The 56,306-nt window shown below is 72.8% G+C and carries 54 protein-coding genes (2 of these 54 cut by a window edge); 23 read left to right on the forward strand and 31 right to left on the reverse strand.

Going from position 1 to position 56,306, the window contains the following annotated elements; genetic code table 11:
- Positions 1–333, forward strand: the 3' portion of a protein-coding gene (locus ACN267_RS23220; protein ID WP_421489652.1) for a MarR family winged helix-turn-helix transcriptional regulator. Its footprint begins 144 nt before the window's first position; the window shows 333 of its 477 coding nt (coding positions 145–477); its start codon lies beyond the left edge, outside the window; the stop codon is at positions 331–333.
- A 110-nt stretch (positions 334–443) separates the two neighbouring features.
- On the opposite strand, the gene ACN267_RS23225 is transcribed toward ACN267_RS23220, so the two are convergent.
- The 3 genes from ACN267_RS23225 to ACN267_RS23235 all read right to left on the reverse strand — a co-directional run bounded on the left by ACN267_RS23225 (position 444) and on the right by ACN267_RS23235 (position 3,092).
- Positions 444–632 (reverse strand): DUF397 domain-containing protein, encoded by a 189-nt coding sequence (locus tag ACN267_RS23225; protein ID WP_088642057.1) that lies wholly within the window; start codon positions 630–632, stop codon positions 444–446.
- Positions 623–1,429 (reverse strand): helix-turn-helix domain-containing protein, encoded by an 807-nt coding sequence (locus ACN267_RS23230; RefSeq protein ID WP_204958621.1) that lies wholly within the window; start codon positions 1,427–1,429, stop codon positions 623–625. Before ACN267_RS23230 ends, ACN267_RS23225 begins: the two co-directional genes overlap by 10 nt.
- Before the next feature lie 181 nt (positions 1,430–1,610).
- Positions 1,611–3,092: an ATP-binding protein gene (locus ACN267_RS23235; protein WP_281901260.1), complete on the reverse strand. Its 1,482-nt coding sequence runs from the start codon at positions 3,090–3,092 to the stop codon at positions 1,611–1,613.
- Between the two features lie 106 nt (positions 3,093–3,198).
- Between ACN267_RS23235 and ACN267_RS23240 the strand changes: the two genes are divergently transcribed.
- Positions 3,199–3,420, forward strand: a complete 222-nt coding sequence (locus ACN267_RS23240) for a hypothetical protein (RefSeq protein ID WP_421489653.1) — start codon at positions 3,199–3,201, stop codon at positions 3,418–3,420.
- On the opposite strand, the gene ccsB is transcribed toward ACN267_RS23240, so the two are convergent.
- From ccsB to hemL, 6 genes are read right to left on the reverse strand one after another with little or no spacing between them, the layout of a single operon-like run.
- Entirely contained in the window at positions 3,386–4,384 is a 999-nt protein-coding gene (gene ccsB / locus ACN267_RS23245) for a c-type cytochrome biogenesis protein CcsB (protein ID WP_204958619.1), read from the reverse strand. The genes ACN267_RS23240 and ccsB overlap by 35 nt on opposite strands.
- On the reverse strand, positions 4,384–6,006 hold the full coding sequence (gene resB / locus ACN267_RS23250; protein WP_421489654.1) for a cytochrome c biogenesis protein ResB: 1,623 nt from the start codon (positions 6,004–6,006) through the stop codon (positions 4,384–4,386). Before resB ends, ccsB begins: the two co-directional genes overlap by 1 nt.
- A complete protein-coding gene (locus ACN267_RS23255) occupies positions 6,006–6,914 on the reverse strand; it encodes a cytochrome c biogenesis CcdA family protein (RefSeq protein WP_281901264.1) in 909 nt (302 codons plus the stop codon). The genes resB and ACN267_RS23255 overlap by 1 nt, the downstream gene beginning before the upstream one ends.
- On the reverse strand, positions 6,914–7,489 hold the full coding sequence (locus ACN267_RS23260) for a TlpA family protein disulfide reductase (protein WP_204958616.1): 576 nt from the start codon (positions 7,487–7,489) through the stop codon (positions 6,914–6,916). Before ACN267_RS23260 ends, ACN267_RS23255 begins: the two co-directional genes overlap by 1 nt.
- Before the next feature lies 1 nt (position 7,490).
- Entirely contained in the window at positions 7,491–8,138 is a 648-nt protein-coding gene (locus ACN267_RS23265; protein ID WP_421489655.1) for a histidine phosphatase family protein, read from the reverse strand.
- 6 nt (positions 8,139–8,144) lie between these two features.
- Positions 8,145–9,482 carry a glutamate-1-semialdehyde 2,1-aminomutase gene (gene hemL / locus ACN267_RS23270; RefSeq protein ID WP_204925718.1) on the reverse strand — a complete coding sequence of 446 codons (1,338 nt, stop codon included), beginning with the start codon at positions 9,480–9,482 and terminating at the stop codon, positions 8,145–8,147.
- A 170-nt stretch (positions 9,483–9,652) separates the two neighbouring features.
- Here hemL and ACN267_RS23275 point away from each other — a divergent pair, with 170 nt between their 5' ends.
- The gene (locus ACN267_RS23275; protein WP_145917415.1) at positions 9,653–9,988 is read left to right on the forward strand and encodes an STAS domain-containing protein; all 336 of its coding nucleotides are present in this window, start codon (positions 9,653–9,655) and stop codon (positions 9,986–9,988) included.
- Between the two features lie 4 nt (positions 9,989–9,992).
- On the opposite strand, the gene ACN267_RS23280 is transcribed toward ACN267_RS23275, so the two are convergent.
- Both ACN267_RS23280 and ACN267_RS23285 read right to left on the reverse strand, forming a co-directional pair.
- Positions 9,993–11,585, reverse strand: coding sequence for an ABC transporter permease (locus ACN267_RS23280; protein WP_421489656.1), 1,593 nt, complete (start codon positions 11,583–11,585; stop codon positions 9,993–9,995).
- Positions 11,582–12,517, reverse strand: a complete 936-nt coding sequence (locus tag ACN267_RS23285; protein ID WP_421489657.1) for an ATP-binding cassette domain-containing protein — start codon at positions 12,515–12,517, stop codon at positions 11,582–11,584. The genes ACN267_RS23280 and ACN267_RS23285 overlap by 4 nt, the downstream gene beginning before the upstream one ends.
- A gap of 95 nt (positions 12,518–12,612) precedes the next feature.
- Here ACN267_RS23285 and ACN267_RS23290 point away from each other — a divergent pair, with 95 nt between their 5' ends.
- Positions 12,613–13,119: a GbsR/MarR family transcriptional regulator gene (locus ACN267_RS23290; protein ID WP_281901274.1), complete on the forward strand. Its 507-nt coding sequence runs from the start codon at positions 12,613–12,615 to the stop codon at positions 13,117–13,119.
- A gap of 3 nt (positions 13,120–13,122) precedes the next feature.
- Here ACN267_RS23290 and ACN267_RS23295 read toward each other — a convergent pair whose 3' ends face one another.
- Together ACN267_RS23295 and ACN267_RS23300 are read right to left on the reverse strand one after the other, a co-directional pair.
- Positions 13,123–13,680, reverse strand: a complete 558-nt coding sequence (locus ACN267_RS23295; protein ID WP_421489658.1) for a response regulator — start codon at positions 13,678–13,680, stop codon at positions 13,123–13,125.
- Positions 13,677–18,041: a HAMP domain-containing protein gene (locus ACN267_RS23300; protein WP_421489659.1), complete on the reverse strand. Its 4,365-nt coding sequence runs from the start codon at positions 18,039–18,041 to the stop codon at positions 13,677–13,679. Before ACN267_RS23300 ends, ACN267_RS23295 begins: the two co-directional genes overlap by 4 nt.
- Positions 18,042–18,328: 287 nt before the next feature.
- Here ACN267_RS23300 and ACN267_RS23305 point away from each other — a divergent pair, with 287 nt between their 5' ends.
- Positions 18,329–20,392: a SpoIIE family protein phosphatase gene (locus ACN267_RS23305; RefSeq protein WP_204958609.1), complete on the forward strand. Its 2,064-nt coding sequence runs from the start codon at positions 18,329–18,331 to the stop codon at positions 20,390–20,392.
- Between the two features lie 66 nt (positions 20,393–20,458).
- Here ACN267_RS23305 and ACN267_RS23310 read toward each other — a convergent pair whose 3' ends face one another.
- Complete coding sequence (locus ACN267_RS23310; RefSeq protein WP_421489660.1) at positions 20,459–21,895, reverse strand: FAD-binding oxidoreductase; 1,437 nt, start codon at positions 21,893–21,895, stop codon at positions 20,459–20,461.
- A 74-nt stretch (positions 21,896–21,969) separates the two neighbouring features.
- Between ACN267_RS23310 and ACN267_RS23315 the strand changes: the two genes are divergently transcribed.
- Complete coding sequence (locus tag ACN267_RS23315; RefSeq protein ID WP_421489661.1) at positions 21,970–24,066, forward strand: S9 family peptidase; 2,097 nt, start codon at positions 21,970–21,972, stop codon at positions 24,064–24,066.
- 127 nt (positions 24,067–24,193) lie between these two features.
- On the opposite strand, the gene ACN267_RS23320 is transcribed toward ACN267_RS23315, so the two are convergent.
- Genes ACN267_RS23320 through ACN267_RS23335 form a run of 4 tightly spaced genes read right to left on the reverse strand, consistent with a single transcriptional unit; the run spans position 24,194 to position 27,566 of the window.
- Positions 24,194–25,705: an FtsX-like permease family protein gene (locus ACN267_RS23320; RefSeq protein WP_204958606.1), complete on the reverse strand. Its 1,512-nt coding sequence runs from the start codon at positions 25,703–25,705 to the stop codon at positions 24,194–24,196.
- On the reverse strand, positions 25,702–26,427 hold the full coding sequence (locus ACN267_RS23325) for an ABC transporter ATP-binding protein (RefSeq protein ID WP_204958605.1): 726 nt from the start codon (positions 26,425–26,427) through the stop codon (positions 25,702–25,704). Before ACN267_RS23325 ends, ACN267_RS23320 begins: the two co-directional genes overlap by 4 nt.
- Positions 26,424–26,960 (reverse strand): PadR family transcriptional regulator, encoded by a 537-nt coding sequence (locus ACN267_RS23330; RefSeq protein ID WP_204958604.1) that lies wholly within the window; start codon positions 26,958–26,960, stop codon positions 26,424–26,426. The genes ACN267_RS23325 and ACN267_RS23330 overlap by 4 nt, the downstream gene beginning before the upstream one ends.
- A 33-nt stretch (positions 26,961–26,993) precedes the next feature.
- Positions 26,994–27,566, reverse strand: a complete 573-nt coding sequence (locus tag ACN267_RS23335; protein WP_204958603.1) for a TIGR03086 family metal-binding protein — start codon at positions 27,564–27,566, stop codon at positions 26,994–26,996.
- Positions 27,567–27,597: 31 nt separating this feature from the next.
- On the opposite strand from ACN267_RS23335, the gene ACN267_RS23340 reads away from it, so the two are divergent.
- Positions 27,598–28,401, forward strand: a complete 804-nt coding sequence (locus ACN267_RS23340; RefSeq protein ID WP_204958602.1) for a helix-turn-helix domain-containing protein — start codon at positions 27,598–27,600, stop codon at positions 28,399–28,401.
- Positions 28,402–29,005: 604 nt separating this feature from the next.
- Here ACN267_RS23340 and ACN267_RS23345 read toward each other — a convergent pair.
- Genes ACN267_RS23345 through ACN267_RS23370 form a run of 6 tightly spaced genes read right to left on the reverse strand, consistent with a single transcriptional unit; the run spans position 29,006 to position 34,600 of the window.
- A complete protein-coding gene (locus ACN267_RS23345) occupies positions 29,006–30,544 on the reverse strand; it encodes a SpoIIE family protein phosphatase (protein ID WP_204958601.1) in 1,539 nt (512 codons plus the stop codon).
- A 1-nt stretch (position 30,545) separates the two neighbouring features.
- On the reverse strand, positions 30,546–31,871 hold the full coding sequence (locus tag ACN267_RS23350) for a sensor histidine kinase (protein ID WP_204958958.1): 1,326 nt from the start codon (positions 31,869–31,871) through the stop codon (positions 30,546–30,548).
- Positions 31,872–31,894: 23 nt separating this feature from the next.
- Positions 31,895–32,911: a SpoIIE family protein phosphatase gene (locus ACN267_RS23355; RefSeq protein ID WP_281903280.1), complete on the reverse strand. Its 1,017-nt coding sequence runs from the start codon at positions 32,909–32,911 to the stop codon at positions 31,895–31,897.
- On the reverse strand, positions 32,908–33,324 hold the full coding sequence (locus ACN267_RS23360; RefSeq protein ID WP_204958600.1) for an anti-sigma regulatory factor: 417 nt from the start codon (positions 33,322–33,324) through the stop codon (positions 32,908–32,910). Before ACN267_RS23360 ends, ACN267_RS23355 begins: the two co-directional genes overlap by 4 nt.
- The gene (locus tag ACN267_RS23365) at positions 33,321–33,740 is read right to left on the reverse strand and encodes an STAS domain-containing protein (RefSeq protein WP_204958599.1); all 420 of its coding nucleotides are present in this window, start codon (positions 33,738–33,740) and stop codon (positions 33,321–33,323) included. Before ACN267_RS23365 ends, ACN267_RS23360 begins: the two co-directional genes overlap by 4 nt.
- Entirely contained in the window at positions 33,740–34,600 is an 861-nt protein-coding gene (locus ACN267_RS23370) for an STAS domain-containing protein (protein ID WP_204958598.1), read from the reverse strand. The genes ACN267_RS23365 and ACN267_RS23370 overlap by 1 nt, the downstream gene beginning before the upstream one ends.
- Positions 34,601–34,758: 158 nt before the next feature.
- On the opposite strand from ACN267_RS23370, the gene ACN267_RS23375 reads away from it, so the two are divergent.
- Entirely contained in the window at positions 34,759–35,115 is a 357-nt protein-coding gene (locus ACN267_RS23375; RefSeq protein ID WP_067310147.1) for an STAS domain-containing protein, read from the forward strand.
- A 9-nt stretch (positions 35,116–35,124) separates the two neighbouring features.
- Here the strand turns inward: ACN267_RS23375 and ACN267_RS23380 are convergent, their stop codons facing one another.
- Entirely contained in the window at positions 35,125–36,279 is a 1,155-nt protein-coding gene (locus tag ACN267_RS23380; RefSeq protein WP_239485408.1) for an MFS transporter, read from the reverse strand.
- Between the two features lie 157 nt (positions 36,280–36,436).
- Between ACN267_RS23380 and ACN267_RS23385 the strand changes: the two genes are divergently transcribed.
- From ACN267_RS23385 to ACN267_RS23400, 4 genes are all read left to right on the forward strand, one after another.
- Positions 36,437–37,120, forward strand: coding sequence for a FadR/GntR family transcriptional regulator (locus ACN267_RS23385; RefSeq protein ID WP_204958596.1), 684 nt, complete (start codon positions 36,437–36,439; stop codon positions 37,118–37,120).
- A gap of 39 nt (positions 37,121–37,159) precedes the next feature.
- The gene (mscL, locus tag ACN267_RS23390; RefSeq protein WP_421489662.1) at positions 37,160–37,630 is read left to right on the forward strand and encodes a large conductance mechanosensitive channel protein MscL; all 471 of its coding nucleotides are present in this window, start codon (positions 37,160–37,162) and stop codon (positions 37,628–37,630) included.
- 79 nt (positions 37,631–37,709) lie between these two features.
- Entirely contained in the window at positions 37,710–37,958 is a 249-nt protein-coding gene (locus ACN267_RS23395; protein WP_204958594.1) for a hypothetical protein, read from the forward strand.
- A 44-nt stretch (positions 37,959–38,002) separates the two neighbouring features.
- On the forward strand, positions 38,003–38,362 hold the full coding sequence (locus ACN267_RS23400; RefSeq protein WP_421489663.1) for a hypothetical protein: 360 nt from the start codon (positions 38,003–38,005) through the stop codon (positions 38,360–38,362).
- Positions 38,363–38,895: 533 nt separating this feature from the next.
- Here ACN267_RS23400 and ACN267_RS23405 read toward each other — a convergent pair.
- A complete protein-coding gene (locus tag ACN267_RS23405) occupies positions 38,896–40,107 on the reverse strand; it encodes a benzoate/H(+) symporter BenE family transporter (protein WP_204958592.1) in 1,212 nt (403 codons plus the stop codon).
- A gap of 70 nt (positions 40,108–40,177) precedes the next feature.
- Between ACN267_RS23405 and ACN267_RS23410 the strand changes: the two genes are divergently transcribed.
- Entirely contained in the window at positions 40,178–40,738 is a 561-nt protein-coding gene (locus ACN267_RS23410) for a helix-turn-helix domain-containing protein (protein WP_204958591.1), read from the forward strand.
- On the opposite strand, the gene ACN267_RS23415 is transcribed toward ACN267_RS23410, so the two are convergent.
- On the reverse strand, positions 40,723–41,757 hold the full coding sequence (locus tag ACN267_RS23415) for a response regulator transcription factor (protein WP_204958590.1): 1,035 nt from the start codon (positions 41,755–41,757) through the stop codon (positions 40,723–40,725). The two genes, ACN267_RS23410 and ACN267_RS23415, sit on opposite strands and share 16 nt — an antisense overlap.
- Positions 41,758–41,820: 63 nt before the next feature.
- On the opposite strand from ACN267_RS23415, the gene ACN267_RS23420 reads away from it, so the two are divergent.
- The 3 genes from ACN267_RS23420 to ACN267_RS23430 all read left to right on the forward strand — a co-directional run bounded on the left by ACN267_RS23420 (position 41,821) and on the right by ACN267_RS23430 (position 44,615).
- Positions 41,821–42,540: a PP2C family protein-serine/threonine phosphatase gene (locus ACN267_RS23420; protein WP_204958589.1), complete on the forward strand. Its 720-nt coding sequence runs from the start codon at positions 41,821–41,823 to the stop codon at positions 42,538–42,540.
- A gap of 50 nt (positions 42,541–42,590) precedes the next feature.
- Positions 42,591–43,799 (forward strand): GNAT family N-acetyltransferase, encoded by a 1,209-nt coding sequence (locus ACN267_RS23425; RefSeq protein WP_204958588.1) that lies wholly within the window; start codon positions 42,591–42,593, stop codon positions 43,797–43,799.
- A 66-nt stretch (positions 43,800–43,865) separates the two neighbouring features.
- Entirely contained in the window at positions 43,866–44,615 is a 750-nt protein-coding gene (locus tag ACN267_RS23430) for a ZIP family metal transporter (RefSeq protein WP_204958587.1), read from the forward strand.
- A 40-nt stretch (positions 44,616–44,655) separates the two neighbouring features.
- On the opposite strand, the gene ACN267_RS23435 is transcribed toward ACN267_RS23430, so the two are convergent.
- On the reverse strand, positions 44,656–45,738 hold the full coding sequence (locus ACN267_RS23435; protein WP_421489664.1) for an NAD-dependent epimerase/dehydratase family protein: 1,083 nt from the start codon (positions 45,736–45,738) through the stop codon (positions 44,656–44,658).
- Positions 45,739–45,793: 55 nt separating this feature from the next.
- Positions 45,794–46,486 (reverse strand): hypothetical protein, encoded by a 693-nt coding sequence (locus ACN267_RS23440; protein ID WP_204958585.1) that lies wholly within the window; start codon positions 46,484–46,486, stop codon positions 45,794–45,796.
- 381 nt (positions 46,487–46,867) lie between these two features.
- On the opposite strand from ACN267_RS23440, the gene ACN267_RS23445 reads away from it, so the two are divergent.
- The 7 genes from ACN267_RS23445 (at position 46,868) to ACN267_RS23475 (ending at position 53,788) form a co-directional block, all read left to right on the forward strand.
- Complete coding sequence (locus tag ACN267_RS23445; protein ID WP_204958584.1) at positions 46,868–47,161, forward strand: hypothetical protein; 294 nt, start codon at positions 46,868–46,870, stop codon at positions 47,159–47,161.
- Positions 47,158–47,781 (forward strand): RNA polymerase sigma factor, encoded by a 624-nt coding sequence (locus ACN267_RS23450; RefSeq protein WP_204958583.1) that lies wholly within the window; start codon positions 47,158–47,160, stop codon positions 47,779–47,781. The genes ACN267_RS23445 and ACN267_RS23450 overlap by 4 nt, the downstream gene beginning before the upstream one ends.
- Positions 47,768–49,681: an EAL domain-containing protein gene (locus ACN267_RS23455; RefSeq protein WP_421489665.1), complete on the forward strand. Its 1,914-nt coding sequence runs from the start codon at positions 47,768–47,770 to the stop codon at positions 49,679–49,681. The genes ACN267_RS23450 and ACN267_RS23455 overlap by 14 nt, the downstream gene beginning before the upstream one ends.
- Before the next feature lie 336 nt (positions 49,682–50,017).
- On the forward strand, positions 50,018–52,426 hold the full coding sequence (locus tag ACN267_RS23460; protein ID WP_307821190.1) for a nitrate- and nitrite sensing domain-containing protein: 2,409 nt from the start codon (positions 50,018–50,020) through the stop codon (positions 52,424–52,426).
- Complete coding sequence (locus ACN267_RS23465; protein WP_204958581.1) at positions 52,423–52,854, forward strand: roadblock/LC7 domain-containing protein; 432 nt, start codon at positions 52,423–52,425, stop codon at positions 52,852–52,854. Before ACN267_RS23460 ends, ACN267_RS23465 begins: the two co-directional genes overlap by 4 nt.
- On the forward strand, positions 52,851–53,216 hold the full coding sequence (locus ACN267_RS23470; protein WP_421489666.1) for a DUF742 domain-containing protein: 366 nt from the start codon (positions 52,851–52,853) through the stop codon (positions 53,214–53,216). The genes ACN267_RS23465 and ACN267_RS23470 overlap by 4 nt, the downstream gene beginning before the upstream one ends.
- Before the next feature lie 17 nt (positions 53,217–53,233).
- Positions 53,234–53,788 carry a GTP-binding protein gene (locus ACN267_RS23475; protein ID WP_204958580.1) on the forward strand — a complete coding sequence of 185 codons (555 nt, stop codon included), beginning with the start codon at positions 53,234–53,236 and terminating at the stop codon, positions 53,786–53,788.
- Positions 53,789–53,847: 59 nt separating this feature from the next.
- Here the strand turns inward: ACN267_RS23475 and ACN267_RS23480 are convergent, their stop codons facing one another.
- The gene (locus ACN267_RS23480; RefSeq protein ID WP_421489667.1) at positions 53,848–55,257 is read right to left on the reverse strand and encodes a tryptophanase; all 1,410 of its coding nucleotides are present in this window, start codon (positions 55,255–55,257) and stop codon (positions 53,848–53,850) included.
- 21 nt (positions 55,258–55,278) lie between these two features.
- A protein-coding gene (locus ACN267_RS23485) for a tryptophan dimethylallyltransferase family protein (RefSeq protein ID WP_421489668.1) crosses the window boundary here: on the reverse strand, positions 55,279–56,306 show its 3' portion. 64 nt of this gene lie beyond the right edge of the window; the window shows 1,028 of its 1,092 coding nt (coding positions 65–1,092); the start codon falls outside the window, past its right edge; its stop codon occupies positions 55,279–55,281.

Here is a 56,306-nt window from a genome sequence, read left to right on the forward strand (position 1 = left end):
CAGGCCGTCGGCGTGCACGGCACCACCGCGTCCGACCTGGGCCACCGCCTCGGCGTCTCGAAGCAGGCCGCCGGAAAGACCGTCGACCGGCTGGTCGCCCTCGGCTACCTGGAACGCGCCGACGACCCGGCCGACGCCCGCCGCAAGCTGATCCGGATGACGGAGAAGGGCGTCGACGGGCTGCGCCGCTCGGCGACGATCTTCGACGCGCTACGGGAGCAGTGGGTTGGCCGGCTCGGCGCGGAGCGGGTGGCCGCCCTGGAGGACGACCTCCGCGCGGTCACCCCGCCGGACACCTTCCGCCTCGACGTCCCCGGCTGGTTCGGCAGCTGAAACGCCCTCCGGGCACACCTGCCCGGCGACCGACGCGGACGTCAGGAACGCGCCCGGGTCACCAGTGGCCCAGCCTGTGCGACGGGAGTGCCCGCCGGCCGGCGGGCCGGTCAGTGGCGGCGGGTCTGCGCGACGAAGGCCCGCCAGGCGGCCGGGGCGAAGGTCAGCACCCCGCCGTCGCGGTCCTTGGAGTCCCGGACGTGCACCCGACCGGGCAGGTTGTCGGCGACCTCGACGCAGGCGCCGGAGTCGTTGCCGCTGCGGGTGGCCTTGCGCCACCGGGCGTCGGTCAGATCCATGGCCTCACGATCTCCTCAAGCAGGTCGATCGACTGCTGTCGGGGCAGCGCCTCACTGCGCAGAGTTTCCCATCTTCCCAGCAGCGTCGCCACCCCGTCGATGTCGTCCACCACCGTGCCGCCGGTCTGCGTGTCGAGAAAGCCCACCCAGTCGCCGTCGGCCGAGCAGCCGAGAATGAACGGCCCGAAAAGGCCCGCATGCAATCCGACCGTAGCCGGCAGGACGTGCACGTTGACGTGCGGCCGGCGGGCGCACTCGATCAGGTGCCGGAGCTGACCGGCCATCACCTCGGCGCAGCCCTCGGCGAACCGGCGGAGCGCGCTCTCGTCGATCACGGCGGTGAGCTGCGGCGGGTGCTCCCGGTCGAGGATCTCCTGCCGGGCGAGTCGGGCCGCCACCAACTCCTCGACCCGCTCGGCGGTGTAACTGAGATCAAGTCGGAAGCCTGCCCGCGCGTAGTCGGCGGTCTGCAACAGGCCCGGCACCATGGTCGCGCCGAAGCAGCGCAGCTGGGTCGCCGTCCGCTCGGCCTCCAGCCACGGGCGGAACCACACCGGCTCACCGTCGCGCCGCCCCAACTCCCGCAGGGCGACGAAGAGGCCGCCGCTGTCGAGGACGTCGTCGGCGCGCTTGAGATAGGAGTGGTTCGGCACGACCTGCCCCAGCTCCACCGCCGACACCGTCGACGGGGAGTAGTGCACCCGGCGGCCGAACTCCTCCTGGGTCAGGCCGGCGGTCGCCCGCGACCGGCGCAACTGGGCCCGGATCAGCTCCGCCGTCGACACCCGCTCGCTCATCCGGCACTCCTATCGGGACGGCGACCGTCCACCCGGCAGCGGACGGAATCACCGTGTCGCAGAGTAGTCATCAGGAAGCGCCCTGTCAGACCCCGCCGCTCCACAGTCCCGCCAGCATTTCCCGACCCCGCTCCAGCGCCGCACCCGGATGTGACGTCGGGTCCTGCACCGTCCTGATTCGTCAGCGCCCGTAGAGCACCTCGGGATCGACAAGCACGACGTCCGGTCGGTCGGCGGCGACCCGGACGAGTTCGTCGGTGAAGCCCTCGGCGCTGGCGAGGAGCAGGCGTACGTCGGTCGCTTCCACCCCGGGCCGCCCCCGGAGAATGTCGCGTAGGCGTGCCAGTCGTTCCAGGTCGGGAAGACCCAGTCGACGCCCCCACTTCACTTCACCGATCGCCAGCAACGGACGCGGACCGTCCCCCATCGGCGGCTCGCCGAGCGCCACCAGGTCAAGTTCGTGACTGGTCCGGCTCGCCGCGTCGGTGAGGGTGGCCGTACCGACCTCGGCCACCGGCCCACCCAGCACTTCCGGATCGGCGAACCCCACCGCCCACTGCCGGACGATCTCCTCGAACCTCGGGCCCAGGACGGCGCTCGCGTACCGGCGTTGCGACCGTCGCCAGACCTCCAGTCCACGCCGTTGCTCCAGGGCGGTCCATGCCGGCCGCATCACCGCCTGGTAGAAGGAGATCAACGGCTCGGTGATCCGGTAGTTGCTGCGGCCGGTGCGCAACAGATCCGGCTCCCGGAGCAACAGGCCGGCGTCCTCAAGGACGGTGAGTGGGTGCTGCAGGTCGGTGGCCTTGCGTCCGATGTAGCCCGCGATCCCGCCCCGGCTGGCATTCCCCTCCGCCACGGCGGCGAGCACGGAGTGGTACAACGCCGCGTCCCGCAGGTCGGGGTCCTCCGCGAGCAGATACCGCGCCTCCCGGAACAGAGGTCGCGCCGGATTCAGCACCGCACGGACCACCCACGGGTCGAAGTCCGCCGGACCGGAGGGCGCGTCATCCTGCACGTATTCGCGCCGGTAGGCGGGAGTACCACCGACGATGGCGAAGACCCGCACCGCCAGCAGCGGATCGTCGAGCCCCCAGAAGGCTGCCGCCGCCCGGTAGTCCAGGGGCCGGACCGGCAGCTCCAGCCCGGCCCGGCCGCGCAGCGGTGCCGACCCGGCGAGCAGGCCACCCATGAACGACAGGGCCGAGCCACACAGCAACAGGCGGGCGCGGGATTCGCTGCGCTCCGGCCGCCCCGGAGTCAGTGCGTGTTGGATGATCGACGGCAGATCCCGTGCCGCCCGCACCAGGTAGGGAAACTCGTCGATCACCACCGGCACCGGGCGGTCCCGGCCGAGGGCGAGCAGCGCGTCCACCGCCGCCGCCCAGTCCGGAAGCTGCACCGGGCCGGGGGCACCCACGAACGCGCCGAGCGCCTCCCCGAGCCGCCGGAGCGACTCGGTCGACGTCGCCTCCGTGGCACCGAAGTAGAAGCCGCCGCTGCTTCGGGCGAGTTCGTAGAGGAGCAACGTCTTGCCCTGACGGCGGCGTCCGCTCACCACGCCGAGCGTCGCGCCGGGGCGCTCGTCCGCCGCGAAGCGGGCAAGCTCCGTCCACTCGATGTCCCGGTCGAAGATCCCGGCAGGCTTGGCAAGCTCACGCATCACGGTCTCCGCACTTCTTATAACTACACTTCTTAGAAGTGTAGTTATACATTTTGCAGACGGAGGGGCGTCGACACAGCCCGCTTCTCCGGCGGAGGATGGGCGCATGGATGACGCGTACACGGTGGGTGATCCGGACGGCCTCTCCCCGCTCCAACGAGAGATCCGCGACGCGGTGGCCCGGGAGCTGCACGCCCAGCTCGCCCTACGGGCCGAGCACCTCGACCTGGCCGACGTGCCGGAGGTCGCCTACCAGGTGACCCTGGGCGTCGACCGGGTGCTCACCGGCCGACTCACTCCACCCCGGCGTACGAGTGCAGGCCGGTGAAGAAGAAGTTCACCCCGAACAGGTTCATCAGCACGGTCAGGAAGCCCAGCACCGCGATCCAGGTCGCCACGTTGCGCCGGACGCTGGGCGTGGCGCGGGCGTGCAGGTAACCGGCATAGACCACCCAGGAGATGAACGCCCAGGTCTCCTTCGGGTCCCAGCCCCAGGCCCGGCCCCACGCCGCCTCGGCCCAGATCGCGCCCGCGATCACCGCGAACGTGAAGATCGGGAACGAGAAGGCGTGCAGCGCGAAGGTCAGCCGCTCCAGGTCGGCCGCTCCGGGCAGCCGCCGGGCCAGCGTGTACGGGAAGCTGCGCCGCCCCTGCTCGTAGCCGTTGCGCAGCAGGAACGACACGGCCGGCACCACGCCCAGCAGGAAGATGCCTGAGGAGAAGACGATCGTCGACACGTGGATGATGAACCAGTACGACTGGAGCGCCGGCATCAGCGGCACCACCGGGACGTAGAGCTTCAGCTCGGCGAACGCCAGCAGCAGCACCATCACCAGGGTGAGGAACAGCCCGAGCCGGCGCAGTGACGGCCGCTTCCCGAGCACCACGAGCCAGGCGGCGGTCCCGATCCAGGTGACCGTCAGCACGAACTCGTACATGTTGCCCCAGGGCATCCGGTCGGCGGCGATCCCCCGGGTGACCAGCGCGCCGAGGTGCAGCGCGGCGGCGAGCACGGTCAGCCCGGCGGCGATCCGCCCGGCGAGCCGGGCCCGCCCCGCCGAACGGCTCGGCCGGACCGACGGCGGCGTGGTCCCGGGGGCGTCGGCCACCGGCCCGTCGACCTTGTCGACTCCCGCGCCACCCACGCCCGCGCCGACCAGTTCCCGCGCCGGGGTGACCCGGGCGGCGACGGCACGGACGTTGCCCAGGGCGTACTCGACGGCGTGGCTGATCATCGCGATCAGGTACACCAGGATCGCGAACGTCACCAACTGGTCGGAGACTGCGGACATCACTCGACTCCCTCTCGCGCCGGCCGGTCGGGCCGCCCGTCGTCGCGTACCGCCGCGACGAGGGACGCGAACTCCTCGGCGAACCCCGGATGATCGGTGCGCGGCAGCCCACCGGCCGACACCAAGCTACTACCGCCCGTCGGAGATCCACTGTCGGGGGGCGTCACCCGGAACCAGACCCGCCGCCGACGGCCGAACAGCGACCCCATCAGCCCGACCAGCAGCACCACGCAGGCACCCAGCATCAGCTCCTCGCCCGGGTCGTGCCGGACGGAGAGGGTGACGTACCGCTTGGTGCCGAGGAACTCCAGCTTGCTGCCGTCGTCCAGGGTCCACGTCTCGCCCAGGGCCAGCTTCCTGTCGCCCACCTGCTTGAGCTTGCCGTTGGTCACCTGGCGCTGGTCGAGCTGGTAGACCGAGCCGGGGATGCCGGCGTCCAACCCGAGGTTGCCCCGGTAGGCGGCCAGCACCACGGCCGGGTTGCGCTCCTCGGGGAACCGCGACGACGCGAACGGCCCGGTGTCCGGGGCGGTCGGCAGATACAGCCCTTCGAAGGCGACCTGCTGGTTGGCATCCCGCCGGCCGGTCGCCGGGTCGACGTTGGCGTCCGGGAAGGCGGCCACCCCCTCGCTGGTGAGGTTGGCGTCGCCGCTGGTCAGGAACGGCACCGTGCTGGTCTGGCTACGGCCGTACCGGTCGGTGTACCTGAGGATCGGGGCGTAGCCGTGGCCCAGCAGGTAGACGTTGGCGGAGCCCAGCCGTAGCGGCGAGTTGACCGAGAAGGTGGCGGTCCGCCGGTCCGAGCCGTCGGGGCGGTCGACGGTCACCGTGGCGCGGTAGCTCTCCGGCTGCCCGGACGGCAGGAACCGGGCGTCGAACCGGTCGAGGGTCAGGCAGAACGGCGGCAGGTCGGCGCTGTCGACGCGCGGGCCGAGCTTTGCCTCGGCGTACTGCTGGCGGGTGTTGCAGAACGCGTTGTCCGCGCCGGCCACCAGCAGCTTGTTGCCGTGCCAGCCGTACCACGAGCCGAGCGCGACCCCGAGCAGCACGGCGACCAGCGAGGTGTGGAACAGCAGGTTGCCGGTCTCCTTGAGGTAGCCCTTCTCGGCGGAGACCTCGTTGCCGCGCACCTGCACCCGCCACCGGCGGCGACGCAGCACCGCGGCGATGGCCTGCGGGTCGGCGGCGCCCGGCGACTCCAGCACGGTGTGCTGCGGCAGCCGCTCCATCCGCTTGGGCGCGGCCGGCGGCCGGGCCCGCAACGCCCGCACGTGCTCACGCATCCGGGGCAGGATGCAGCCCACCAGCGAGGTGAACAGCAACAGGTAGATGGCGGAGAACCAGACCGAGCCGAACACCTCGAACGCGCCGATCCGGTCCAGCTGCGGAGCCAACTCCGGATGCTCGACGAAGTACCTGTCGACGTTCTCCGGGTTGACCCCGCGCTGCGGCAGTACCGAGCCGGGAATGGCCGCGACCGCGAGCAGGAACAGCAGGATCAACGCGGTACGCATGCTGGTGAGCTGCCGCCACGAGTTGCGCAGCAGGGCCAGCAGCGGGTTCGGCCGGCGGCGGGGAGCCTCGGCGGGTGGGCTGGCCGGGCGGTCGTCGACGGTCGTCATCAGATGCTCACCTCGCCGGGGCCCACTGTCGTCTGCAACCAGATCACGAAGTTCTGCCAACCGCCGGTGACCAGCGCCAGACCGATCAGGATCAGCAGCACCCCGCCGATCCGGGTCACCCAGCGGCTGTTGCGCCGGACCGCGCGGAACACCCCGAGCAGCCGGTGGAAGCCCAACCCGAAGACCACGAACGGCAACCCCAACCCGAGGCAGTACGCCACCGCCAGCACCACGGCACGGTCGGTCTGCCCACCGGTGGCGGCCATCCCGAGCACCGCGCCCAGCGTCGGCCCGGTGCACGGCATCCAGCTCAGCGCGAACACCGCGCCGAGCACCGGCGCACCGAGCAGCCCGGCGGCGGGCAGCCGACGGATGCGCAGTTCCCGCTGCATCCCGGGGAGCACCCCCAGGTAGCTCAGCCCGAGCAGGACGATCAGCGCGCCGATGACGACCTGGAAGGTGCGCTCGTAGTCGAAGAAGATCCGGCCGAACCCGGCGAAGAGGATCGCGGTGGCGGTGAAGACGACGGTGAAGCCGGCGATGAACAGCAACGTCCCGGCCAGCACCCGGCCCTTGACCGCCGCCACCGGACGGGCCGCCGCCCGGGTCGCCACCGCCACCGTGCCGCCGGATGCCGAACCGCCGCCGGGTGCCGAGCCGCCCTCGGTGGCCGGGTCGCCACCGGGTGCCGGGCCGCCGCCCGGGGTGGGGTCCGCGTCGGGCGGGGTGGTCGGCCGGGCGCGGCCCTCCAGGTCGGTGCCGGCCAGGCCGGTCACGTACGACAGGTAGCCGGGCATCAGCGGCAGTACGCACGGGGACAGGAAGCTGACCAGCCCGGCGAGCGCCGCCGCGCCGATGGCCAGCAGCAGCGGGCCGGACTGGGCGAGTTCGCGGAACGTCTCGCCCATCAGCGGGAACCGGTCGACGCCGGCTCTTCGGCGGCGATCCGCTCGACGATCGGGCGCAGCCCGTCGGTGGTGACGGCGGCCCGGATCACGGTGGCGATCCGGCCCTGCCGGTCGAGCACGACGGTGGCCGGGATGGTGTTCGGCGGGATGTCCAGCGCCAGCGCCAGCCGACTGGCCGGGTCGAACAGGCTCGGATAGGTGACCCGACCCTCCTCGAAGGCGATCGCCTTGTCCCGGCTGTCCTGCACGTTGATGCCGAGGAAGGTCACCCCGGACGCCCTGGTGGCCTGGTAGGTGGCCTCCAGGTCGTCGGCCTCGGCCCGGCAGGGCGCGCACCAGGAACCCCAGAAGTTGACCACCACCACCTGCCCCCGGGCCTGGGAGGTGTCGTACCGGCCACCGGTGAGCAGGTCACCGGCGATCGTCGGGGCGGCGGAGCGTTGGTCGGGGGCGCACTCGACGATGCCGCCGTTGTTGGCGCACCGGCTCTCCTCGGTGCCGGAGGAGCAGCCGGCCAGCGCCGCCCCGGCGGTGACGGCGGCGAGCAGGACGGCCAGCGGCCTCCGGGAACGCATCTCAGGCCCCCTTGGCCGTCCGGGCTGTCGCGGACATCGCGATCAGGTGCGCAGCCGGCTCGGAGTAACCGATCCCGACCACCTTCGCCCCGTCGAAGTGGAAGGAGGTGAGGCTGGCCAGCCCGCACTGCCGGCGGCGCGGATCGTGCCAGAGCCGCTTGCGTTCGACGTAGCGGCGCAGCGTCCAGATGGGCAGTTGGTGGGAGACGATGACCGCCTCGCGCCCCTCGGCGGCCACCCGGGCGGCGTGCAGCCCGGCGAACATCCGCTCGGCGATGGCCCGGTACGCCTCACCCCAGCTCGGGGTCACCGGGTCGCGCAGCACCCACCAGTTGCGCGGGTCGCGGAACGAGCCGTCGCCGGGCGAGACCTTCTTGCCCTCGAACCAGTTGGCGCTCTCGATCAGCCGTTCGTCCACCCCGACCGGGAGCCCGAACTGGCCGGCGATCGGCTCGGCGGTCTGCTGGGCGCGTTCCAGCGGGCTGGCCACCACGTACACGATCTCCCGTTCGGCGACGGCCTGGGCGGCGGCCTTGGCCATCTGCACGCCCAGTTCCGACAGCCGGAAGCCGGGCAGCCGGCCGTAGAGGATCTGGTCCGGGTTGTGCACCTCGCCGTGCCGCAGCACGTGGACGACGGTCTTGGTCATTGGTGTTTACCCCCCGCTGCCTGCCGCTGCCGCTGCTGTCGCCGCGCCGGGCAGGGCGGCGGCGATGTGCTCCAGGGCGGCGTCGTCGAGCGCCGCCGACACGAACCACGACTCGAACGCGCTCGGCGGCAGGTAGACGCCGGCGGCGAGCATCGCGTGGAAGAACGCCTTGAACGCGGGCACCTGCTGGGTGCGGGCGCTGTCGTAGTCGACCACGTCGGCGTCGGTGAAGAAGATCGAGAACATGCTGCCCGCGTACGACAGGCGGTGCGGGACCCCGGCGGCGGCCAGCGCGTCGGCGGCGAGCTTGCCCACGACGGCGGCCGTGTCGTCGAGCCGGCGGTAGAGCGCGTCGTCGGCGAGCCGCAGGGTGGCCAGGCCGGCGGCGCAGGCCAGCGGGTTACCGGAGAGCGTTCCGGCCTGGTAGACCGGGCCGGCCGGGGCGAGCCGGGACATGATCTCCGTGCGCCCGCCGAAGGCCGCGGCGGGCAGCCCGCCCCCCATCACCTTCCCGTACGTCCACAGGTCGGCATCCGACGGGTCGAGGCCGTGCCAGCCGGCGCGGGAGACCCGGAACCCGGTCATCACCTCGTCGACGATGAGCAGCGCGCCGTGCGCGTGGGCGATCGCGGCGAGCCGGGAGTTGAAGCCGTCGCGGGGGGCGACCACGCCCATGTTGCCGGCGGCGGCCTCGGTGATGACCGCCGCGATGTGCGGACCCTGCGCGGCGAACGCCGCCTCGACGGCGGTGAGGTCGTTGTAGGGCAGCACGATGGTGTCGCCGGCCGCCGCGCCGGTGACCCCGGGCGAGTCGGGCAGGCCGAGGGTGGCGACGCCGGAGCCGGCGGCGGCGAGCAGCCCGTCGGAGTGACCGTGGTAGCAGCCGGCGAACTTGATGATCTTGGAGCGACCGGTGAAGCCGCGGGCCAGCCGGATCGCCGACATGGTCGCCTCGGTGCCCGAGTTGACCAGCCGGACCTGCTCGACCGGGGTGCGCTCGACGATCTCGGCGGCCAGCTCCACCTCACCCGGGGTGGGGGTGCCGAAGCTGGTGCCGAGGGTGGCCGCCTCCCGCACCGCCTCGACCACCTCGGGGTGGGCGTGGCCCAGGATCAGCGGCCCCCACGAGCAGACCAGGTCGACGTAGCGTCGCCCGTCGGCGTCGTACAGCCAGGGACCCTCCCCCCGGACCATGAAGCGCGGGGTGCCACCGACGGCACGGAACGCACGCACGGGGGAGTTGACCCCGCCCGGCACAATGGCGCGGGCGCGGTCGAACAGGGCCTCGGAGGCCGGCGCGTCGGCGGGGTAACGGCCGGTGCCGGCGGAAAAGGTATCGGTCACGATGCGGCCCATTGTGTCAGCGCCGGCCGGAGAATCCGCAGCCACCCCGGGGCCGGGTTACCCGGCTCACCCCACCCCAAGCCGGTGGCGGAGCTGCCGCCCGCGCGGGTGGTCGGCACGGCGGATCGTCTCACCGGGCCGGGTTGGCGGGATCGCGATAGGCTGACGGCGTGGATCGTGCCGAGCTGTCCATCACGGTACACCGGACGGGCGACGAAGTGGTGCTGCGCCTGGCCGGTGAGATCGACATGCTCACCGCCGCCCAGCTGTCGACGGTCGTGAACGAGGTGCTCGCCGATCCTCCGCCGCGCATCGTGCTCGACCTGGCCGGGGTGACCTTCTGCGACTCGCAGGGGCTGGGCACGCTGGTGGTGCTCAGCCGCAAGGCCAGCCACTCCCAGTGCCTGCTGATCCTGAGCAACGTGGGCGACTTCCTGCTCCGCGTCCTCGACATCACCGGCCTCCGTTCCGCCCTGATGATCCGTAACGAGACCCCCTCCGGCTGACCGGTCAGCCGACCGGGGTGTCGCGGCGGCGGAAGGCGACGACCCCGGCCGCGCAGAGCACCCCGGCCAGCCCGGTCAGGACCAGCAGCGGGGTCACGCTCCAGCCCGCCCGCAGCACCTGCGGGGTGTGCGTGAACGGCGACAGGTCCAGCAGCCACTGGCTCAGCTCCAGCACCGCGCCGAGCTGACCGAGCAGCACCACCACCGCGAGCACCGCCCAGGCCGCCGGGGCGAGCCGGGGCAGCAGCCCGGACAGCAGCACCGCCAGACCGGCCAGCACCCAGGCCGCCGGCACCTGCGCCAGGCCGGCACCCAGCATCCGGGGCAGCTGGCCCGGCACGTCACCGATGCTCAGCCCGTAGGTCAGGCCGGCCGCCAGCCCCGCCAATGCCAGCACCAGCACCGGCCCGGCCAGGGCGAACAGCAGGTGTGAGGCGAGCCAGGTCGACCGGTGCACCCCGGTGGCCAGCACCGGCTCGGCCCGCCCGGCGGCCTCCTCCGACCGCATCCGCAACGCCACCTGGACGCCGTAGCCGGCGGCGGCCAACCCGGCCACCCCCAACGACACCCCCAGGTACGCCTCGGCCAGCCCCGACGCGCCACCCAACCGGGCCATCACCTGCTCCAACGCGGCGTTGCCGGCGACCGACCGGCCGGCCGCCTCGGCGGCGCCACCGACCACCGACCCGAGCAGGAAGAACCCCACCGACCAGCCCAGCAGCGGCCCCCGGTGCAGCCGCCAGGCCAGCCCGAACGGCCCGGACAACCCCCGCCCGGCCCGCGCCGGGCCCGGTCGCGACGGCAGCACGCCGGCCCCGAGGTCCCGGCGCACCGACACCGGGTACGCCACCACCGCCAGCAGCACGGTCAACGCGACCGGCAGCGCCAGCACCCACCAGCGCTCCCCCGCGTACGCGCGGACGCGCGCGGCCCAGCCCAGCGGGGAGAGCCAGCTCGGCCACCCCTGGTCGGAGGTGTCGCCGACCAGCCGGAGCGCGAACGCCACCCCGAGCACCCCGGCGGCGATCCCGCGTGCCCCACCGGCGCTCTGGGCGAGTTGGGCGGCCACCCCGCCCACCGTGGCGAACACCGTCCCCACCAGCGCCACCGACAGCCCGTACGCCAGCGAGCCGGTCGCCGGCAGGCCGGTGGCGGCCAGCCCGGCGGCGGTGAGCAGGCCGAGCACCAGGCTGGCCGCGTACGTCACCAGCAGCGCGGCGGTGAGCCCGGCGTGCCGGCCGAGCACTGTCGCGCCGAGTAGTTCCCGCCGGCCGGCCTCCTCCTCGGTGCGGGTGTGCCGGGTGACGGTGAGCAGGGCGGCCAGTGCGACGATCACCTGGAGGAAGCCGCCCCGCTGGGCGGTCAGCGCGCCGACGCTGTCCCCGTAGACCGGGCCGAGCAGGGCCACCACCGACGGGTTGCTGGCGGTGCCGGTGACGTACGCGGCCCGCTCGGCGGCGGTGGGGAACAGCGCGAGGAAGCTGCCCGCGTACGACACCGGCAGGACGGCCAGCGGCAGCACCCACAGCGGCAGGACGATCCGGTCCCGGCGCAGGATCAGCCGGGCCAGGTGACCGGTGCCGGTGAGGGAGCTCATCGCCGTACCCCGGTCGGCTGGTCGGCGTCCGACGCGGCGGCGGGGGCCGGGGGCGTCTCGTAGTGGCGCAGGAACAGCTCCTCCAGCGTCGGCGGCTGACTGACCAGGCTGCGGACGCCGATCTCGGTGAGCCGGCGCAGCGCGGTGTCCAGCGCGACGGTGTCGACGGCGAAGCGGACCCGGTCGCCGTCGACCCGCAGGTCGTGCACGCCGGGCAGGTCGGCCAGGCCGTCGACCGGCCCGGCCAGTTCGGCGTCGATCGCGGTGCGGTGCAGGTGGCGCAGCTCGGTCAGGGTGCCGGTCTCGACGTGGCGACCGTTGCGGATGATCGTCACCCGGTCGCAGAGCGCCTCCACCTCGGCGAGGATGTGGCTGGACAGCAGCACCGTGCGGCCGTCGCGCCGGGCCCGGTCGATCCAGTGCTGGAACACCTCCTCCATCAGCGGGTCCAGCCCGGAGGTGGGCTCGTCGAGGATGAGCAGTTCGACGTCGGAGGCGAGCGCGGCGACCAGGCCGACCTTCTGCCGGTTGCCCTTGGAGTAGGTGCGCCCCTTCTTGCGGGGGTCCAGCTCGAACGATTCCAGCAGCTCGGCGCGGCGCTTCGGGTCGAGCCCGCCGCGCATCCGCCCGAGCAGGTCGATCACCTCGCCGCCGGAGAGCTGCGGCCAGAGGGTGACGTCACCCGGCACGTACGCCAGGCGGCGGTGCAGCGTGACGGCGTCGCGCCACGGGTCACCACCGAGCAGTCGGACGGCCCCCGCGTCGGCCCGCAGCAGCCCGAGCAGGACCCGGATGGCTGTCGACTTGCCGGCGCCGTTCGGGCCGAGGAAGCCGTGCACCTCGCCGGCCCGCACGGTCAGGTCGAGCCCGTCGAGGGCCCGGGTGCGGCCGAAGGTCTTCACCAGGCCGGTCACCGCTATCGGGGTTTCCACAATTCGGAAGCTACACTCGTTTCACAAAGTTGTGAAGACTCTGTTCGGTGCGGCACCATCGCCTGAACCGTCCCGAGCCCGAGGAGCAGCGTCCGATGCCTGACGACCGTCGACCCGGCCACGACGACGAGGTCCACCTCTTCGTCGAACGGATGGCGATGGCCTTCGCGGACGTCGGCTTCCCCCGGATGTCCGCCCGGGTCCTGTTCGCCGTGATGAGCGCCGACGGCCCGCTGACCGCCGCCCAGATCGGCGAACGGCTCGGCGTCAGCGCGGCAGCCGTCTCCGGCGCGGTACGCCACCTGACCCAGGTCAGCATGCTGGTCCGCGAACCGGTCCCGCGCTCGCGCCGGGACCACTACCGGCTGCCCGACAACCCCTGGTACGAGGGCACCATCACCAAGACCGGCCTCTACAAGAACTTCATCGACATCGCCGACGCGGGCGTCAAGGCACTGGGCGGCACCGCCACCCCGGGCGGCGAACGGGTGGCCGAGATGCGGGACTTCTTCTATTTCATCCAGGAGGAACTGGACTCGCTCGGCGAACGCTGGCGGGCCCGCCGGGCCGCCACCGGCCACGCCGAGCCACCCGCCGCCTGACCGTCAGGCGGTGTTGCCCCAGCGGGCCTGCTCCAGGACGTCCAGGGCACGCTGCCGGGCCTCCGGATCGTCCTCGACCCGCAGCAGGGCGCTCGCCTCGTCGACCGCGTCGGTGAGCACCCGCCACTGGGCGTCGCGCTCCCGCACCACGTCGGACTGCGCCGCCAACTGCCGGGTCTTCACCCACAGCTCCACGAAGACCGACACCTTCGCCCGCAGCACCCACGGGTCGAACGGCTTGGTCAGGTAGTCCACCGCCCCGACCGCGTAGCCGCGCAACGCCAACTGGGCGTCCCGGTCGGCGGCGGTGAGGAAGATGATCGGCACGTGCCGGGTCCGTTCCCGACGCTTGATGTGACTGGCCGTCTCGAAACCGTCCATGTCGGGCATCTGGGCGTCCAGCAGGATCACCGCGAAGTCGTCCACCAGCAGTTGCTTCAGCGCCGCCTCACCGCTCTCCACGGCCACCGACTGGACCGGGAGCCCCTGGAGGATCGCCTCCAGGGCCATCAGGTTCTCCCGGCGGTCGTCGACCAGCAGCGCCTTGGCCGTCTGCGTCACGAATTCTCCCTGTCTCGGCGGCCACTGATCCAGGACGCCATCCGCTCGATCAGCCCGTCCAGGTCCACCGGCTTGGTGATGTAGTCGCTACCCCCGGCGGCCAACGCCGACTCCCGGTCACCGGGCATCGCCTTCGCGGTGAGGAAGACGATCGGCAGGTCGGCGAAGCGGTGGTTGCGGCGGATCTGCCGGGTCGTCTCGTAACCGTCCTGGTCGGGCATCATGGCGTCCATCAGCACGATGTCCACCTCCGGATGCTCGGCCAGCACGCGAACCCCGTCCGCGCCGTTGTCCGAGTACAACACGGTCATCCCGTGCAGTTCCAACGCGCTGGTCAACGCGAACACGTTGCGTACGTCGTCGTCGACGATGAGTACGGTGGCGCCGTCCAACTGCCGGGTGGCCGGGGCCTCCGGCGCGGCCAGCAACTCCATCGGCGGCATCAGCAGCGACGACGGCAGGCCCGCCCGCTCCGGCGACGGCGTCTGCGGGGCCACCACCGCGTCCGGTGCCAGCACGTCCGGGACGAAGAGGGTGAACGTCGAACCCTGCCCCGGCGCGGAGGTCACCGTGATCGTGCCGCCGATCAGCCGAGCCAGGTCCCGGCTGATCGACAGGCCCAGCCCGGTGCCGCCGTACCGCCGGCTGGTGGTGCCGTCGGCCTGCTGGAACGCCTCGAAGATGATGCTCAGCTTGTCGTCGGAGATGCCGATGCCGGTGTCGATCACGGTGAAGGCGATCACCTGCCGGGCGTTGGTCAGCGCCGGCACGTCGAAGACCGCGTTCTCCGCCGCCGGCGCGATCCGCAGGGTGACCGCGCCGTTGTCGGTGAACTTCACCGCGTTGGAGAGCATGTTGCGCAGGATCTGCTGCAACCGTTGGGCGTCGGTCACCAGGGCGGGCGGCAGTTCCTTGGCCACCCGCACCTGGAAGTCGAGGTTCTTCTCCTCCGCCTGCGGGGCGAACGCCTGCTCCACGTAGTTGCGGATCTCGGCGAACCGGATCTCCGTCGGCTCGACGTCCATCCGCCCTGCCTCGATCTTGGACAGGTCCAGGATGTCGTCGATCAGGCGCAGCAGGTCCGAGCCGGAGCCGTGGATCGTCCGGGCGAACTCGATCTGCTTCGGGGTGAGGTTGCGCTCCGAGTTCTCCACCAGCAGCCGGGCCAGCAGCAGCAGCGAGTTCAGCGGCGTCCGCAGCTCGTGGCTCATGTTCGCCAGGAACTCCGACTTGTACGCCGACGCCCGGGTGAGCTGCTGGGCCTTCTCCTCCAGCCCCAGCCGGGCCAGCTCGATCTCCCGGTTCTTGGTCTCGATGTTGCCCTTCTGCTCGCTGAGCAGCTTCGCCTTGTCCTCCAGCTCGGCGTTGGTGCGCTGCAACTCCGCCGACTGGTCCTGCAACTCCAGCGCCAGCCGCTGCGACTGGGCCAGCAGTTCCTCCGTACGCCGGTTGGCCTGGATGGTGTTGACCGCGATGCCGATGGTGAGCACCAGCCGCTCCAGGAACCCCAGGTGCAGCTCCGAGAAGCGGGCCACGCTGGCGAACTCGATCACCCCGAGCAGCTCGCCCTCGAACAGGATCGGCAGCACCACCAGGTCGGACGGAAGCGTGTCGGCCAGCCCGGAGCGCAGGGTGATCCGGCCGTCGGGAAGCGCGTTGAGCCGGATCGTCCGCCGGGAGAGCGCGGCCTGACCGACCAGCCCCTCACCGGGCCCGAAGGTCACGTCGTGCCCCCGCGCCACGTAGCCGTACGACGCGGTCAGCCGCAGCCGCATCACCCCCTCGGAGGTGTCCGCCAGGAAGAACGCGCCGAGCTGCGCGTCGACCAGCGGGGTCACCTCCATCATGATCATGCGACAGACCTCGCCCAGGTCCCGCTGACCCTGGAGCAGGCCACCGATGCGGGCCAGGTTGGAGTCGAGCCAGCCCTGCTCGGCGTTCTTCTTGGTCGTCTCCCGCAGGGTGACGATCATCTGGTTGATGTTGTCCTTCAGCTCGGCGACCTCACCCTGCGCCTTGACCGCGATCCGCTGGGTCAGGTCGCCCCGGGTCACCGACGTGGAGACCTGGGAGATCGCCCGGAGCTGGGTGGTCAGGGTGGACGCGAGCTGGTTGACGTTCTCGGTGAGGTCCCGCCAGGTGCCGCTCACGCCCTTCACCTGGGCCTGACCGCCGAGCTTGCCCTCGATGCCGACCTCGCGGCCGACCCGGGTCACCTCGTCGGCGAACGAGGAGAGCTGGTCCACCATCGTGTTCACGGTGTTCTTCAGTTCCAGGATCTCGCCCTGCGCGTCGACGGTGATCTTCTGGCCGAGGTCGCCCTTGGCCACCGCCGTGGTCACCGAGGCGATGTTGCGCACCTGGGAGGTCAGGTTCGACGCCATCGAGTTCACGTTGTCGGTCAGGTCCCGCCAGGTGCCGGACACGCCCTTCACCTGGGCCTGACCGCCGAGCTTGCCCTCGGTGCCCACCTCACGGGCCACCCGGGTCACCTCGTCGGCGAACGAACTCAACTGGTCGACCATCGTGTTCACGGTGTTCTTCAGCTCCAGGATCTCGCCCTGCGCGTCCACCGTGATCTTCTGCGACAGGTCGCCCTTCGCCACCGCCGTCGAGACCTGCGCGATGTTGCGCACCTGACTGGTCAGGTTCGACGCCATCGAGTTCACGTTGTCGGTCAGATCCCGCCAGGTGCCGGCGACCCCGCGTACCTGGGCCTGGCCGCCGAGCTTGCCCTCGGTGCCCACCTCACGGGCCACCCGGGTCACCTCGTCGGCGAACGACGACAACTGATCCACCATCGTGTTGACGGTCGACTTCAGCTCCAGGATCTCGCCCCGGGCGTCGACGGTGATCTTCTGGCTGAGATCGCCCTTGGCCACCGCCGTAGTCACCGAGGCGATGTTGCGCACCTGGGAGGTCAGGTTCGACGCCATCGAGTTCACGTTGTCGGTGAGGTCCCGCCAGGTGCCGCTCACGCCCTTCACCTGGGCCTGACCGCCGAGCTTGCCCTCGGTGCCCACCTCGCGGGCCACCCGGGTCACCTCGTCGGCGAACGAGGAGAGCTGGTCCACCATCGTGTTCACGGTGTTCTTCAGCTCCAGGATCTCGCCCTGCGCGTCGACCGTGATCTTCTGCGACAGGTCACCCTTCGCCACCGCCGTGGAGACCTGGGAGATGTTGCGGACCTGACTGGTCAGGTTGCCGGCGAGTTGGTTGACGTTCTCCGTCAGGTCCCGCCAGGTGCCGGAGACGCCGCGTACCTGGGCCTGGCCGCCGAGTTTGCCCTCGATGCCGACCTCACGGGCCACCCGGGTCACCTCGTCGGCGAACGAGCTGAGCTGGTCCACCATCGTGTTCACGGTGTCCTTCAGCTCCAGGATCTCACCCTGCGCCGCCACGGTGATCTTCTGGCTCAGGTCACCCCGGGCCACCGCCGTGGAGACCTGCGCGATGTTACGCACCTGGGAGGTCAGGTTCGACGCCATCGAGTTGACGCTGTCGGTGAGGTCCTTCCAGGTGCCCGCGACGTTCGGCACGTCGGCCTGCCCACCGAGCTTGCCCTCGGTGCCCACCTCGCGCGCCACCCGGGTCACCTGCTCGGCGAACAGGCGCAGCGTGTCGGTGAGCGAGTTCATCGTGTCGGCCAGCTCGGCGACCTCGCCCCGCGCCCCGACCGTGATCTTCTGCGACAGGTCGCCCCGGGCCACCGCCGTCGCCACCTGGGAGATCGACCGCACCTGGCCGGTCAGGTTCGACGCCATGGTGTTCACCGAGTCGGTGAGGTCCTTCCAGGTGCCGGCGACGCCCCGCACGTCCGCCTGGCCACCCAACTTGCCCTCGGTGCCCACCTCCCGGGCCACCCGGGTCACCTCGTTGGAGAACGACGAGAGCTGCCCGACCATCGTGTTGACGGTCCGGCCGATCCGCAGGTACTCACCGCGCAGCGGGCGACCGTCGATCTCCAGCTCCATGTGCTGGGAGAGGTCACCGTCGGCCACCGCCATGATCACCCGGGCGATCTCGGTGGTCGGTCGGCCCAGGTCGTCGATCAGCGAGTTGACCGCCCGCTGGCCCTCCGCCCAGGAGCCGTCCAGGCCCTCCTCGTCCAGGCGTTCGGTCAGCCGGCCGTCGCGGCCCACCACCCGGCTGATCCGGCGCAGGTCCAGGTGCTGCCGCTCCTGGAGCGACACCACCTCGTTGAAGGCGTCCGCCACCTCGCCGGCCGCACCCGCCCGCCGGGGCAGCCGTACCTTGAAGTCACCCCGGCCGACCCGTCGCAGCGCCTCCGACAGCTCACCGAGGAGCGCGTCATGCTCGGAGGCGGACCCGTCCGCCGTCACCGACTGTTTCGCGGTCATCTTTCCTCGCTCGACTCGGAGGGCTCCCGACGTGCCGACACGCCGACTTCCCCTCATTGTGCCCGGGTCGCCGCCGGGCCCTGGATACGACGTGCCCCGGATACGGCCGCGCCGAGCGACGACGCGGCGTCCGCCCCCACCGCGCGCCGACGTGGTCCGGCCCGCCAGCCCACAGGCCGGACCGGCCAGGTGGCGGAGGGTGACCACCACCGACCTGGTCGGCGCGGCGGGTGTGACGGTACGTGGTGCGGCTTGGCACCCGGCCGGTGGCGGTAGAGGATACGGGGGTGTCAGCGGAGCCGGGGGCCGGGACAGACGCGGGACGGGACGAGCACGTCCGGCGCGTCCGGCTGCCCGCCGACAACCGCACCCCGGCCGCCGCCCGCGCCGTGGTCCGCTCCGTGCTCGCCGAAGCCGACCTCGACGAACTACTCAACGAGGCGCTGCTGCTGACCACCGAACTCTCCACCAACGCCGTCGAACACGCCCGCACCGAACTGGACATCGAGGTCGTCGCCGACCAGATCGGCCTGACCGTCACGGTTTCCGACTTCGCCGCCGGGCCGGTCGACGAACTGGTCGTCGGCATCCGCAACGACACCGACCAGATCGGCGAGGTCTCCGCGCGGGGGCGGGGACTGCTCCTGGTCGACCACTTCGCCAGCCGCTGGGGCACCACCTACCTGCCCACCGGCAAGGGGGTGTGGTTCCGGCTCGACCGGCACGGCGACCACGGCGACGCAGCCCCCTCCCCGCACCCGCCACCCGGGCGGACCGACAGCGAACCGGGGACCAGCGCACCGAGCGCCGCCGCGATGAGCGAACTCACCCAGACCCGCCCCGACCCGTACGCCGACGAGCCGCTCACCGACTTCGCCACCGACCTGCTCACCCGGGTCGCCGAGATGGTGGGCGCGGCCGGCGGGGTGATCCGGCTGGACCGGGGCGAGGGGGAGGGCCCGCAGGTGCTGGCCCGCTACGGCCGGCACCCCCGCCCCGGCAACGAGCTGCTCCGGGTGCCGCTGGCCGTGCACCGGCCGTACGTCGGGGAGCTGGAGCTGGACGCGGCACCGTCGGCGTACGCCAGGCCGTTGGCCGTCCTCGCCGCCGAACGGCTCGCCCTGCACCTGGAGAACGACCGGCTGCGCCGGGCCGACGTCCGCCGCTCGGCCTGGCTGACCTTCCTCGCCGAGGCCAGCGAACTGCTCGCCCAGTCACTCGACGTCGACCTGACCATGGCGCTGATCCCGCAGCTGGTGGTGCCCCGGCTCGGCCAGTGGTGCGCGGTGCACACCACCGACGAGTGGGGCCGGCTCAGGCTCGCCGCGTCCAGTCACGCCGACGAGTCCGTCCTGCCCCAACTGCACAAGGTGCTTGAGGAGTCCGGGCCGGATTCGGTCCAGGCCCGGCTGCGGGAGGCGTCGCGGACCGGCTCCCAGGTGCCGCTCGGTGGGCCGATGGAGGGTTTCGCCGTACCGCTGGTCGCCCGCAGCCAGCGCCTCGGCACCCTGGCTGTGGGACGGCACCAGCGGCACCGGCACGACCCGGACGAGGTCGCGGTGTTGGAGGACGTGGCCCGGCGGGCCGGCCTCGCCATCGAGAACGCCCGCATCCACGCCGAACGGCGTCGGGTGGCGCAGACCCTCCAGCAGTCGCTGCTGCCGCCGGTGCTTCCGGTCGTCGAGCGCATCGGCTTCGCCGCCGAGTACGTCCCGACCGGTGACGAGGCCGAGGTCGGCGGCGACTTCTACGACGTGGTGCCGCTGCCGGACGGCCGCTGGCTGGTGGTGGTCGGCGACGTGTCCGGCAAGGGCGTGCAGGCAGCGGCGGTGACCGGGCTGGTCCGGGACGTGATCCGGGTGCTGGTCGGGGACGGCAAGCCGTTGCCCGAGGCGCTGGCCCGGCTCAACGACACGCTCGTCGAGCGGGGTGGCGGGCGGTACTGCACGTTGGCGCTGGCGGCGGTCGGGCCGGGCGACGGCGACCGGCTCGACGTCTCGCTGCACCTGGCCGGGCACGACCGACCGGTCCTGCTGCACGGGGCCGGTGGGGCCAACTTCGTCGGCATCGGTGGCACGGCGCTCGGTCTGCTCGACGCGATCACCTCCCCGGCGGCGGAGATCGTGCTCGCGCCGGGCGATGCGCTGATCTTCTATACCGACGGGGTGACCGAGCGGCGGCGCGGCCGGGAGCTCTTCGGCACCGAACGGCTCCGGGAGGCCGCCGCCCCGCTGGCCGGCTACTCCGCCGACGTGGTCGCGGCCCGGCTGCGGTCCGCCGCGATCAACTTCTCGGTCGAGTCGCCCCGCGACGACATCGCCATCCTGGTGCTGCGCAACGACGCCCTCTGAGTACGCCCCCGGCCCGTTCCCCCTCGCCCCCGCTCCCCCGGCCAACCCGGGGGCGCGGGAGGCCGGTCAGAGGCCGCCGGGCAGGCGGCCGGGGGCGAGCCGGCCGTGCGGGTCGAGGTGTTCCTTCGCCTCGCGTAGCCGGGGGATCACCGCCGCCTCGCCCCACACGTCGATCTCACGACGCACCGCCGGGGGCGCGGCGACCACCACGCACCGGCCCCGGCGGGTGAACAGCACCCCCCGGACGGCGGCGAGGATGCCGGCCACCCGGTCGACCGGGAGCGACCCAGGCAGCGCGGCGTGCACCATGCCCAGCCCGGCGGAGCCGCGCACCGACAGCGGGGTACCGGCGGCGTCCCGCAGCGCGTAGACGGCGGCGTGCAGGTCGGCGGCCGGCGCCTCGACCCGTAGCGCGGTGTCGCCCGGAGCGAACGGGTAGCGCCGCCACCAGACCGGGGCGTCCGGGGCGAGACTTGCCGTGCCGCCGAGCAGGGCCAGCAGGCGGTCGGCCCGCCCGGCCACCTCGGACCGGCCGCCCTCCAGCAGAACGGCCAGCTCACCGGCGCTGCCCCGGGGAGGTGGCACAGCGGCCCGGCGGCCGGCCATCGCGGGATGGTTGGCGCGGGCCGACGCCTCGGCCGCCGACATCGGGCGGCCACCCGGCCCCGAGGTCGCGCCCGCCGCCGGCGCGGCGGCCGGACGTGGCGGTGACCCGGCGGCCGGCAGGTCCAACTCGACGGCCGCCGGATCGAGGTCGGCCGCGAGCACCGCCCGGACCAGGTCGTGCACCTCCAACGGGCTCCACACCGGCCGGGTCACCCACACCCGGGCCGGCGGCAGGGTGTGCGCGCGCAGCGTCGCGGAGACGAGCACGCCCAGCCCGCCCTGCGAGCCGCAGAGCAGCCGGCCCAGGTCGAGGCCGACCGGGGCGGCCACCCCGGCCAGCTCGGCCGCACTGCGCCCGGCGCTGACCAGCTCACCGTCGGCGTCCAGCCAGCGCAGGCCGACGAGCTGCTCGCAGGCGGTGCCGTGCCGGTGCCGCAGCGGACCGGACTCGGCGGCGGCGAGCACCCCGCCGAGGGTGGCCCCGGGTGACGGCGGGTCGAGGGCCAGCCGGCGGCCGGAGCGTGCCAGGGTGGCCTGCACGGCCCGCAGCGGGGTGCCGGCACCCACCTCGACCACCGGGGAGGACGCCGGCCGGTGGCCGACCCCGGCGAGCCGGCCGGTGTCGAGCATGATGTCGACCCGGGCCGGTGCGGCACCCCAGTCGATCTTCGTGCCGGCGCCCCGGGGCACCACCGACAGATCGTGCCGGGCGGCGAGCCGCAGCACCTCGGCCGCCGCCCGCGGCCCACCCGGGACGGCCACCCACCGGGCGAGCCGGCCGGCGACCTCGTCGGCCGCGCCCGCGAACCGGGCGAAGGAGGGACCGCAGATCCCGGCCAACCGCCGGGTGATCTCCGTTGCACCGACCGAACCCGCTGGCGTCGACATGGCAGTCATCGTACACATGTTCTAATGCGGCGCGTGGCGGTTCGTCCGCGCCGCGCCGCGCGACGGGCCGGTAACGTGGCGCCGTGACCACCGAGACCACCCCGCCCGTCGCCCGACAGGTCCCCGCGGAGCGCACCCACCACGGCGACACCGTCGTCGACGAGTACGCCTGGCTGGCCGCCAAGGACGACCCGGCGACCATCGCCCACCTCACCGCCGAGAACGCCTGGACCGAGCAGCGCACCGCGCACCTGGAAGCGCTGCGCGGCACCCTGTTCGCCGAGACGAAGCAGCGCACCCAGGAGACCGACCTGTCGGTGCCCACCCGCAAGGGCGGCCACTGGTACTACACCCGCACCGTCGAGGGCCAGCAGTACGGCGTGCACTGCCGCCGCCCCGTGCGCGACGGCGAGACCGATCCGCCGGTCAGCGCGGACGGCGCCCCGCTCGACGGCGAGGAGGTGCTGCTCGACGGCAACCAGCTCGCCGAAGGACACGACTTCTTCTCCCTCGGCGCGTTCGACGTCAGCCCCGACGGGCGGTGGCTGGCCTACTCGACGGACTTCTCCGGCGACGAACGGTTCACCCTGCGGATCAAGGACCTGAGCACCGGCGAGTTGCTCGGCGACGAGGTGCCCGACACGTTCTACGGCACCGCCTGGTCGGCCGATGCCAGCGTGCTGTTCTACATCACCGTCGACGAGGCGTGGCGGCCCAACCGGGTGTGGCGGCACACCGTCGGCACCCCGTCGGGCGAGGACGTGGTGGTGCACCAGGAGGAGGACGAGCGGTTCTGGGTGGGTGTCGAGCTGACCCGCTCCGAGCGGTTCGTGCTGATCGACAGCACCAGCAAGGTCACCAGCGAGGTGCGGGTCATCCCGGCCGACAACCCGACAGGTGAGCCGGCGGTGATCGCCCCGCGCCGGCAGGGCGTCGAATACAGCGTCGAGCACCACGGGCACCGGTTCCTGATCCTGCACAACGACGGCGCGGAGGACTTCGCGCTGGCGTACACCTCGGCGGACGCCCCCGGCGACTGGGTTCCGCTGATCCCGCACAGCCCCGGCACCCGGCTGGAGTCGGTCGACGCGTTCGCCGACCACCTGGTCGTCTCGCTGCGCAGCAACGGCCTGACCGGGCTACGGGTGCTCCCCGTCGGCGGCGGCGACGGGCACGACATCGAGTTTCCCGAGCCGATCCACAGTGTCGGGCTGGACGCCAACCCGGAATACCGCACCCGGCAGCTCCGCTTCCGCTACACCTCGCTGGTCACCCCCGACTCGGTCTACGACTACGACCTGGTCACCCGCGAGCTGACGCTGCGCCGCCGCAAGCCGGTGCTCCCCGGGCCGGACGGCCGCGAATACGACCCGGCCGACTACGAGCAGCACCGCGAGTGGGCGCTCGCCGACGACGGCACCCGGGTGCCGATCTCGCTGGTCTGCCGCCGGGACACCCCGCGCGACGGCTCCGCACCCGCCGTGATCTACGGGTACGGCTCGTACGAGGCCAGCATGGACCCGTGGTTCTCGGTCGCCCGGCTCAGCCTGCTCGACCGGGGCGTGGTGTTCGCCGTGGCGCACATCCGGGGCGGCGGTGAACTGGGCCGCCGGTGGTACGACGAGGGCAAGCTGCTGGCCAAGAAGAACACCTTCACCGACTTCGTCGCCTGCGCCCGGCACCTGGTCAAGTCCGGCTGGACGGCGGCCGACCGGCTGGTCGCCCGGGGCGCCTCGGCCGGCGGACTGCTGATGGGCGCGGTGGCCAACCTCGCCCCGGACGCGTTCACCGGGATCGTCGCGCAGGTGCCCTTCGTGGACGCGCTCACCTCGATCCTCGACCCGTCGCTGCCGTTGACCGTCACCGAGTGGGAGGAGTGGGGCAACCCGCTCGCCGACCCGGAGGTGTACGCGTACATGAAGTCGTACACCCCGTACGAGAACGTCGCGCCCGTCGACTACCCGGCGATCCTGGCGGTGACCAGCCTCAACGACACCCGGGTGCTCTATCACGAGCCGGCCAAGTGGATCGCCAGGCTGCGGGCGGTGGCCCCGCAGGGCGACTACCTGCTCAAGACCGAGATGGGTGCCGGCCACGGCGGCCCCAGCGGCCGGTACGACGCCTGGCGCGAGGAGGCGTTCGTCAACGCCTGGATCCTCGACCGGCTCGGTCGGGCCTGACCGCCGCCGCGGGTCCCCGCCGGGCCGGGGCGGGTCCCCGGGCCGGCCGGGACCGGCGGGCCAGCAACGCTCGGCGGGCGGGCCCGGGAGCGGCGGGCGGTTGCCGCTGCGCACCGGCTGATCGCGGTCAGCCGGTACGGAGTTCCTCGACGGCGGTACTCATCCGCAGGAAGAGCAGACCGACACCGACCGTGACCAGCACGGCGACCAGGGCACCCGCGCCGACCCAGGCGAGTTGCGCCCACGGCAGCTCGGGTGTCACCACGACCTCGGGCACCCACACGGTGCGCAGGGCCGACGGGTCGGCGCACCGCACGGCGTCGCCCGTGCACACCTGGAAGGAGTGTGCCCCGTAGGTGCGTGGGCGGCCCGCGACGCCCCAGATGAGCAGCAGGCCGCCGGCGAGCGCCACTACGATGGCCGGCACCGCCGGGGCCAGCGCCTGCCACCCGACGGACCGGCCGATCACGCTGCGGGGGACCCCGGAGGCGACCAGCGCCGCGTACGTCCGGCGGCGGGCGACGATCCCCTCGACCAGGGCGACGACCAGGCCACCGGCGGCCAGCGCCACGGCCAGCTGGGCGGCCCGGTCGACCAGGTCCATCGTGTTCAGGTAGAAGTCGTCACTGCCGGCCAGGCCCTGGCCGGTGGCCCGGTTCGCCGCCATGTCGGCGATCATCGAGGCCCGGAGCCCGGCCGCACCCGCCCCCACGATCACCGCCGCCAGCAGGGCGGCCAGGGTCCGGCTGCCGGCCCACGGGTCGGCGGTCAACCGGCGGGCGGCCAGCAGCACGGCCGCCCCGCGACCCCACCGGTGCAGCAGCCGCCCGGCCGTGTACGACAGCCAGCCGGTGCCGACCACCACCCCGACCAGCGCGGCCAGCGCACCGCCGGCCAGCAGCGCCGGCTCCAGCAGTGCCGGTGGGTCCTGAGCACGGTCGGCGTACCACCTGTTGATCGGGGCCAGTAGGCCGAACGTGGCCGGCCCGGCCACGATCAGCAGCCCGGCCCACGGCCTCGGGGCACGTTCCCGGCGGGTCCGCCGGACCACGCCGAGCGGGGTCGCGGTGACCCGGCGCAGCAGGACGACACCGACCAGCCCGGCCAGCACCGGCAGGCCGAGCACCACCGCCGCGATCACCGGCGGCGACGGCAGCACGTCGGTGGGCAGCGGCAGCAGCCCCCGGGCGTCGGGCCGGTGCAGCAGCACCCGGCCCACCAGGTACGTCCCCAGCCCGACCAGGGTGCCGAGCAGGCTGGCCAGCCCGGCCTCCACCGCGACCAGCCCGGTCACCTGCCCGGGGGTGGCCCCGGCCAGCCGGAACGCGGCGAGTCGCCGGTCCCGGGCCGGGGCACCGAGCCGCACGCACTGCCCGGCCAGGGCGAGCACCGGCACGGCGAGCAGCAGCAACGCGACCGCCGTCCCGCCGCGCAGGCCCGGCTCGCGCAGCAGCGCGTTGGTGTACTGCTCGGAGTTGTTGCTGCCCCGTCCGCCGGGTGGGGTCGGGATGGCCAGCACGGTGAGGGCAGCCAGCCCGGCGAGGCTGGCCAGGGCGGCGCTGAGCGCGGTGAGCACGACTCGGGCGGTGTCGGTGCGGTTGCCGGCCAGGGCGAGCCGCAGCGCGGCGCCCGGCCTCACCGGGGGTCCGTGCCGGGGCCGGCCGCCGGGAGCGGGACGAGGGTTTCGTCCAGGCCGAGGCCCGTCGGGTCGACCACGCCGTCGCGGAGCATCACCTCGCGGTCGGCGTACGCGGCGATCCGGGGTTCGTGGGTGACCAGGACGATGGTGGTGCCCTGTTCCCGGGCGAGCTGGACGAGCTGGGTGAGGACCTCCTCGCCGCTGAGCGTGTCGAGGGCACCGGTCGGCTCGTCGGCGAAGATCACCCGGGGCCCGGTGACCAGGGCGCGGGCGGTGGCGCAGCGCTGCTGCTGCCCGCCGGACATCGCGCCGGGGCGCACGTCGGCGAGGTGCCCGACGCCGAAGCGGTCCAGCCATTCGCCCGCCGCCCGCCCTGCTTCCCGCCGCCCCGTGCCGGCGAGGAGCAGGGGCAGGGCGACGTTCTCCGCCGCGGTCAACTCGGGGACGAGCTGACCGAACTGGAACAACACCCCGAACTCGGTACGGCGCAGCCGGGACCGCGCCGCCTCGGGCCAGGTGTCGATCCGCTCGCCGTTCCAGCGCACCGCCCCCTCGTCGGGGCGCAGGATGCCGGCGAGGCAGTGCAGCAGGGTGGACTTGCCGCAGCCACTGGGTCCGGTCACGGCGACGATCTCGCCGTCGGCGACATCGAGGCTGACGCCGCGCAGGGCCGGTGTCGGGCCGTACGACCGGACCACGTCGCGGGCCTGGAGTCGGCTCACGGGTGCACCTCCCGGTGCCAGTCGGCGACGCGGGCCAGGGTGGTGCGCAGCCACCTCAGGTCGGCGTCGAGGTGAGCGACGGCGTAGTCGACGGCGACGACGTCATCGAGGGTGGTCGAGGGTGCCGTCTTGACGGCGGTGAGTTCGCGCAGCCGGTCGGTGTGCGCCCGCGCCTGGGCGATCAGGTAGGACCGGGCCGCGTTGAGGTCGGCGACCAGCAACGCCACCGCGACCTTGGTGAACAGCGCGCTGGTCACGTACGGCATGGGTGGCTCGACGGCGGCGAGCCAGCCGGCGAGCGCGGCCCGGCCCTGGTCGGTGAGCGCGTAGGCGGTCCGGTCGGGGCCGGCCTCGCGTTCCTGACCGGCGGTGACCACCAGGCCGTCCCGTTGCAGGCGCCCCAGGGTGGCGTAGACCTGGCCGAAGGCGAGCGGCTTGGCCCGGGGCAGCCGGGTGTCGTGGGCGCGCTTCAGCTCGTAGCCGTGCCGGTTGCCGGCGGCCAGCAACCCGAGCAGCACGTGCGACGTGGACACCCGGCCAACTATTCATCCAGTGAATAGTCGATGTCAAGCAGCCCTCCAGGCCGGATCGCGACCGGTGCGGCCGAGCAGCCGGTCCAGTTCGGTCCCGTCCGCCCCGACCGGCACCTCCGCGCCGAAGGCGCCCATCTGCCGGCCCATCGGGCCCATCTCGTCCATGAAGCCGTGCAGCGCCGCGATGCTCTCCCGCGCCGGCTGGTACGGCTGGCCGGTGGCCCGCGCCAGGTCCCAGCCGTGCACCACCAGGTCCACCACCCCCATCAGGCCGATCGTCGACCGGAGCAGCCCCATCGCCGGCGCGACGCCCTCCTCGCTGGCCGGGTCGTCCCAGGCCACGACGAGCTGCTTCACCTCAGTGGCGAACCGGTCCCGCCAGCCCGGCTCGGCCACGTGATCGGTCTTGACCGACCAGTCCGTCTCCTGCCCGGCGGCGAGGCGTTGGAAGTTGACGGCCACGTCGTACACGTGGTTGATCAGTCCGCGGACGTCGTACTCCGCGCACGGGGTCGGCAGGTCGAGTTGGTCGTCGCCGACCGCCCGGACCAACGCCACGGTCCGCGGGACGGCGGCGGCCAGCAGCTCACTAGTCTTCGTTGGCATACGGCCAGCGTATGAAGGTGGTCTTGAACGAATGCGACAGCCACGCGCGGATGCCCGGGGCATCCTCGATCCGGCCCGGCTCCGCCGGGAGTTGCGGTTCCGGCGGCACCTGCCGGACCCCGCGCTGCGCCCGTGGGTGGAGCACTACTGGCTGGTCGACTGGGCGCTGACCACGCCGTTCACGCAGCAGGTCGTGCCGCACCCGGCCGTCAACGTGGTGTTCCGCCGCGACGCCGCCGACCCGGAGACCGCCGAGGTGGCCGGGGTCGGCCGCACCCTGTTCACCGTCACCCTGGCGGGCACCGGAGCGGTCAGCGGCATCCAGTTCCGGCCCGGGGGTTTCCGCCCGTTCTGGCGTCGCCCGGTCTCCGGTCTCACCGACCGGCACGTCCCGCTCGACACCGACCCGGCCGCCGCCCGGACCGCCGGGGCCGCACCCCGCTGCGAGGGTACGGACGACGAGCGTCACCGCGCGTTGGACGCGTTCCTGCTCGGCTTCGCGCCGCAGCCCGACCCGGCGACGGCCGAGGCGATCGCCCTCGCCGAGGCGATCCGCACCGACCGCAGCGTGCTGCGGGTCGACGACCTCGCCCGTCGGCACGGCCTGTCCGTACGGCGTTTGCAGCGGCTCTTCCTGGACCACGTCGGCGTCGGCCCCAAGTGGGTGATCCGTCGCTACCGCCTGCTGGAGGCGATCGAGCAGGCCGCCGCCGGGAGGCCCGACTGGGCCGCCCTCGCCGCCGACCTCGGCTACAGCGACCAGGCCCACCTGGCCCGCGACTTCGCCGCCGTCACCGGCCGCACCCCCACCGGCTACGCCCGCTCCCTGCGCTGAACTCCCGCCCACCCGGGACCGACGGCTCGCACCCCGAGCGACGTCGGCCCGGGAAGCGCGGAGGATCGGCGGCCGGCACCGCCGCCGAGCGTGTGCCCGCGTGCGTGCGTGCGCTGCGCACCGGCACCGCACACGCCGCGCCGCCACCCCGACCGGTCCTGACGGCGGCCGGTCCGGCAGCGGCCCAAACCACCCGAACAGGCAACGTCGAGTAACCACTACCCTTCCCTGCCCATGTCCCGCCCGCATCCTTTGCTCTGCCGCCATCGAAGCGACAGCTACTCACCGTGCCGGACGGAACGTCACGGCACACTTCAGGCAGTTTTCGACGTCGCAGCTCAGCGCACTGTTGCGGATAGAGCAGCAGAGCAAAGGATGAAGGAGGGAGTTGGTAGGGGTCGGTCTGCGACTACGGTGCGCAACATCGAGCGCGGGCACGATTTGACCACTGAAAGTAATCACGGCAGTGGTCGGGGTGGCCCGGGCTCGGTGGCACGGTGGAGGTCACCGGACTACCCGCCCAGGGCCCGCATCGGGGAGAGAAGCCTGGGGCAACGGGCCGGGAGTCGAGGCACAGCGACGAGCCCGGCGCACGAGGGCACCATCAGCGGCGGCGGACCGCCACCACCGCGACGTCGTCGTGGATCTCCGGCGGGGCCAGCTCGACCAGGAGCCGCTGGCAGAAGCCGTCCAGGTCGGCGTCCACCACCGTCGCGCAGGCCGCCAGCGCGGCCAGGCCGTCGTCGATGGTGGTGTCCCGCCGCTCGATCAACCCGTCGGTGTAGAGCACCAGCGTCGCCCCCGCCGGCAGGATGAACTCCAGGTCCTCGGGGCGGTCCGCGCGTACCCCGAGCAGCGGGGCCGACTGCTGGACGAACTCCACCCGGCCGTCCACCGTCACCAACGCCGGCAGGTGCCCGGCACTGGCCAGCCTGATCCGACCCGTCGACGGGTGCAGCAGCAGGATGCACAGGGTCGCCAGCTCGTTGCGCAGCAGCGTACGCATCAGCACGTTGAGCCGGTCCACGATCACCCCCGGCTGGTGCCCCTCCACCGCGTACGCCCGCATCGCGTGCCGCAGCTCGGCCATCACCGTCGCCGCGTGCAGCGAGTGGCCCGCGACGTCGCCGATCGCCACCAGCAGGTGCCCGTCGAGCATCACCAGCTCGTAGAAGTCCCCGCCCACCTCGGTCTGCGCGCTGGCCGGCTCGTAGCGGACCGCCAGGTCGAGGCCCGCCACGTCGGGCAGCCGGCGGGGCAGCAGGCTCCGCTGGAGGGTGACCGCGATCCGGTGCTCCTCGTCGTGCGAGCGCTGCGCCTCCACCGCCGAGGCGACCGCCTGGGCGAGCTGCACCAGCACCGGCGTCCGGGCGGTCTGGGTGGCGGTGGGCACCACCACGTACAGCGGGGCGCGGTCCTCCCGCAGCTTGGCCGCGGCCACGGTCACCGTGTCGTCGGCCGGCCACCGCACCAGCCCCCACCCGTCGGGGGCGTCCACCCGGACGGTCGCGCCGGTCGGCACGCCGGTGTCGTCGACCACCCACGGCACGATCTGCGCCGCCGCCCCCGGACCGGCGGCGATCCCGGCCAGGCACTCCCCGTCGAAGGTCTCCGCGACCACCGCCGCCGGACTGCGGAAGATCTGCGCCGCACCCGCCGCCGCCTCCTGCAACAGGCGGGCGAAGGTGGACGCGGCGTGCACCGCCACGGTGGTGTCGGCCAGCCCGGTGAGCCGCTCGGCGAGCAGCTCGGCCCGTTGCCGCGCCTGGTAGTAGCGCAGCACCGCGTGCGCGGTGGCGACCAGTTCCTCCGGCTCGATCGGCTCGGCCAGGTAGGCGTCCGCGCCCCGGGTCAACCCCTGGGTCCGGTCCACCACGTCGACCGCGTGCGCGGACACGTGGATCACCGGGATCGCCGGATGGTCCGCCTTGATCCGCTCGCAGACCTCGAAACCGCTCAGATCAGGCAGCCGGACGTCGAGCACCACCAGGTCGATCGGGTCCACCCCGACCCGGGCCAGCGCCTCGGTGCCGTTCTCCGCCTCCCGCACGGTGAAACCCGCCCGGGTCAGCCAACTCACCAGCAGGTAGCGCTTGGTGGGACTGTCGTCGACCACCAGGATCGTCGCCGGGGCGCCGGCCACCTCACACTCCCGCCACAGGTAGGTCCACCGTGAAGCTGCTGCCCCGGCCCGGCTCGCTGGCCAGCTCCAGGGTGCCGCCGAGCAGCGTGACCAACCGCCGCGCGTACGGCAGGCCGAGGCCGGTGCCGCTGCGCCGGCTGGTCCCGGGCACCTGGTAGAACTCCTCGAAGACCCGTTCGTGCAGCTCGGCGGGGATGCCCGGCCCGGTGTCCGAGACGCGGACGCGGACCCGGTCGCCGGCACGTTCGGCACGCATCCGCACCTCACCCCGCTCGGTGAACTTCACCGCGTTGTGCAGCAGGTTGCGCAGCACCTGGGCCAGCAGCACCTCGTCCGAGCGGAGCACCGTGCCCGGGGGCGGCTCCTCCACCACCAGCTCCACCTCGGAACGCAGGGTGAGCGCCCGCAGTGTCCCGCGCAGCTGCCCGAAGACCGCCCGCAGGTCGACCTGTGCCCACTCCGGCTCGATCCGGCCCGCCTCCGCCTTGGCCAGGTCGAGCAGGTCGTTGACCAGGGAGAGCAGGTCGGCGGCCGAGGACCGGATCAGCTCGACCTGCTGGGCCTGCTCGGCGGTGAGCGGGTCCGACGCCGAGTCGGTCAGCAGCCGCCCCAGCCCGATGATCGCGGTCACCGGGGCCCGCAGCTCGTGGCTGACGTTGGCCAGGAACCGGCTCTTCGACTCGCTCGCCGCGCGCAGCTGGGCCGACTTCTCGTCCAACTCGGCGTAGAGCGCCACCACGCCCCGGTTGGTCTCCTCCAGCTCCTCGGAGAGCTGGGTGTAGAGCGCCATCACACCCCGGTTGGTCTCCTCCAGCTCGGCATTCAGCACGGCCAGCTCGTCCCGCTGGCGGCGTACCTCGTCGAGCGCGGCGATGAGCTGCCCGTTCTGGGTGGCCAACTCGTCCAGGGCGCTGGCCGGCGCGCTGACGCCCAGTTCGGCCCGCAGCTCCGCCAGGCGCTGCGGAGTCAGCGCCGCGGCTGCGGTCGGGACACGTCGGGACATCCTCACGACGGTATCCCCCTGCACGTCCGCCAGTCCCAGGGTGTCCACCAACCGCGCCACCGCACCGGACTGCGGCTCGTACCGGTTGCCCGGCAACGGGCGCAGCGGGGCGAGGTCGACGCTGAGCAGCCGCCGGCCGTCCGGCTCCGTCACACAGGAGAAGGTGACGTCCGCCCCGTCCACCGCGCGCAGCAGGTCCCGGGCCACCTCGCTGAGCGCGGTGGCGAACCGGACCTGGTCCTGGTGCTCCAGCCCGACCGCGGCGGCGACCTCCCGACCCCGCTGGCGTACGCCGAAGATGTCCTGTTCCACCCGCAACGCCATCCGCAGCAGGGGTTCACCGGCGGTCACGACGGAATTCTCGCGACCAGCACGCAGGCGTCGTCGCGGCGTACCCCGGCGTCGCGCAGCAGGGTCGCCGCGACGACGACCGGCGCCCGCCCGAACAGGCCCGGATAGTCCTCGGCGCGCCACCGGTCCACCACCCCGTCGCTCTGCATCACCAGCGTCGCGCCGGGCGGGAACGGGTAGTCGTACCCGCGTACCGTCGGGCGCTGGTGACCGGCGATGCCGGGCAGCGAGACCAGCCCCCGCCGGGTGCCGTCCGGGGCCAGGACGGTCCCGGTGATGTTGCCCAGGCCGGCGTAGCGCAGCAGGCCCGCCGCCGGGTCCAGCTCCGCCACCGCCAACGCGGCCCCCCGGGTGTGCGACATCGCCCGGTGCAGGTGCGTCACCACCGCGGCGGGCGGCCCGTCCGGCGCGGACCGGAAGGCGGCCACGGCCGCCTCGGCGGCGACGTTGGCCAGCGGCCCGTGCCCCAGCCCGTCGCAGACGAGCACCTGGTGCCGGCCGTCCCCGGTACGCACCGCGTGGCTGTCGCCGCTGACCTGCTCGCCGGTGATCGGGCGGGTCAACCCCGCCGCCCAGGCCGGGGTGGCCGCGACCTCCTTCGCCCACACCTGCACCGCGAACACGGTGCCGCGTCCCGGCCGGGACCAGGCGTCGTACCAGCTGGCCTGCCGGGTGATGGCACCCAGCCCGATGCCCAGCGTGCCGGTGGTGGAGTGGCCGTCGCGGGAGGACACGGTCAGGTCGGCCATGCCGGGGCCGGAGTCGACGGCGACCAGTTCCACCCCGGCGGCGTCGGCGGTGCGCACCGGCCGCAGCAGCAGGACGCCCTCCTGGGCGTGCTTGACCAGGTTGCTGGTCAGCTCGGCGGCGACGATGGCCAGTTCGGCGACCCGGTTCTCGCCGAGGCCGAGCTGCCCGCCGAGGCGTTCCGCCGCGCGGCGTACGGTGCTGGCGGCGCTGCCGCTCTCCACCCGGTACCAGTGACCCGCGTCCGGCACCACGTCGTGGGTCATCGGGACCACTTGGTGACGGTGATCCGGGTGCCCTCGCCGGGGGCGGTCCGGATGTCGAAGTCGTCGACCAGCCGGCGGGAGCCGCTCAGACCGAGGCCGAGGCCGCCACCGGTGGTGTAACCGTCGGTGAGGGCGAGGTCCAGGTCGGCGATGCCCGGTCCGGAGTCGGCGAAGACGATCCGCACCCCGCGTCGCCGGCCGTCCTCGACGACCGTCACCTCGGCCGTGCCGCCGCCACCGTAGATGAGGGTGTTGCGGGCCAGCTCACTCGCGGCGGTGACCAGCTTCGTCTGGTCGACGAGGGAGAGCTTCGCCGCCACCGCCACGGTACGCACCAACTGGCGGACCCGGACGACGTCCTCGTCGCTGCCGATCGCCTGGGTCTTCGGGCCCAGGTCGACTCCCGCGGTCATGGCGATGTCGCCGCCGTCCCGGACTCCACGTCCTCGGGGTCGTCGTCGTACCCGAGGTCGTCGTCGCGGGTCGCCGCGATCAGCTCCATGCCCCGCTCCACGTTCAGCGCGGTACGGATGCCGTTGAGCGACAGGCCCAGCTCGACGAGGGTGATGGCGACCGCGGGACGCATACCGACGACCACCGTCTCGGCGTCGAGCACCTTGGAGATCGAGGCGATGGTGGAGAGCATCCGGCCGACGAACGAGTCGACGATGTCCAGCGCGGTGATGTCGATGATGACGCCGTGGCAGCCGGTCGCCACGATCCGCTCGGCCAGGTCCTCCTGGAGGGTGACCGCGGTCTGGTCGGACATGTCGATCTGGATGGAGACCAGCAGGATGTCGCCGATCTTCAGGATCGGCACCCGTTCCATCACACCTCCCGGCGGGGGTGGCGGCGGGACGTCTCGACCCCGGTGAGGCGCAGCACGTGCCGCAGGGCGTCGGCCAGGCTCGCCTTGGTGGCGATGTCGCCGAACTCGATGCCGAGCGCGACGATGGTCTGCGCGATCTGCGGGCGGATGCCGGAGATGATGCAGTCGGCACCCATCAGCCGGGCAGCGACCACCGTCTTGAGGATGTGCTGGGCGACCTGGGTGTCGACCGCCGGCACCCCGGTGATGTCGATGATCGCGTACGGCGAGCCGGTGTCCACCAGGGTCTGGAGCAGCCGTTCCATCACGACCTGGGCGCGCGCCGAGTCGAGGGTGCCGACCAGCGGCACGGCGACCACGCCGTCCCAGATCTTCACCACCGGGGTGGAGAGTTCGAGCAACTGCTCGGCCTGGTCGGCGATCAGCCCCTCGCGGGTCTGCACGTAGGTCTCGAAGGTGAGCAGCCCCATCCGGTCGACCAGGCCGGTGAAGTCCAGGATGTCCCGCAGCGAGAGTTCCACGCCGTCGGTCTCGGCCAGCTCGACCAGGACGTCCTTGAGGGCGTAGATGCTGATCGCGGTCTCGGTGGCGGTGAAGCTCTGCCGGGCCCGGCTGCGGGACAGGTCGGCGAGCACCGCCCGCAGCTCGCCCGCCTCGGGCGTCTGGAGGTCGGCCAGGCCCGCACCGCCGGCGTTGACAATGCTAGCGTGCAGTTCCTGCACCTGGAGGCGCAGCTCGGCCTGGCTCAGCCGACCGCGCAGCGAGGCGGTGACGAGTTCGGTCCACCGCTGCACGACCCGCTCACCGTGCTCACTCAGCAGCCCGACGAGCCGGTCGCCCCCGTCTGCGGTCAACGCCATGGTTACCTCCTGTGAGCTGGGCCGGCCGGACTCTATCACCGGAGGCAGACCCGGTAGTTGCCGCGCGGCAAAGGAATGATCGCTCCCACCGGAACCGCTCCCGTTCTGCGTGTCCCCCCGTTCGTGGGATACCGTTCCACCGATAACAGGAGGTCTGAATGTCCCTGACGGTGCACACGGAACAGCGCGGCGACGTGGTCGTCGTGTCGGTCGCGGGCGAACTCGACATGGCGACCGCACCGCAGCTCCAGGACCAGATCACCGACCTGCTCGACAAGGGTCGCAGCCGGTTGGTGTTCGACCTGGCCGAGGTGTCGTTCTGCGACTCGACCGGGTTGTCGGTCTTCGTCCGGGCCAAGAACAGCTGCGACGAGGCCGGCGGCGTGGTCCGGTTGGCCGCCCCGCAGCGTGGCGTGCTGCGCATCCTGGAGGTCAGCGGCCTGGTCGAGGTGCTGCACACCTATCCGACGGTCGACGAGGCCGTCGCGGGTGACCCCACCCCTGCCTCGTCCTGACCGGTTTCCTCAGCGCTCGTCCTCGATGAATCGGGGACGGGCGATCACCATGCCCGCGGTCGTCTGCACCGCCAGCGCGCCGAGCAGGAAACCCATCGGCGCGGTCCAGCCGCCGGTCGCCTCGTAGAGCACCCCGACGAGCAGCGGGCCGAGCGCGGCGATCACGTAACCGGTGCTCTGCGCGAAGGCGGACAGCGCCACCGTGCCGTCGGCCGTACGGGCCCGCAGCCCGATGGTGGTCAGGATCAGCGGGAACGCGCCCTGGCCGAAGGCGAGCAGCAGCACCCAGAGCAGCGCCCCGCCCCGTGGCGCGAACGCCAACCCCAGGTAGGCCGCCGCGGAGAAGGCGGTCAGTCCGAACACCAGCGGGCGCAGCGTCCGGAGCCGGCCGGCCAGCGTCGGCATCAGCAGGGCCACCGGCACCCCGAGCGCGGTGACCCCGGCGAGCAGCAGGCCGGCGCTCTCCGGCCGGAAGCCCGCGTCCCGGAAGAGCTGCGCCAGCCAGCCCATCACCGCGTACCCGCTCAGTGACTGCGCGCCGAAGTAGACGGCCATCGCCCAGCCGAGCCGGGTGCGGGCCGGCCGGACCCGGGCGCGGGCGGCCGGGACCGCCGTCGGGGTGGCGGCCCGTCGGGCGGCGCGGGCCCGCAGCGCCAGCGGCACCCACGGGAGTACGGCCACCGCCGCCAACGCCGCCCACACGCCGAGCCCGGCCCGCCAGGAGCCGAAGGCGTGCGCCACCGGCACGGCGGAGGCGGCGGCCACCGTCGTGCCGGTGGTCAGCGCCATCGTGTACGCCCCGGTGACCAGCCCGGTCCGGTGCGGGAAGTGCTGCTTGACCAGCATCGGCAGCAGGATGTTCGCCACCGCGATGCCGGCCAGGGCGAGCGCGCTGGTGAGCACGAAGACCGTCGTCGAGTCGGTGAGCACCCGCAGCAGTTGACCGACGGTGAGCGCGAGCATCGCCACCACCAGCACCCGGGCGGCCGGCCAGCGCCGGATCAACCACGGGGTGAGCGCGCCGAGGCCGGCGAACGCGATGGTGGGCAGGGTGGTGACGAACCCGGCCATCGCGCCGGAGAGCCCGAGTCCGGTGCGCACCTCGTCGAGCAGGGCACCGAGGCTGGTCACCGCGGCCCGCAGGTTGAGCGCGACCAGCAGCATCCCGACCAGCACCAGCGCGCCACCGGTGACCGGCGACGGGGTGCGGTGGGCCGGCCGGTGGGCGAGCGGCTCGGGTGCCTCGACGGCGGGAGCGGTTGGCGGGGTCATGACCTCGAACCTACAATCATGGGATGAATTTCGGCAGCTGGTGTAACCGGTGACACCGTCGGTCGATTCCCCACCCGTGCCCCCGCGCGGTCAGCGGGTGCAGCAGACCATCGAGCAGCTCCGGGGGCGGATCCTCGGCGGCGAGTGGCCGGTCGGCGGGCGCATCCCCACCGAGCCGCAACTGGTGACGGCGCTCGGGGTGGGGCGCAACACCGTCCGCGAGGCGGTCCGGGCGCTGGTGCACGCCGGGGTGCTGGAGTGCCGGCAGGGCTCCGGGACGTACGTGGTGTCGACCGACGAGCTGGCCCCGGTGGTGGCCCGCCGGCTCACCGACGACCGGATGGCCGAGGTGGTCGAGGTCCGCCGGGCGTTCGAGGTCGAGGCGGCCCGGTTGGCCGCGCTGCGGCGTACCCCGGAGGACCTGGCGGCGCTCGACGACGCGCTCGCCGCCCGGGAGGCCGCCTGGCGGTCGGGCCGGGTCGCCGAGTTCGTGGAGGCCGACGTCGCGCTGCACACGGCGGTGGTCGCCGCCGCCCACAACGCCATGCTGGCCGAGTTGTACGCCTCGGTCGGCGCGGCGCTGCGCAGCACCGTCGCCTACGTGACGGGTGACTCCCTGCAACCCCAGCGGTACGTCGACCACAGCCGGCTGGTGGCGGCGATCCGGGACGGCGATCCGGAGCGGGCGGCGATCGAGGCCGGTGCTTTTCTGGAGCCCCTGTCCGGGGCATAGGTTGTCCCCGACGGAGAATCGGACGGCACAGGAGTAGGGATGCTCAAGGGCTTCAAAGACTTCATCATGCGCGGCAACGTCGTCGACCTGGCGGTCGGTGTCGTCATCGGCGCCGCGTTCACGGGCGTGGTCACCCAGCTGACCAAGTCGTTCCTCGAACCACTGGTCCGGGTCGTCATCGTGCTGATCACCGGCCAGAAGGACGGCCTCAAGGGCTCGACTCCCGAGTTCCGGGGCATCCCGTTCGACTGGATCGCCTTCGTCAACGCGGCGATCACCTTCATGCTGACGGCGGCCGCGCTGTATTTCCTGGTGGTCTACCCGATGAACCGGCTCGCCGAGCGGCGCAAGCGGGGCGAGGAGCCGCCGCCCGCCGCGCCGAGCGAGGAGGTCAAGCTGCTCACCGAGATCCGCGACGCGCTGCTCGCCGGCGGGCACGCCACCCCGGGGCAGCGCGGCGCGCTGGACGACGTGCTGGGCCGCCACCCGGAGCCGCCCGCCCCGCGCTGACCCGACCGGCGCACATCGGCCCCTGCGGATTCCCGCAGGGGCCGCTTTTTGTCGTACACATGTTCGATAGAGTCCGGCCATGGAGCAGCGTAGGCACTGGTGGAACGGCAAATGGGGACGACTGGCGCGGCGGGACATCTTCCTCCGCGTCGACGCCGACCGGTGGCACGTCGAGCAGCGGGCCGGCGGCGCGGAGGGCGTCTCCCAGTTCTACGAGTACGGCAGCGCCGACGAGGCCGAGGAGACCGTCCGGGCCCTGCTGGAGGGGACTGATGCCTGGCGGGAACTGTCCCCGCGTCCGCCCGGTGCCTGGGGCCCGGCGGTTTAGCGGCGGGTGGGGCAGGGAACCGCCCGGGGATGGAGCAGCAGGGCATGGCAGAGCAGGCGGTCATCTCCCAGATCACCACCGGCATGCGGGTGGTGGACACGGCCGGGGTCGAGATCGGCACCGTCGACCTCGTCCAGCGGGGCGATCCCAACGCGGTGACCGTGCAGGCGTCCACCCCCGACCCGGGTGGCAGCCTGGACGAGCTGATCGAGTCGGTGGCCGTCGAGGAGCCGGACGTCCCGGCCGACCTCGCCGCCCGCCTGCTGCGCACCGGCTACCTCAAGGTCTCCACCGGACTGGCCCGCACCGGCGCGGTGTACGTGCTGGCCGACCAGATCGCCACGGTCACCGACAACCAGGTACGCCTGCACGTCCCCGTCGGCGACCTGCCCCCGGAGGAGTGACCCACCCGTTCCCCACCCGCCGTGGCACCGACGCACCGGCGGCATCCGCTGTGGGCGCGGAGCCCGCACCTCGGCAGCGGTGCCACCAGGGCACCAGTACCTGTTGCGCTCCCTTTCGAGCTGACGGCGTCAACGAATCACCGGCCTGAGGCACGGCCCGGCAGCGAAGCCGAGACCGGTAGCCCGGGTGAACGCACGGCCAGGAGACGAGCCGACGAACGGGTGAACGGACAACCGGGAGGTGAGCCGGCGAACGGATAAACGCACGGCCAGGAGACGAGCCGACGAACGGGTGAACGGACAGCCGGGAGGTGAGCCGGCAGCCAGCATGGATGCGAACGAGTCGTTGACGCCGTCAGGTCGAAAGGACGCGCAGAGGTAGTTCCCCCTGGCTGAACGGTGGCCGAGGAGGTTCGGTGCGATGCCCTCCTGACGCGGGAGCGGGTGCCGGAAAGGCGGGCGGAACCGCGTCGCGTCCCGCCATCCCGGGTGGAGGCGTGGCGGTGGGGCGGTCGGACCGGTCGACCGGACCGTCAGGCGGCGGGAACGGGCCTGCGGCGGTGGAAGAGCAGCAGCATCAGGCAGCCGGCGAGCAGTCCCCAGAACGCCCCGCCCACGCCGAGCAGGCTCACCCCTGAGGCGGTGACCACGAAGGTGACCACGGCGGCCTCCCGGCTGCGGGGATCCGGAACGACCGACGCCCCCGGGGTCACCGACTTCCCGGTGCTGGTCAGGGCTGCGGAGAGGGCGCCGGCCAATGCGCCGAGCAGCGCGAGCCCGGCGACCGCCTCGATGAGCACCGGCGGGGAGAGCAGCACCAGCGTGGTCGCCGCGCCCGCGCCGAGCCCGAGCAGCGCCAGGCCGATGCCGGCGGTCACCGAGGCGATCCAGCGCCGGTCCGGATCGGGGTGGGCGTCGGGGCCGGCGGCGAGGGCGGCGGTGATCGCGGCGAGGTTGACCGCGTGCCCGCCGGTGGCGGCACCGAGCGCACTGGCCAGCCCGGTGGCGCGCAGCGCCGGGGCGAGCGGCGGCCGGTAGCCGAAGCCGCGCAGCACCGCCGTGCCTGGCACGTTCTGCGCGGCCATGGTGACCAGGAACAGGGGCAGCGCCAGGCCGACCACGGCGGGCAGGGTGAACGTCGGCACGGTCGGCGACACCACCGGGCGCAGGTCACCGGGGCTGACCCCCACGCCGGTCGTGGTCAGGGCGATCACCACTGCCGCCGCCACCAGCGCGGCGGGGACCGCCCACCGGGGGGCGAACCGGTGCAGCACCAGCCAGGTCAGGATCACCGGGGCGGCCAGGACCGGCACCTCGACCAACGCGCGTACCGGGGCGGTGCACAGCGGCAGCAGCACCCCGGCCAGCATCGCCGCCGCCACCGGGGCGGGGATGGCGGCCACCGCCCGGCCCAGCGCGGGGAAGAGGCCGGCGGTGACGATGAGCAGCCCGCACAGCGCGAAAGCGCCCACTGCGGCGGGCCACCCGCCGGGGACCGGCCCGGTGGCGACCAGCAGCGCCGCGCCCGGCGTGGACCAGGCGATCGCGATCGGCATCCGGTGCCGCAGGCCGAGCCAGGTCGCGCAGATCCCGGCGGCGACGCTCACCGTGAGCAGCCCGGAGGCGGCCTGCGCCTCGCTGGCGCCGACCGCCCGCAGCCCGGCGAGCACGACGGTGAACGAGCTGGCGAAGCCGACCACGGCGGTCACCACGCCGGCCAGCACCGGTTGCAACCGATCCCCCACCACACTCCCCCTCGCACCCGGCCACCCATCGTTCCGTTTACGGAACAGCGGCGTGTAGCACCATAGCCGGATGACCCCGTCCCGCCCAGCCCGCCGGCCCGCGCCCGACACCGACGCCGGGGCGGTCGGCCACCGGCTGCGCGCGCTGCGGATCGAACGCGGGGTCTCCCTCTCCACGCTGGCCCGTAGCGCCGGGGTCGGGAAGGCCACCCTCTCGGCGCTGGAGAACGGCACCCGCAACCCCACCCTGGAGACGCTCTACGCGATCACCGCCCAGCTCGGCGTACCGCTGGCGGCCGTACTCGCCGGGCCCGCCGCCACCCCGACCGTGCGGGGCACCACGGTCGTCGCCACCCTGCTGGAGTCGTTCACCGACACCGACGCCAGTTACGAGCTGTACCGGCTGCGGGTCCGCCCCGGCGGGGAGCAGGTATCCCCCGCCCACCAGCCCGGGGTCACCGAACACGTGACGGTCTTCGCCGGGGTGCTCCGCGCCGGCCCGCTCGACGCCCCGCTGACCGCCGCCGCCGGTGGCCACCTACGCTGGACCTCCGACGTACCGCACGGCTACGCCGCCCTCGGCGACGAGGAGGTCGCCGCCAGCCTGCTGCTGCGCTACCCCCGCACCTGACCCGCGCCGGGCACCCGGTGCTGCACCGCCCAGATCGCCGCCTCGGTACGCGACGCCGAACCGGTCTTGCGCAGCAGGTTCGACACGTGCACGGTCACCGTCCGCACCGAGATGCCCAGCGCCCGCGCGGCCTGCTTGTTGGACATCCCGGCGACCAGGCAGCCCAGCACCTCGACCTCCCGGCCGGTCAGCTCGGCCTCGGGTGGGGCGGTGGCCCGGGGCGACGGCATCCGCAGGTGCTCCGGCAACGGTTCCCGGACCAGCGCCTCCAGCCCCCGGCCGGCGTGCACCGCCAACAGCTCGGTGAGCGCGTACGGGTTGCCGCCGGTGCGTTGCCAGACGCCGGCACAGACCCGCGCCGGGAGTGGGCTGTCGCCGTACACCTGGGTGAGGATCTCGGCCACCTCGGCGACGCCGAGCGGGCCGAGGTGCTGGCGCACCGCGCTGCGTACCCCGCAGAGGCGGGCCAGGACGCGGCGGGTGAGGTCCGGTGCGACCGCGTCGGCCGGCGGCCGGCTCGCCACCACCAGCAGCGCCGGCAACTGCGGCGCGGTGGCCAGCTCGACGACCAGGTTGAGGCTGGCCGGGTCGAGGTCGTGCAGGTCCTCCACCACCAGCACGGCCGGGCCCGCACCCACCAACGATCTGACGGTACGCACGGCGAGCCGGAGCAGCGTGCCGGGGGCGTACCGCTCGCGCGGCGCGGCCGGGTGCTGGGCCAGCCAGGCGAGCGCGTCGGACGGCAGGTCGAGCACGCCGACGTCGCGGACGCTGAGCACCGCCGCCAGCCAGTCGTAGGGGGCCGGATCGTGCACCCGTGCCGTCCCGGTGAGGATCACCGCCGGCCGCGGGGAGAGACCCTCGACGGCCGCCGCGACCAGCCGGCTCTTGCCCACCCCGGCAGCTCCGGTAATGACCGTGACGGCGGGTGCCGACCGGCCCGTACCGGCCACGGTGGACCACGCCCGGTCGAGCTCGGCGAGCTCTCCGACGCGACCCACCATGGACACCGGGATCATTTCTCCCACCCTACGTACTAGTGCGTAGAGACGGAGCGAGGGTGTATCCGGCAAGCTTGTCCCATGACGCTGATCCTCCGCTCGGCCATCCTCAACGACGTCGGCCTGGTCCGCACCAACAACGAGGACTCGGCCCTCGCCGGTGAACGCCTGGTCGCGGTGGCGGACGGCATGGGTGGGCTCCCCGCCGGCGAGGTGGCCAGCGAGATCGTCATCCGCATCCTGGACGAGCTGGTCCCACCCACCGGCACCGACGAGGCCGCCGAGGCGCTGCGGGCCGTGGTCTCCACCGCCAACCGGCGCATCCGGGCGGCGATCTCCGCCGACCCGGCCCGCGAGGGCATGGGTACGACGCTGACCGCCGCCCTGCTCGCCGGGGACACCCTGGTCCTCGCCCAGGTCGGTGACTCCCGGTGCTACCTGCTGCGCGACGGGGAGCTGACCCAGCTCACCCGGGACGACACCTTCGTCCAGGCGCTTGTCGACCAGGGGGCGCTCTCCCCCGACCAGGCCCGCCACCACCCGCAGCGTTCCCTGGTCACCCGGGCGGTGCAGGGGGCCGACGCGCCCCCGGCGATCGGCGTGCTGACCGTGTTCGCCGGGGACCGGGTGCTGCTGTGCAGCGACGGGCTCTCCGACTACGTGGCCGACGAGGCGATCCACGGGGCGCTGGTCAGCTACCAGGACCGCCGGCACTGCGGTGAGCAACTGGTGAAGCTGGCCCACCAGGCCGGCGCACCGGACAACGTCACCGTGGTCGTCTCCGACGTGACCGAGGGCTGAACCCGGCCAACCGGGTTGCGGCCGACCGCCGGCCGGGTTGGGATGGACGGATGCTCATCCGTCGCCTGGCCGCCGAGGAACGACTGACCACCAGCTTCCCGCTCCAGGCGTACGCCTTCGAGGCGACCCCGCTGAGCCGGGAGCGGGTCGAGGCGTTCCACCGCTACCTGCCGTACAACAAGGGCAACCGGACCCTGGTCGTCGAGGAGGGCGGCGAGGCGCAGGCCACCGCCAGCGCGGTGCCGATGCGGCAGAACCTGCGCGGCGCGGTGCTGCCGATGGCCGGGATCGCCGGGATCGCCACCCACCCGCTGGCCCGCCGGCAGGGGTACGTCCGCGCCCTGCTCTGCCAGCTCCTCGACGAGATGCGCGACGGCGGGCACCCGGTGACCGCGCTGTATCCGTTCCGGGCCAGCTTCTACGAGCGGTTCGGCTACGTGGGGCTGCCCCGGGCGCGTACCGTCCGGTTCTCCCCGGCCGACCTGGCCCCGCTGCTGCGCGCCGAGCTGCCCGGCACGGTGGGCTGGGAACGGATCGGCGTCGGCTACCCGCACTACCGCTCGTTCACCGAGCGGTGCCTGCGGGAGCGGCACGGTTTCGCGATCTTCCCCGACTTCCGGGACGTGGGCCTGCGGGACCGGGACGACAGATGGCTGATCACCGCGACCGTCGACGGCAGCGTGGTCGGTGCGCTCACCTACCGGATCGACGACCACGGTGGCGAACTGGTCGGCGACGACCTGCTCGCCGCCGACCCGTACGCCCGCGCCCTGCTGTTGCAGTTCCTCGCCCGGCACGTCGACCAGGTGGAGCGGATCAGCCTCCGGGTCCCCGCCGACGACCTGCCCGAGTTGTGGCTGACCGACCTTGCCGTGCACGTCGAGGCCCGGGTGTCCCGGCCCGGCTCGCCGGCACCGATGGCCCGCCTGCTCAGCGTGGACGCCCTCGCCGGGCTGCCCGCCGGGCCGGGCCGGGTACGGGTGGACCTGGTCGACGACAGGTGGCTCGCCGGCACCCACCTGCTCGACGGCGTCGACGGCCGGTTGGCGTTGGCCCCCGGCGGCAGGTCGGCGGTGACCGGCGGCGGCCCGGTGCCCACGGCGACGCTCACCGCTGCCGGGGTGTCCGCGCTGGCGTACGGGGTGCTCGACCCGGCCGAGGTGCACATCCGGGGGCTGGGCGAGGTCGGCCCGGAGGCGGCGGACGAGTTGCGTCGGCTGTTTCCCCGCGCGCTGCCCTACCTGTTCGCCGACTTCTGAGCGGCCGGCCCCGGCGGGGCTGCCGGGTCTGGTTGACGCGGTGCGGGGGCGGGTACGGTCCCCGGAATGCCGCAGTGGTTGCAAGCCGGGGCGTGGGGCCTGCTGGCCGGGTCCGCTCTCCTGGTCGGGGCGGCCGTCGGGTTCTTCCTGCCGGTGCCCCGTAAGGTCGTCGCGTCGATCATGGCGTTCGGTGCGGGGGTCCTGCTCTCCGCCGTCTCGTTCGAGTTGATCGCCGAGGCGCACGAGCAGGGTGGACTGCTACCGACCGCGATCGGGGCGGCGGGCGGGGCGTTGGCGTATACCGGGGCCAACCTGCTCCTCGCCCGACGGGGTGCCCGGCACCGGAAACGCTCCGGCGGGGAGCAACCCTCCGAGCGGGAGCAGCCCGGTTCGGGCTCGGCGATCGCGGTGGGCGCGCTGCTCGACGGCGTACCCGAGTCGGTGGTGATCGGCGCGAGCCTGTTGACCGGCGGCCCGGTCAGCTTGGTCACCGTCGTCGCGGTCTTCCTCAGCAACGTGCCGGAGGGTCTGTCGAGCGCCGCCGGCATGCGCCGGGCCGGCCGTTCCCGCCGGTACGTTTTCGGACTCTGGACGGCGATCACCCTGGTCAGCGGGGTCGCCGCGCTGTTCGGCAACACCCTGCTGGGTGGCGCGCCGCCGGAGCTGCTGGCCACCATCACCGCGCTGGCCGCCGGGGCGATCCTCGCGATGATCACCGACACCATGGTCCCGGAGGCATTCGAGGACGCCCACCTGCTGGTCGGCCTGATCACCGTCCTGGGCTTCCTGACCGCGTTCGCCCTCTCCCACGCCTGACGGACCCCATGCCTGACGACCCGGCGGCCGGTGGCGCAGGTCAGTAGGGGTCGCCCTGGCCGGGGACGCGGCCCCGGAGCAGGCCGGCGGCCCGGCCGGGCAGGTCGGCGACACCGGACATCGGCGGGCCGGCGGTGTGCGCGCCGTCGGCCATCCCGGCGAACAGTTCCCGCAGCGCGGTCGCCGCGTCGACCTGCGGCTGCCAGCCGAGTTCGGTCTCGGCACGGGCGCTGGACATCAGCGGCGCGGCGAGCCCCAGCTCGACCCAGCCGGCGTCCACCGGTTGCAGCCGCAGCCGCCAGGTCAGCGCGGCGGCGGCACGTAGCACCGGGGCGGCCACCGGCACCGTCCAGCCCTTGAAGTGCCGGGCCACCAGTTCCGGGGTCAGCACCGGGTCCGCGGCGACGTTGAACGCGCCGCGCGCCTCACCGAGGACCGCGCGGGCGTACGCGTCGGCGACGTCGTCGGCGTGCACCGCCTGCATCCGCAGCCGCCGGTTGGCCGGTACGAGCGGGATCCGGCCGTGCCGCAGCAGCCGTACCGGGGCCAGTGGTCCGAGGAAGTACCTGGTGATCTCGGTGCCGGCGTCCCGTTGGAAGATCAGTCCGGGGCGCAGCCGCACCACCCGGAGCTGCGGATGGGCGGCCTCGACGGTGTCCAGCGTCGCCTCGACCTCGGCCTTGTCCCGGCTGTACGAGGAGCCGGGCACCCCGGTCGCCGGCCACCGTTCGCTGACCGGGTGGTCCTTCGGGCCGGGCGCGTAGGTGCCGACCGACGAGGCGTACACCAGGGCGGGAACCCCGGCCCGGACGGTCGCCGAGATCACCGCGCGGCTGCCGCCGACGTTGGTCCGGTGCAGGGTGCGCTGGTCGTGGCTGGGCTGGATCTGCCAGGCCAGGTGCACCACCGCGGCGGCCCCCGCGAAGATCGCGGTGAGCTGGTCGACCGCGCCGGGCGCGCCGATGTCGCAGGAGTGCCACCGCACCCCGGCGTAGGGCGCGCCGGGGTCGGGGCCGGGCAGCCGGCGGGCGACGCCGACCAGGTCGAGTCCCGGTTCCCGACCCAGCCGGCGCAGCACCGCCGTGCCCACGTTGCCGGTGGCCCCCACGATCACGATCCGCATGCCGGGTCCGGTACCCGCTGGGCCGCCCGCCAACCCCGCCGGGACGGATCGTGGGTCAGCCGCCGGCCGGGGTACGGGCCGGACCGTTGTCGACCAGCTTGAACGTGCTGCGCAACGGCGCGTCGCCCAGCTCTTCGAGGATCAGGCCCCGGCTGGGCGAGTACTGGAGGAACGCCGAGTCGTTGCTGATCGCGTACGCGCCCTTGCCCTTGTTGACGATGCTGAACAGCTGCGTCGGCTTACGCGAGTCGCAGGCCGTCCCCTCGACGGTGAGCGGTTTGCCGTCGCCGGGGTTGAGCACCTGCCAGCAGGCCGGGTCGTCGTTGGCGGGGTGGCCGTCGCGCCGGCCGTACGCCTTGATCAGGTACTTGCCGCCGCCGGCCGGCGTCGGGACGAACAGTTGGCGTCCGCTGTCGTCGTCGACCTCGACGAGCGAGCCGCCGTCCAGGGCCACCCCGGACTCGGCGGCCTGCACCCGGACGATGGTGACCTCCCGCTTGCCGGACAGCACCCCGCCGGCACCGGCCGTGGCAGACGGCTTTCCGGCGGGCCGGGACGGGCTCGCCGGGGGCGCGGTCGGGTCGGGCACCGTCGTGGCGGTGGGCGTCGCGGCGTCGGAGGGCGTCGCCGGCCCCGACGGCGTGGCCGTGCCCGACCCGGCTGGTGTCCCGCCACCGTCCCCGCAGGCCATCAGCGCCCCGGAGCACGCCAGCACCGCGACCCCGGTGATCCACTTCAACTTCGACATGCTGTGCTCCTCGGCCGGCGTTCCCGCGGGTGTCCGCGGGTTGTCCGCTGAGCTTGCCACCGGCGGTGATCAAGCCCAACGCAGACTGGACGCCCACGACCACCCGCCGGTTTCGTCATGACCGAGGAAGTGGGGATGACCGTCGACAACCCGACGTACAGGTGATCAGTGAGTCACCATAAGTGACTGTCGCTATCGGAGAGTAACCCCGACCGGCCGCCCGAATCTCGTCGCCCAGCGTGCCATCTGCATGACTTTTTGCTGTACGAGCTGCTCAAACGCTTGATCATCGATCTCTAGAAAGATTGTGGACAGTGCGGTATCTACATTCGCCAGCCGCCACGGATAGTAATTGACAGAGTGAGGCGACTGGGGAGAACGATGAACGAAGCGCTGGCGGAGATGTTCTCCGGCTCCGAGGCGATGGCGGCGGCCCTGGTCGTCGCCGGGACGGCGGCGGGGCTGATCCGGGCCTGTGTCACGCACCGGACGCGGTTGCAGGAGGAACGTGAGGCGTCGACACGCACCGCCGCCCGGATGAGCGGGCTGGTCAGGCTCGCGGCAACGGGGCACGACCTGGTACGGATCGTGGAACGTGATCGTGACGGGCACCGCGAGGTGGAGCTCGGCGCCTGCGGCGTGCAGCGGTGCGAGACCCCGGGGGAGACCGCATGATCGAGGTCGAGGGCACTGCCGCCCTGACGCCCGAGCCGGCCGACAGGAGGGCGCTGCGTCAGGCGGACGCCGCCCGCGTGAAGGCGGAGCACGACAGGGAGTTCGCCGCCTTCGCGGAGGACTCCTACCACACCGTGGAGCGTGTCCTCCGCGCGGAGTGCCGGGACCGTGAGGTGGTCGAGGACGCGCTCAACGAGGCGTACCTGCACGGGCGCGTCCAGTGGCACAAGCTCCGCAGCTACACCAGGCCGACCGGCTGGGTGATCGCCACGGCCCGGAACAAGATCCGCAAGGATCGCCAGCGACGTCAACGTGAGGCTGCGGTCGCGCCGGAAGACCTGCCCCCCACGCCACATCCCGACATCGCCGATGTGTGGGAGGCCCAGGAGGCGCTGCGGACCTGGTTGCACCAGCTTCCCGCGCGGCACGCCGAGGTGTTCCAGCTGGCACGCGAGGGTTTCACCAATCCGGAGATCGCCCGCCTCCTCGGGCTGACCGAGAACAGCGTTCGCTCCTACAAGGTCGCCGCCCGGCGGAGGTTGCGTGAGCTGGCCGAGGAGGCCGGCTACCCGGGCCCGGACGGCAACCGGCGGCAGGGAGGAAGCCGTGGATCTCGATGACGTCCTGGCGCTGGCCGAGACGAGCCGACCCGGTCCTCTCGAACTCGCCCGCGCTCGCCGCGTCGCACGCGCGGCGCAGGAACGCTATGACGCCGCGGTCGCGGGCGGCTACCAGATATTCGTCGACAGCGACCTCTATGACCCGCTGAGCGAAGACGTCGACGAGGTGACCCGGGTCGCCCGCGCCGCACAGTTGGCCAAGCAGGGCACGGTCACCTGGACGGCCGACCGGGTCCGGGCACAGGGGGCCGGACGTCTCTGCTGGTCGGACGAGATGGCGATGATCTTCGGACAGGCCCCGGGGACGGTCCACCTGACCCCGGAAACCCTCCTGCGGCTCGTCCATCCCGCAGACGTGGAACGGGTCCGCCATGCCGTCCGGACGGCATGGGAGCGGAGCATGCCTGACGACATCGGCTTCCGGGTCGTCCACCCCGGTGGCAGCGTCCGCCACGTACGTTGTCACCTCGAAGTCTTCAGCACTGCCGACGGGCCGGCGGGGATCATCGCCACGGGAGAGGACGTCACCGCAGTGGAACTGGCCCGGCAGGAGCGCCGTCGGCTCGCCATCCGCAGCGCAATGCTCTGTGCCGACCTGGCCGTGCCGGACACCGTGACCGGGCTGCCGACGCGTGGCTATCTCATCGACGAGGTGGACCGCGCCCGTCGGATCGGCGGTGGAACGCTCGTGGTCGTGGCGACCGAACCGGCCACCCGGCTGCCCGACGCCCTCACCGACGACGACCACGACGAACTGGCGGCGGCGATCGCCCAACTGCTGCGCACGACCGTCGGCGACGACGCGACACTGGGTCTGGTCGGCTCCGGCCTGTGGGGGGTGCTCCTCGGCTGCGTCGACGGTCTCCCGGAGGCCGCCGAGTCGCTCGCGGACCAACTCGTGGACACGTTCCGCAGCCACCTGTTCGTCGTCCGCCGGAAGACCCTGCGCCTCAACACCTGGGCGGGCCTGGTGCACTTCGGCAGTGGCATCCCCGACACCGGGTTCGACCTCCTCGTCGACGGTGAGCACGCGGCCCGGGACGCGCGCCGCAACGGCACCACGGTCACGGTCCTCGATCAGCCGGTCGCCGCCGACGACCGGACCGCCCGGTGTCGGTCCCGGGTAAGGCGCGCGGTGTCGGCCAACAGGTTCGCCCTCTATGCCCAACCCATCGTCGACCTGCGCCTCAACCAGGTCACCCGCCACGAGATCCTGCTCCGGGTGCGTAACGACATCGGTGAGCCCACCGCACCCTGGGCCTTCCTCGACATGGCCGAGCGCGTCGGCGAGATCCTCGCCGTGGACAAGTGGGTCATCGACCACGCCCTGGCACTGATCGGCCGGGGTGCTCAGACTTCCCATTACCAGATAAATGTTTCCGGAAAGTCAATCGCCGATCCAGGCCTGCTCAACTATGTGAAGGAGGCGATCCGTCGGCACCGGGTCAAGCCGGAGTGCCTGACCTTCGAGATCACCGAAACCGCCCTGATCGAGAACCGTAACGAAGCTCTGGCGTTCGCCAGCGGGATCAGGCAGGCCGGCTGCCGCCTGGCGCTCGACGACTTCGGTACCGGATACGGGGCCCTCGCCCATCTGAAATATCTTCCGGTGGACCTGGTGAAGATCGACGGAATGTTCGTCGTCAACCTCTGCCGGTCACCGGCCGATCAGGCGGTCGTGTCGAAACTGGCGGAGCTGTGCCACAGCCTCGGCATCCACGTCGCCGCCGAGTACGTGCAGGACGAGGGGACCCTCGAACTCCTACGGAGCTGGGAGGTCGACTTCGCCCAGGGCTACGGGACCGGGCGGCCCGAACCCATCCCGGCGAGCCCCAAGCCGCAGGCTCAGTCGATCGAACTCGAACTCGTGCTACCACCGCAACACACCGCAATGGGCTGAGCCCGGGGCCGGCGGGAGACCACCCGACCGCCTCGGCCGTTGCGCCGGTGTGTCGACCATCTCCCTTCTCGATCGCTGACCTGCACGAGCATAGGGATCTGTCCACAGTCGTCGAATCGTGGTCGGGTACGGGGTCCGGATAGACGGTAGGGTTGGCACACATCGGCGTCGACCAGTGGCGTAGGACCGCTGCTGTCTATGGCTTGACCAGGATTGGATACGACGACTTTGGCGCACAAACAGGCCGACCGCGAAGAACCGCGCCGCGCCTCAGACGACCAGGCCGCACCGACGACACCGGGTCGCGCCGGTCGACCGCAGTCGATCAAACGACGCGTGATCAGGCTGGTGCTCATTCCCAGCGTCGTCGCCCTGGTCGTCTGGCTCGTCGCCTCCGGCTACCTCATCTTCCAGGGTTTCTACAATCGCCAGGTCGCCAACAGCGTCCGGCAGGTGTCGATCCCGGCGGTCTCCGCGTTGTCCTCGATCCAGCAGGAACGACGGCTGAGCGTCAGCTACCTCACCCAGCCGTCCCGGGATCTCAGCCGGCTCATCGAGCAGCGGCAGCAGACCGACCAGCGGGTGGCCGCCCTGCGTCCCGCCGCAGCCTCAGCGCTGGCCGGCGCCCCGGACTCGATCGTGACCCGGTGGGAGACGCTCGCCGGCATGCTCGACGAACTGCCCAGCGTGCGGAGCACCATCGATTCCCGGTCGGCCAACGGGGCGGGTGTCTACGATTTCTACAACCGCCTGCTCGACGCCGCGACCGACCTCTTCGACACCCAGGCGAGAATCGTCCCGGACGCCACCGCGGCCCAGGGCGGCATCGCGGCGACGGAGGCTTTCCGCGCCAGCGACCTGATGTCCCGGGCCGGTTCCACCATCGACGGCGCTTTCGGTGCCCGCACCCTCAGCCCGCAGGACCATCTCGACTTCACCAACCTGGTCGGGGCCTATCACGCCGACCTCACCAACGTGGCCCCGCACCTCGAACCGCAGGCCCGGGAACGCTTCGCCGCCATCACCGCGAGCGACTCCTGGAAGGAACTCGTCGCGGCGGAGAGTGCCCTGGTCAGTAATGGGCCGTGGCGTTCCGGCACCCCGCGTGCCCTGTCGTTCAACCGGGCCCGGTGGGAAGCGCTCACCCGGCAGGTGTCCGACGATCTGATCAACCTGACCGTGGTGCAGGCCGACACGGTCTCGGCGCGCACCCTGCGCACCGGCAACACCCAGCTGCTCACCGCCTCGCTGGGCAGTCTGGTCGCCCTGCTCGTCGTCATCGCCGCGATCATCTGGGCGATCCGGCAGTCGCAGATCCTGGTGGACCGGGCGTTGTCGGTACGCCTGGCCCAGCTCGGCCGGGACGCCGAGGCGGTGGTCGACAAGCAGCTGCCGGCGATGATGGACCGGCTGCGCCGACGGGAGAAGGTCGACCTCGCCTCCGAGCTGCCCCTGCCCGACTACGGCAGCGACGAGATCGGCCGGGTGGCCGAGGTGATCAACAGGTCGTTGCAGGCGGCGGCGGGGGCCGCGGTCGACGAGGCGAAGACCCGGGCGGCGGGTATCGCGATGCTGATGGGTGTGGCCCGCCGCCCGCAACGCCCCCTGCAACGCGGCCTGAAGGTCATCGAGGACCTGCAGAACCGGATCGGCGACGAGCAGCTGCTGGCCGAACTGTTCGACATCAACCACCAGCTCACCCAGACCCGCCGCTTCCTGGAGAACCTCGTCATCCTGGCCGGCGGTCAGATCGGCCGCCGCTTCCAGAATCCGGTGCCGGTACGCCGGGTGCTGCTGGCGGCCTTCGCGGAGGCCCAGCAGTACCAGCGGATCACCCTGCGCAGCGCGCCGGACGTGGCGGTCGCCGGGCCGGCGGTGGCCGGCACCGTCCACCTGATCGCCGAGTTGCTGGACAACGCGTTGGCGTTCTCACCGCCGGAGACCACGGTCTGGGTGACCTGCATCGAGGTCAAGCGCGGCATCGCGGTGGAGATCGAGGACGCCGGCGTGGGGATGCGGGCGGACGCGTTGGAGCGGGCGAACGACCTGCTCGCCACCGCGCCGACCCCGGACGTGACGGCGCTGAGGGACGGCGCACAGGTCGGCCTGCACGTGGTGGCGGAGCTGGCCAAGCGGGACGGCGTCCAGGTGAGCCTGCGCGCGTCGGCGTACGGCGGCCTGCTGGCGATCGTGCTGCTGCCCGACCGGGTGATCGTCACCGAGTCGTACGCCGCCGAACTGGACCGTACCGACCCCGGCATCCTTCCGCTCGGCTCCGTCGCCACCGCGATGTCGCGGCCCGGCGTCGGTGCGGTGCTGCCGGTCGGCGGCGGCCGGCAGGAGTTGCACCCCGCGGCCGGGGCCCGGCCCACCGCCGTGGCGACCGCGGCACCGGGCGGTGCCGGGCGGGTGCCGGCCGGTCCCACCGGGGAGCGACACTCCGACCGCAGCGGGGGCATCATGACCGAAGTTCCGGCGCAGCGTGGCGCGGTGCGCGGCGGTTCGTCCGGCCCGCAGGTCGCCGACCGGCCGCCGCTGCCGCACCGCCGGCCGCAGCAGCACCTCGCCCCCGAGTTGCGCGACGACGGTCCACCGGAGCAGAAGTCCGACGCCACGCCGGCTCCCGCCAGGTCACCCGAGGAGGCCCGGGACCGGTTCAGCAGGTACCAGAAGGCCTGGGCCGCCGGCCGGGCGGCGAAAAACGGGGACTCCGCCAGCAGAGACGACCAAGGCAGGAACGCATGACCCACTCCGCATCGCAGAACGATCTGACCTGGATCCTCGACGATCTGGTGGAGGTCCCTGACGTGGTCTACGCGGTTGTCCTGTCCACCGACGGGCTGATCGTGCAGAAATCCACCTCACTTCCGCAGGACGCCGGGGAGCTGTTGGCCGCCGGCGCGTCGTCCCTGCACAGCATCGCCGCGGGGATGGGCCGCCGGTTCGACAGCGGCCCGGTCCAACAGGTCATCATCGAGTACGAGGGGCGGACGTTGTTCGTGGCCGCCGCCGGCCAGAACGCGCGGCTGGCGGTGCTCTGCGAACAGTCAGTCGACATGGGCACCGTCGCGTACGAGATGAGCCGCCTGGTGACCCGCATCGGCGACTATCTCGGCTCCGAGGTCCGCCTCGACGGCGCGCTGCTCGCCGACCGACCCGGGTCGAAACCATGAGTCACGACATGTGGGACGGCGACGACGAGGCGGAGGCCGGCCGGCTGGTGCCGTTGTACATCCTCGTCAACGGGCGGACGAGTCCCCGCAACACCAGCCTCGACCTGGCCACCCAGGTCATCGCCCTACCGGCCGACCAGACCCGGCTGGAGCTGGAGTACCGGGAGATCCTGCACCAGTGCACGGGGTGGATCTCCATCGCCGAGATCGGCGCCTACCTGCACCGGCCGCTCGCCATCACCAAGGTGATGGTCGACGTGCTCCACGAGCAGGGGTTTCTGGACATCGGCTCACCGGCACAGGAGAAGATCGCCGACCGGTGGCTGCTGGAAACGGTTCTCGCCGGCCTTCAGCGGATATAGAAGAGGGACTGATACACGTGGATCGGAAATCGGTGAAGGTCGTCGTGGCGGGCGGCTTCGGCACCGGCAAGACCACCCTGGTCGGGTCGGTCAGCGAGATTCCGCCACTGGTCACCGAGGAGGTCCTCACCCAGGCCAGCATCGGGGTGGACGACCTCACCGGCGTGGAGGGCAAGTCCAGCACGACCGTCGCCCTGGACTTCGGGCGGATCACCATCAGCAACGACGTGGTGCTCTACCTGTTCGGCACCCCGGGGCAGGACCGGTTCTGGTTCATCTGGGACGAGTTGGCCCAGGGCGCGGTGGGGGCGATCGTGCTCGTCGACACCCGCCGGCTCGGCACCAGTTTCCCGGCGGTCGACTACTTCGAGCGGCGGGGCATCCCGTTCGTCGCCGCCGTCAACCGGTTCTTCGGTGAGTGCCCCTACACCGAGGAGGAGATCCGCGCCGCGCTGGAGCTGGACGAGACCGTTCCGCTGCTGTGGTGCGACGCCCGGGACCGGGCCTCCAGCAAGCAGGCGCTGATCGAACTGGTGCGGCACGCCCTGTCCCGGCTGCCCGCCACCGCCTGAGCGACCCGGCGGCGTGCCGGCCGGCTCCGGCCGGGCGGACCGGAGCCGGACGTACCGGTTCAGTCGGTGCCGCCGCCTCCCGTCGGGAGCTGCGCCAACCGCACCTTGAAGTGGCGGAGCAGGGGCGGCGACGAGACCACCCGGTAGCCGGGGACCCGGCCGGGTTCCTTGGCGATGTCGGCGAGCACGGCGGCCACGTACTCGAAGTGGGTGTCGGTGTAGACGCGACGCGGGATGGCCAGGCGCACCAGTTCGAAGGGGGCCGGGGTGACCAGTCGGTGCCGGTCGTCCATCCCGCCGAGATAGAGCGAGCCCAGCTCGGCGCAGCGGATGCCCCCGTCGAGGTAGAGCTGGCAGCCGAGGGCGTGCCCGGGGAACTGCGCCGGGGACAGGTGGGGCAGCAACCGGCCGGCGTTGAGGTAGAGGGCGTGGATGCCGGCGGGTTGCACGGTGTCCACCCCGGCCTCGTTGATCAGCCGGGCCAGCCGGGCGGTGGAGGCGGCCCGCGCCCGCAGGTACGCGGGGTCGACCACCTCGCGCAGCCCCTGGGCGAGCCGTTCCAGGTCGTGGCCGGCCAGCCCGCCGTAGGTGGAGAACCCTTCGGTGGCGATCAGGTTGGCCTCGCACCTGGCGAACAGGTCGTCGTCGCGCAGCCCGATGAGCCCGCCGATGGCCGACAGGCCGTCCTTCTTGAGGCTCACCACGCAGCCGTCGGCGAGCCCGAAGGCGTGGCTGGCGATCTGCCGGGGCGTCCAGTCCCGGTAGCCGGACTCGCGCTGCCCGACCAGCCAGGCGTTCTCGGCGAACCGCGCCGCGTCCAGGAAGAACGGCACCCGGTGCGCCCGGCACAGGTCGCGGACGGCGGTGAGGTTGGCCATCGACACCGGTTGCCCGCCGAGGCCGTTGTTGGTGATCGTGATGAGGACCAGCCCGACCCGGTCGCGTTCCGGCCCGGTGAGCGTGGCGGCCAACGCGTCGAGGTCGATGTCGCCCTTGAACGGCTCCGCGCTGTCGAGGTCGAACGCGGCCGGGCAGGGCAGGTCCCGGGCCTCCGCGCCGGCCAGCGTGACGTTGGCGCGGGTGGTGTCGAAGTGGGTGTTGCTGAGGCAGAGCTGGCCGGGTCGGAGCAGGCTGGTGAAGAGCACCCGTTCGCCGGCCCGCCCCTGGTGCACGGGGAGCAGGTGCGGATATCCGGTGAGGTCGCGTACCTCGTCGCGGAACCGGAACCAGGAGCGTGCCCCGGCGTAGGACTCGTCGCCGAGCGCGGCGGCGGCCTCCTGCGCGGCCGAGGTGGCCCCGGTGCCGGAGTCCGACAGCAGGTCGATGGTGATCTGGTCGGCGCGCAGCTCGAACGGGTTGTATCCGGCGTCCGCGAGGGCCGCCCGCCGTTCCTGCGGGTCGAGGAAGGGGATCGGTTCGACCACCTTGATCCGGTACGGGGGCAGCATCGCGTAGGCGTCGACGGGCACTGTTCGCTCCTCGATGGACGGTCAGGGGTGTCCCGCGCCGGCCCGGCCGGTCGGGGTCGCCAGCGCGGTGCGGTCGACGGTCACCGGGCGGCGTGCCGGCGGGGTCACCTGGTACGCCTCGGCGGACAGGTAGACGGTCACCCCCGGGCGGGGGGCGCCCAGCCGCAGCGACAGGTGCGGGATCAGCCCGACGCCGTCGCGCAGCGGCCGCCGGGCCACCGCGGCGAGTGCCCGGTCCAGCACCGAACGACCGAAGCCGTAGCGGTCCAGCACCGCCACCACCCGGTCGTACGCCTCCTCGTCGTCGTCGACGTAGCCGCGGATCGGCACGTAGAGGCTGTAGCCGACCGGTCGGCCCGCCCCCTCGACGAGGGTGTAGCTGCCCACCAGCGGGAGGCCGGCGAACCGGGTCCGACCGCCACCGGCCAGCCTGGCGAACTCGGCGAGCCGGGTGGTGTCCACACCGTCGACCACCCCGGCCGCCCGGACGACGTCGGCCACCCCGGCGTCGTGGTGGGTCAGGTAGACCTTGACCCGCGCCTGGACGCCGTCGTGCAGGTCGAGGGCGAAGAACGTCAGCCGGTCCCGGCGGCCCAGTTCGCCCGGCCGGATGCCGTGGTCGAGCATCGCCCGGTAGGACCGACCCAGGCCGAGCCGGTGCAGCGCCTCGGCGACGAGGCCCGACGCCCGGTCGACGCCCCGCAGTTCCGGATTGAGGTAGACCTTGAACTCGGGTCGCCTACCGTTGCGGAACACCAGCGAGCACCAGACGGCGAAGACACCCTGCGGGTCGTACGTGGCGAACAGGTCGCGTACCGAGTCCAGCCGGGAGGTGGACAGGCCGGCGCGGTGCGCCTGCCGGTCGAGGAACCGCTGGGTGGCGAACATGTTGGTCAGGCGGCCGGGTGGCGTTCCCAACGTCTCGCCGAGAATCCGCACCGTCGGCGGTTCGGTGCCGCTGAAAGCGACGGAGAACTCCACCGGAGTGTGGTCGTCGGCAATGTTGGACGGCCAGCGTGGTGGGGCCGACAACGGCTGCGGGCCGGCCG

Origin of the sequence: Micromonospora sp. WMMD734 (genome assembly GCF_049178975.1) — a bacterium.
Classification (GTDB): Bacteria; Actinomycetota; Actinomycetes; order Mycobacteriales; family Micromonosporaceae; genus Micromonospora; species Micromonospora wenchangensis.

Coding starts and splice junctions, on each gene's coding strand:
- ACN267_RS23225 (WP_088642057.1), bottom strand. CDS start 632: ATGGATCTGACCGACGCCCGGTGGCGCAAGGCCACCCGCAGCGGCAAC.
- ACN267_RS23230 (WP_204958621.1), bottom strand. CDS start 1,429: ATGAGCGAGCGGGTGTCGACGGCGGAGCTGATCCGGGCCCAGTTGCGC.
- ACN267_RS23235 (WP_281901260.1), bottom strand. CDS start 3,092: ATGCGTGAGCTTGCCAAGCCTGCCGGGATCTTCGACCGGGACATCGAG.
- ACN267_RS23240 (WP_421489653.1), top strand. CDS start 3,199: ATGGATGACGCGTACACGGTGGGTGATCCGGACGGCCTCTCCCCGCTC.
- ccsB (WP_204958619.1), bottom strand. CDS start 4,384: ATGTCCGCAGTCTCCGACCAGTTGGTGACGTTCGCGATCCTGGTGTAC.
- resB (WP_421489654.1), bottom strand. CDS start 6,006: ATGACGACCGTCGACGACCGCCCGGCCAGCCCACCCGCCGAGGCTCCC.
- ACN267_RS23255 (WP_281901264.1), bottom strand. CDS start 6,914: ATGGGCGAGACGTTCCGCGAACTCGCCCAGTCCGGCCCGCTGCTGCTG.
- ACN267_RS23260 (WP_204958616.1), bottom strand. CDS start 7,489: ATGCGTTCCCGGAGGCCGCTGGCCGTCCTGCTCGCCGCCGTCACCGCC.
- ACN267_RS23265 (WP_421489655.1), bottom strand. CDS start 8,138: ATGACCAAGACCGTCGTCCACGTGCTGCGGCACGGCGAGGTGCACAAC.
- ACN267_RS23280 (WP_421489656.1), bottom strand. CDS start 11,585: ATGAGCTCCCTCACCGGCACCGGTCACCTGGCCCGGCTGATCCTGCGC.
- ACN267_RS23290 (WP_281901274.1), top strand. CDS start 12,613: ATGCCTGACGACCGTCGACCCGGCCACGACGACGAGGTCCACCTCTTC.
- ACN267_RS23300 (WP_421489659.1), bottom strand. CDS start 18,041: ATGACCGCGAAACAGTCGGTGACGGCGGACGGGTCCGCCTCCGAGCAT.
- ACN267_RS23310 (WP_421489660.1), bottom strand. CDS start 21,895: ATGACTGCCATGTCGACGCCAGCGGGTTCGGTCGGTGCAACGGAGATC.
- ACN267_RS23335 (WP_204958603.1), bottom strand. CDS start 27,566: ATGCCAACGAAGACTAGTGAGCTGCTGGCCGCCGCCGTCCCGCGGACC.
- ACN267_RS23340 (WP_204958602.1), top strand. CDS start 27,598: ATGCGACAGCCACGCGCGGATGCCCGGGGCATCCTCGATCCGGCCCGG.
- ACN267_RS23350 (WP_204958958.1), bottom strand. CDS start 31,871: ATGGCGTTGCGGGTGGAACAGGACATCTTCGGCGTACGCCAGCGGGGT.
- ACN267_RS23355 (WP_281903280.1), bottom strand. CDS start 32,911: ATGACCCACGACGTGGTGCCGGACGCGGGTCACTGGTACCGGGTGGAG.
- ACN267_RS23360 (WP_204958600.1), bottom strand. CDS start 33,324: ATGACCGCGGGAGTCGACCTGGGCCCGAAGACCCAGGCGATCGGCAGC.
- ACN267_RS23365 (WP_204958599.1), bottom strand. CDS start 33,740: ATGGAACGGGTGCCGATCCTGAAGATCGGCGACATCCTGCTGGTCTCC.
- ACN267_RS23370 (WP_204958598.1), bottom strand. CDS start 34,600: ATGGCGTTGACCGCAGACGGGGGCGACCGGCTCGTCGGGCTGCTGAGT.
- ACN267_RS23375 (WP_067310147.1), top strand. CDS start 34,759: ATGTCCCTGACGGTGCACACGGAACAGCGCGGCGACGTGGTCGTCGTG.
- ACN267_RS23380 (WP_239485408.1), bottom strand. CDS start 36,279: ATGCTGCTGGTCGCGCTCAACCTGCGGGCCGCGGTGACCAGCCTCGGT.
- mscL (WP_421489662.1), top strand. CDS start 37,160: ATGCTCAAGGGCTTCAAAGACTTCATCATGCGCGGCAACGTCGTCGAC.
- ACN267_RS23395 (WP_204958594.1), top strand. CDS start 37,710: ATGGAGCAGCGTAGGCACTGGTGGAACGGCAAATGGGGACGACTGGCG.
- ACN267_RS23400 (WP_421489663.1), top strand. CDS start 38,003: ATGGCAGAGCAGGCGGTCATCTCCCAGATCACCACCGGCATGCGGGTG.
- ACN267_RS23410 (WP_204958591.1), top strand. CDS start 40,178: ATGACCCCGTCCCGCCCAGCCCGCCGGCCCGCGCCCGACACCGACGCC.
- ACN267_RS23415 (WP_204958590.1), bottom strand. CDS start 41,757: ATGATCCCGGTGTCCATGGTGGGTCGCGTCGGAGAGCTCGCCGAGCTC.
- ACN267_RS23420 (WP_204958589.1), top strand. CDS start 41,821: ATGACGCTGATCCTCCGCTCGGCCATCCTCAACGACGTCGGCCTGGTC.
- ACN267_RS23425 (WP_204958588.1), top strand. CDS start 42,591: ATGCTCATCCGTCGCCTGGCCGCCGAGGAACGACTGACCACCAGCTTC.
- ACN267_RS23430 (WP_204958587.1), top strand. CDS start 43,866: ATGCCGCAGTGGTTGCAAGCCGGGGCGTGGGGCCTGCTGGCCGGGTCC.
- ACN267_RS23435 (WP_421489664.1), bottom strand. CDS start 45,738: ATGCGGATCGTGATCGTGGGGGCCACCGGCAACGTGGGCACGGCGGTG.
- ACN267_RS23440 (WP_204958585.1), bottom strand. CDS start 46,486: ATGTCGAAGTTGAAGTGGATCACCGGGGTCGCGGTGCTGGCGTGCTCC.
- ACN267_RS23445 (WP_204958584.1), top strand. CDS start 46,868: ATGAACGAAGCGCTGGCGGAGATGTTCTCCGGCTCCGAGGCGATGGCG.
- ACN267_RS23450 (WP_204958583.1), top strand. CDS start 47,158: ATGATCGAGGTCGAGGGCACTGCCGCCCTGACGCCCGAGCCGGCCGAC.
- ACN267_RS23465 (WP_204958581.1), top strand. CDS start 52,423: ATGACCCACTCCGCATCGCAGAACGATCTGACCTGGATCCTCGACGAT.
- ACN267_RS23470 (WP_421489666.1), top strand. CDS start 52,851: ATGAGTCACGACATGTGGGACGGCGACGACGAGGCGGAGGCCGGCCGG.